General features: G+C 51.9%; 58 protein-coding genes, 7 tRNA genes and 2 pseudogenes (1 of these 67 running past the window's edge). 23 read left to right on the forward strand and 44 right to left on the reverse strand.

The genetic code is table 11. From position 1 onward, the window contains the following. Positions 1–138 precede the first annotated feature (138 nt). The 7 genes from WC903_05775 to WC903_05805 all read right to left on the reverse strand — a co-directional run bounded on the left by WC903_05775 (position 139) and on the right by WC903_05805 (position 3,655). The gene (locus WC903_05775; protein ID MFA5893450.1) at positions 139–1,398 is read right to left on the reverse strand and encodes a hypothetical protein; all 1,260 of its coding nucleotides are present in this window, start codon (positions 1,396–1,398) and stop codon (positions 139–141) included. A gap of 547 nt (positions 1,399–1,945) precedes the next feature. Then, positions 1,946–2,017, reverse strand: a tRNA-Lys gene (locus WC903_05780). Between the two features lie 32 nt (positions 2,018–2,049). Continuing rightward, a tRNA-Leu gene (locus tag WC903_05785) sits at positions 2,050–2,133 on the reverse strand. 7 nt (positions 2,134–2,140) lie between these two features. Continuing rightward, a tRNA-Arg gene (locus WC903_05790) sits at positions 2,141–2,217 on the reverse strand. A gap of 17 nt (positions 2,218–2,234) precedes the next feature. Beyond that, positions 2,235–2,307 (reverse strand) — tRNA-Gly (locus WC903_05795). Between the two features lie 113 nt (positions 2,308–2,420). Continuing rightward, positions 2,421–2,494: transfer RNA gene (locus WC903_05800), tRNA-Pro, on the reverse strand. Between the two features lie 252 nt (positions 2,495–2,746). Further along, entirely contained in the window at positions 2,747–3,655 is a 909-nt protein-coding gene (locus WC903_05805) for a hypothetical protein (GenBank protein ID MFA5893451.1), read from the reverse strand. 141 nt (positions 3,656–3,796) lie between these two features. On the opposite strand from WC903_05805, the gene WC903_05810 reads away from it, so the two are divergent. Beyond that, positions 3,797–3,873, forward strand: a tRNA-His gene (locus WC903_05810). Here the strand turns inward: WC903_05810 and WC903_05815 are convergent. From WC903_05815 to WC903_05905, 19 genes and pseudogenes are all read right to left on the reverse strand, one after another. Further along, entirely contained in the window at positions 3,862–6,246 is a 2,385-nt protein-coding gene (locus WC903_05815) for a YfhO family protein (protein ID MFA5893452.1), read from the reverse strand. The two genes, WC903_05810 and WC903_05815, sit on opposite strands and share 12 nt — an antisense overlap. Positions 6,247–6,256: 10 nt before the next feature. Next, a complete protein-coding gene (locus WC903_05820) occupies positions 6,257–7,030 on the reverse strand; it encodes an ABC transporter ATP-binding protein (protein ID MFA5893453.1) in 774 nt (257 codons plus the stop codon). Positions 7,031–7,130: 100 nt separating this feature from the next. Further along, positions 7,131–8,114, reverse strand: a complete 984-nt coding sequence (locus tag WC903_05825) for an iron ABC transporter permease (GenBank protein MFA5893454.1) — start codon at positions 8,112–8,114, stop codon at positions 7,131–7,133. Between the two features lie 38 nt (positions 8,115–8,152). After that, on the reverse strand, positions 8,153–8,971 hold the full coding sequence (locus WC903_05830) for a helical backbone metal receptor (GenBank protein ID MFA5893455.1): 819 nt from the start codon (positions 8,969–8,971) through the stop codon (positions 8,153–8,155). Further along, entirely contained in the window at positions 8,968–11,232 is a 2,265-nt protein-coding gene (locus WC903_05835) for a DNA translocase FtsK 4TM domain-containing protein (GenBank protein ID MFA5893456.1), read from the reverse strand. Before WC903_05835 ends, WC903_05830 begins: the two co-directional genes overlap by 4 nt. 253 nt (positions 11,233–11,485) lie before the next feature. Further along, positions 11,486–12,484 carry a VWA domain-containing protein gene (locus WC903_05840; GenBank protein ID MFA5893457.1) on the reverse strand — a complete coding sequence of 333 codons (999 nt, stop codon included), beginning with the start codon at positions 12,482–12,484 and terminating at the stop codon, positions 11,486–11,488. A 122-nt stretch (positions 12,485–12,606) separates the two neighbouring features. Further along, complete coding sequence (locus WC903_05845; GenBank protein ID MFA5893458.1) at positions 12,607–12,978, reverse strand: type II toxin-antitoxin system VapC family toxin; 372 nt, start codon at positions 12,976–12,978, stop codon at positions 12,607–12,609. Beyond that, positions 12,975–13,184, reverse strand: coding sequence for an AbrB/MazE/SpoVT family DNA-binding domain-containing protein (locus WC903_05850; GenBank protein ID MFA5893459.1), 210 nt, complete (start codon positions 13,182–13,184; stop codon positions 12,975–12,977). Before WC903_05850 ends, WC903_05845 begins: the two co-directional genes overlap by 4 nt. Before the next feature lie 100 nt (positions 13,185–13,284). Beyond that, complete coding sequence (locus tag WC903_05855; GenBank protein MFA5893460.1) at positions 13,285–13,905, reverse strand: hypothetical protein; 621 nt, start codon at positions 13,903–13,905, stop codon at positions 13,285–13,287. Positions 13,906–13,955: 50 nt separating this feature from the next. Continuing rightward, positions 13,956–14,732, reverse strand: coding sequence for an undecaprenyl-diphosphate phosphatase (locus WC903_05860; protein MFA5893461.1), 777 nt, complete (start codon positions 14,730–14,732; stop codon positions 13,956–13,958). Then, positions 14,732–15,622, reverse strand: coding sequence for a protein translocase subunit SecF (secF, locus tag WC903_05865; protein MFA5893462.1), 891 nt, complete (start codon positions 15,620–15,622; stop codon positions 14,732–14,734). The genes WC903_05860 and secF overlap by 1 nt, the downstream gene beginning before the upstream one ends. A 1-nt stretch (position 15,623) precedes the next feature. Then, on the reverse strand, positions 15,624–16,949 hold the full coding sequence (gene secD / locus WC903_05870; GenBank protein MFA5893463.1) for a protein translocase subunit SecD: 1,326 nt from the start codon (positions 16,947–16,949) through the stop codon (positions 15,624–15,626). 33 nt (positions 16,950–16,982) lie between these two features. Further along, positions 16,983–17,741, reverse strand: a complete 759-nt coding sequence (locus WC903_05875) for an MBL fold metallo-hydrolase (GenBank protein ID MFA5893464.1) — start codon at positions 17,739–17,741, stop codon at positions 16,983–16,985. 11 nt (positions 17,742–17,752) lie between these two features. Beyond that, positions 17,753–17,826 (reverse strand) — tRNA-Arg (locus tag WC903_05880). A gap of 252 nt (positions 17,827–18,078) precedes the next feature. Continuing rightward, positions 18,079–18,642, reverse strand: coding sequence for a DUF2914 domain-containing protein (locus tag WC903_05885; protein MFA5893465.1), 564 nt, complete (start codon positions 18,640–18,642; stop codon positions 18,079–18,081). A 1-nt stretch (position 18,643) separates the two neighbouring features. Beyond that, positions 18,644–19,258, reverse strand: a complete 615-nt coding sequence (locus WC903_05890) for a fumarylacetoacetate hydrolase family protein (protein MFA5893466.1) — start codon at positions 19,256–19,258, stop codon at positions 18,644–18,646. Between the two features lie 59 nt (positions 19,259–19,317). Further along, positions 19,318–20,121: pseudogene (gene mutM, locus WC903_05895) on the reverse strand (DNA-formamidopyrimidine glycosylase). 130 nt (positions 20,122–20,251) lie between these two features. Further along, positions 20,252–21,292 (reverse strand): AI-2E family transporter, encoded by a 1,041-nt coding sequence (locus WC903_05900; GenBank protein MFA5893467.1) that lies wholly within the window; start codon positions 21,290–21,292, stop codon positions 20,252–20,254. 17 nt (positions 21,293–21,309) lie between these two features. After that, complete coding sequence (locus tag WC903_05905; GenBank protein ID MFA5893468.1) at positions 21,310–23,316, reverse strand: APC family permease; 2,007 nt, start codon at positions 23,314–23,316, stop codon at positions 21,310–21,312. Between the two features lie 68 nt (positions 23,317–23,384). Here WC903_05905 and WC903_05910 point away from each other — a divergent pair, with 68 nt between their 5' ends. Both WC903_05910 and WC903_05915 read left to right on the forward strand, forming a co-directional pair. Beyond that, positions 23,385–24,698 (forward strand): TrkH family potassium uptake protein, encoded by a 1,314-nt coding sequence (locus WC903_05910; GenBank protein MFA5893469.1) that lies wholly within the window; start codon positions 23,385–23,387, stop codon positions 24,696–24,698. Beyond that, positions 24,695–25,360 carry a TrkA family potassium uptake protein gene (locus WC903_05915; GenBank protein ID MFA5893470.1) on the forward strand — a complete coding sequence of 222 codons (666 nt, stop codon included), beginning with the start codon at positions 24,695–24,697 and terminating at the stop codon, positions 25,358–25,360. Before WC903_05910 ends, WC903_05915 begins: the two co-directional genes overlap by 4 nt. Here the strand turns inward: WC903_05915 and WC903_05920 are convergent. From WC903_05920 to WC903_05935, 4 genes are read right to left on the reverse strand one after another with little or no spacing between them, the layout of a single operon-like run. Further along, positions 25,357–26,022 carry a zinc ribbon domain-containing protein gene (locus tag WC903_05920; GenBank protein ID MFA5893471.1) on the reverse strand — a complete coding sequence of 222 codons (666 nt, stop codon included), beginning with the start codon at positions 26,020–26,022 and terminating at the stop codon, positions 25,357–25,359. The two genes, WC903_05915 and WC903_05920, sit on opposite strands and share 4 nt — an antisense overlap. 2 nt (positions 26,023–26,024) lie before the next feature. Further along, the gene (locus WC903_05925; protein ID MFA5893472.1) at positions 26,025–26,357 is read right to left on the reverse strand and encodes a hypothetical protein; all 333 of its coding nucleotides are present in this window, start codon (positions 26,355–26,357) and stop codon (positions 26,025–26,027) included. After that, positions 26,357–27,526, reverse strand: coding sequence for a hypothetical protein (locus WC903_05930; protein ID MFA5893473.1), 1,170 nt, complete (start codon positions 27,524–27,526; stop codon positions 26,357–26,359). The genes WC903_05925 and WC903_05930 overlap by 1 nt, the downstream gene beginning before the upstream one ends. 8 nt (positions 27,527–27,534) lie before the next feature. After that, complete coding sequence (locus WC903_05935; GenBank protein ID MFA5893474.1) at positions 27,535–28,041, reverse strand: outer membrane beta-barrel protein; 507 nt, start codon at positions 28,039–28,041, stop codon at positions 27,535–27,537. A 46-nt stretch (positions 28,042–28,087) separates the two neighbouring features. Between WC903_05935 and WC903_05940 the strand changes: the two genes are divergently transcribed. From WC903_05940 to pabB, 4 genes are all read left to right on the forward strand, one after another. Beyond that, positions 28,088–28,738 carry an HAD-IA family hydrolase gene (locus WC903_05940; protein ID MFA5893475.1) on the forward strand — a complete coding sequence of 217 codons (651 nt, stop codon included), beginning with the start codon at positions 28,088–28,090 and terminating at the stop codon, positions 28,736–28,738. Next, complete coding sequence (locus WC903_05945; protein ID MFA5893476.1) at positions 28,738–29,325, forward strand: MBL fold metallo-hydrolase; 588 nt, start codon at positions 28,738–28,740, stop codon at positions 29,323–29,325. The genes WC903_05940 and WC903_05945 overlap by 1 nt, the downstream gene beginning before the upstream one ends. 17 nt (positions 29,326–29,342) lie before the next feature. Further along, complete coding sequence (locus WC903_05950; protein MFA5893477.1) at positions 29,343–30,263, forward strand: DUF475 domain-containing protein; 921 nt, start codon at positions 29,343–29,345, stop codon at positions 30,261–30,263. A 62-nt stretch (positions 30,264–30,325) separates the two neighbouring features. Continuing rightward, positions 30,326–31,423, forward strand: coding sequence for an aminodeoxychorismate synthase component I (pabB, locus tag WC903_05955; GenBank protein MFA5893478.1), 1,098 nt, complete (start codon positions 30,326–30,328; stop codon positions 31,421–31,423). Here the strand turns inward: pabB and WC903_05960 are convergent. Further along, positions 31,420–33,108: an ROK family protein gene (locus WC903_05960; GenBank protein ID MFA5893479.1), complete on the reverse strand. Its 1,689-nt coding sequence runs from the start codon at positions 33,106–33,108 to the stop codon at positions 31,420–31,422. The two genes, pabB and WC903_05960, sit on opposite strands and share 4 nt — an antisense overlap. A 500-nt stretch (positions 33,109–33,608) precedes the next feature. On the opposite strand from WC903_05960, the gene WC903_05965 reads away from it, so the two are divergent. The 3 genes from WC903_05965 (at position 33,609) to WC903_05975 (ending at position 35,098) form a co-directional block, all read left to right on the forward strand. Further along, positions 33,609–34,226: a hypothetical protein gene (locus WC903_05965; GenBank protein MFA5893480.1), complete on the forward strand. Its 618-nt coding sequence runs from the start codon at positions 33,609–33,611 to the stop codon at positions 34,224–34,226. A gap of 62 nt (positions 34,227–34,288) precedes the next feature. Further along, positions 34,289–34,474: a hypothetical protein gene (locus WC903_05970; protein ID MFA5893481.1), complete on the forward strand. Its 186-nt coding sequence runs from the start codon at positions 34,289–34,291 to the stop codon at positions 34,472–34,474. Positions 34,475–34,537: 63 nt separating this feature from the next. Further along, a complete protein-coding gene (locus WC903_05975) occupies positions 34,538–35,098 on the forward strand; it encodes a hypothetical protein (protein ID MFA5893482.1) in 561 nt (186 codons plus the stop codon). A 52-nt stretch (positions 35,099–35,150) separates the two neighbouring features. Here WC903_05975 and WC903_05980 read toward each other — a convergent pair whose 3' ends face one another. Beyond that, positions 35,151–35,684 carry an SUMF1/EgtB/PvdO family nonheme iron enzyme gene (locus tag WC903_05980; GenBank protein MFA5893483.1) on the reverse strand — a complete coding sequence of 178 codons (534 nt, stop codon included), beginning with the start codon at positions 35,682–35,684 and terminating at the stop codon, positions 35,151–35,153. A gap of 176 nt (positions 35,685–35,860) precedes the next feature. Here WC903_05980 and WC903_05985 point away from each other — a divergent pair, with 176 nt between their 5' ends. Then, complete coding sequence (locus WC903_05985) at positions 35,861–36,598, forward strand: hypothetical protein (protein ID MFA5893484.1); 738 nt, start codon at positions 35,861–35,863, stop codon at positions 36,596–36,598. 23 nt (positions 36,599–36,621) lie between these two features. Here the strand turns inward: WC903_05985 and WC903_05990 are convergent, their stop codons facing one another. The 3 genes from WC903_05990 to WC903_06000 form a co-directional block, all read right to left on the reverse strand. After that, on the reverse strand, positions 36,622–37,311 hold the full coding sequence (locus WC903_05990; protein MFA5893485.1) for a GSU2403 family nucleotidyltransferase fold protein: 690 nt from the start codon (positions 37,309–37,311) through the stop codon (positions 36,622–36,624). Then, entirely contained in the window at positions 37,308–37,613 is a 306-nt protein-coding gene (locus WC903_05995) for a hypothetical protein (GenBank protein MFA5893486.1), read from the reverse strand. The genes WC903_05990 and WC903_05995 overlap by 4 nt, the downstream gene beginning before the upstream one ends. A 329-nt stretch (positions 37,614–37,942) precedes the next feature. Then, complete coding sequence (locus tag WC903_06000; protein ID MFA5893487.1) at positions 37,943–38,455, reverse strand: hypothetical protein; 513 nt, start codon at positions 38,453–38,455, stop codon at positions 37,943–37,945. Between WC903_06000 and WC903_06005 the strand changes: the two genes are divergently transcribed. Next, the gene (locus WC903_06005) at positions 38,454–38,675 is read left to right on the forward strand and encodes a hypothetical protein (GenBank protein ID MFA5893488.1); all 222 of its coding nucleotides are present in this window, start codon (positions 38,454–38,456) and stop codon (positions 38,673–38,675) included. The genes WC903_06000 and WC903_06005 overlap by 2 nt on opposite strands. A gap of 56 nt (positions 38,676–38,731) precedes the next feature. Here the strand turns inward: WC903_06005 and WC903_06010 are convergent, their stop codons facing one another. Both WC903_06010 and WC903_06015 read right to left on the reverse strand, forming a co-directional pair. Further along, positions 38,732–39,115, reverse strand: coding sequence for an ASCH domain-containing protein (locus WC903_06010; GenBank protein MFA5893489.1), 384 nt, complete (start codon positions 39,113–39,115; stop codon positions 38,732–38,734). Continuing rightward, positions 39,093–40,619 (reverse strand): hypothetical protein, encoded by a 1,527-nt coding sequence (locus WC903_06015; GenBank protein MFA5893490.1) that lies wholly within the window; start codon positions 40,617–40,619, stop codon positions 39,093–39,095. Before WC903_06015 ends, WC903_06010 begins: the two co-directional genes overlap by 23 nt. A gap of 114 nt (positions 40,620–40,733) precedes the next feature. Between WC903_06015 and WC903_06020 the strand changes: the two genes are divergently transcribed. Further along, positions 40,734–41,474: an FRG domain-containing protein gene (locus WC903_06020; GenBank protein ID MFA5893491.1), complete on the forward strand. Its 741-nt coding sequence runs from the start codon at positions 40,734–40,736 to the stop codon at positions 41,472–41,474. Positions 41,475–41,523: 49 nt separating this feature from the next. Here the strand turns inward: WC903_06020 and WC903_06025 are convergent, their stop codons facing one another. The 4 genes from WC903_06025 to WC903_06040 form a co-directional block, all read right to left on the reverse strand. Beyond that, on the reverse strand, positions 41,524–41,916 hold the full coding sequence (locus tag WC903_06025) for a copper resistance protein NlpE (GenBank protein ID MFA5893492.1): 393 nt from the start codon (positions 41,914–41,916) through the stop codon (positions 41,524–41,526). A gap of 5 nt (positions 41,917–41,921) precedes the next feature. Beyond that, positions 41,922–42,404, reverse strand: a complete 483-nt coding sequence (locus tag WC903_06030) for a hypothetical protein (GenBank protein ID MFA5893493.1) — start codon at positions 42,402–42,404, stop codon at positions 41,922–41,924. Between the two features lie 10 nt (positions 42,405–42,414). Next, positions 42,415–42,897, reverse strand: coding sequence for a hypothetical protein (locus WC903_06035; GenBank protein MFA5893494.1), 483 nt, complete (start codon positions 42,895–42,897; stop codon positions 42,415–42,417). Positions 42,898–43,026: 129 nt separating this feature from the next. Next, positions 43,027–44,145, reverse strand: a complete 1,119-nt coding sequence (locus tag WC903_06040) for an alpha/beta fold hydrolase (protein ID MFA5893495.1) — start codon at positions 44,143–44,145, stop codon at positions 43,027–43,029. Between the two features lie 79 nt (positions 44,146–44,224). Between WC903_06040 and WC903_06045 the strand changes: the two are divergent. The 7 genes and pseudogenes from WC903_06045 to WC903_06075 all read left to right on the forward strand — a co-directional run bounded on the left by WC903_06045 (position 44,225) and on the right by WC903_06075 (position 49,726). Further along, positions 44,225–44,362 (forward strand): annotated as a pseudogene (locus WC903_06045) (tRNA (adenosine(37)-N6)-threonylcarbamoyltransferase complex transferase subunit TsaD). Positions 44,363–44,433: 71 nt separating this feature from the next. Next, positions 44,434–44,988 carry a nucleotidyltransferase domain-containing protein gene (locus WC903_06050; GenBank protein MFA5893496.1) on the forward strand — a complete coding sequence of 185 codons (555 nt, stop codon included), beginning with the start codon at positions 44,434–44,436 and terminating at the stop codon, positions 44,986–44,988. Continuing rightward, positions 44,978–45,382 (forward strand): hypothetical protein, encoded by a 405-nt coding sequence (locus WC903_06055; protein MFA5893497.1) that lies wholly within the window; start codon positions 44,978–44,980, stop codon positions 45,380–45,382. Before WC903_06050 ends, WC903_06055 begins: the two co-directional genes overlap by 11 nt. 2 nt (positions 45,383–45,384) lie before the next feature. Beyond that, positions 45,385–46,434, forward strand: coding sequence for a tRNA (adenosine(37)-N6)-threonylcarbamoyltransferase complex transferase subunit TsaD (tsaD, locus tag WC903_06060; protein ID MFA5893498.1), 1,050 nt, complete (start codon positions 45,385–45,387; stop codon positions 46,432–46,434). Between the two features lie 38 nt (positions 46,435–46,472). Further along, complete coding sequence (gene gatC / locus WC903_06065; GenBank protein MFA5893499.1) at positions 46,473–46,751, forward strand: Asp-tRNA(Asn)/Glu-tRNA(Gln) amidotransferase subunit GatC; 279 nt, start codon at positions 46,473–46,475, stop codon at positions 46,749–46,751. A gap of 78 nt (positions 46,752–46,829) precedes the next feature. Further along, the gene (gene gatA, locus WC903_06070; GenBank protein MFA5893500.1) at positions 46,830–48,281 is read left to right on the forward strand and encodes an Asp-tRNA(Asn)/Glu-tRNA(Gln) amidotransferase subunit GatA; all 1,452 of its coding nucleotides are present in this window, start codon (positions 46,830–46,832) and stop codon (positions 48,279–48,281) included. Continuing rightward, positions 48,254–49,726, forward strand: a complete 1,473-nt coding sequence (locus WC903_06075; protein ID MFA5893501.1) for a hypothetical protein — start codon at positions 48,254–48,256, stop codon at positions 49,724–49,726. The genes gatA and WC903_06075 overlap by 28 nt, the downstream gene beginning before the upstream one ends. Before the next feature lie 2 nt (positions 49,727–49,728). Here the strand turns inward: WC903_06075 and WC903_06080 are convergent, their stop codons facing one another. Beyond that, positions 49,729–50,724 (reverse strand): hypothetical protein, encoded by a 996-nt coding sequence (locus WC903_06080; protein MFA5893502.1) that lies wholly within the window; start codon positions 50,722–50,724, stop codon positions 49,729–49,731. 33 nt (positions 50,725–50,757) lie between these two features. Between WC903_06080 and gatB the strand changes: the two genes are divergently transcribed. Further along, entirely contained in the window at positions 50,758–52,200 is a 1,443-nt protein-coding gene (gene gatB, locus WC903_06085) for an Asp-tRNA(Asn)/Glu-tRNA(Gln) amidotransferase subunit GatB (protein MFA5893503.1), read from the forward strand. A 1-nt stretch (position 52,201) separates the two neighbouring features. Here gatB and WC903_06090 read toward each other — a convergent pair whose 3' ends face one another. Beyond that, positions 52,202–53,821 (reverse strand): hypothetical protein, encoded by a 1,620-nt coding sequence (locus WC903_06090; GenBank protein MFA5893504.1) that lies wholly within the window; start codon positions 53,819–53,821, stop codon positions 52,202–52,204. Positions 53,822–53,874: 53 nt separating this feature from the next. On the opposite strand from WC903_06090, the gene WC903_06095 reads away from it, so the two are divergent. Together WC903_06095 and lpdA are read left to right on the forward strand one after the other, a co-directional pair. After that, complete coding sequence (locus WC903_06095; GenBank protein MFA5893505.1) at positions 53,875–54,543, forward strand: TatD family nuclease-associated radical SAM protein; 669 nt, start codon at positions 53,875–53,877, stop codon at positions 54,541–54,543. After that, positions 54,533–55,864 (forward strand): dihydrolipoyl dehydrogenase, encoded by a 1,332-nt coding sequence (gene lpdA, locus WC903_06100; protein ID MFA5893506.1) that lies wholly within the window; start codon positions 54,533–54,535, stop codon positions 55,862–55,864. Before WC903_06095 ends, lpdA begins: the two co-directional genes overlap by 11 nt. 15 nt (positions 55,865–55,879) lie before the next feature. Here lpdA and WC903_06105 read toward each other — a convergent pair whose 3' ends face one another. Further along, a protein-coding gene (locus tag WC903_06105; GenBank protein MFA5893507.1) for a hypothetical protein crosses the window boundary here: on the reverse strand, positions 55,880–56,705 show its 3' portion. The gene runs 665 nt beyond the window's last position; only the last 826 of its 1,491 coding nucleotides appear in the window; its start codon lies off the right edge, out of view; its stop codon occupies positions 55,880–55,882.

Genomic DNA, 56,705 nt, shown 5'->3' on the forward strand with positions numbered 1-56,705 from the left:
GCTATACTTTAAATGTAAAAGGCTGGAACACCGTCAAGCCGGGCGACTCCGGGTTAGGAAAATCGTTCCGACGGGTCACGGGTGAACCAGCCTTTATATTATCGGCCGTTTTACCCCGAAATTTCATTTTTGACTCTGCTAAGGGTTATGCCCTTTAAGTCTTGCGTCGAGCTTGTCCGCGGCATCCAATAATATATTGGCGTATTCGGAATTATTATATTTTTCTTTTAAGATTTTAGCCATCAGCCTCGCATTCCTTGGGCTTGAATATTTATTAACATATATTAAGCCGGCATTGTAATACCCTGATGGGTCATTGCTTCTTTCATAAAGATCTATTATCTTATAATAATCCATGCCGGGCACGGCAACGTCGTTATCGAGCGATTGCCCATAACACCAGGCTGCTTTGAAATAATTTTCTAGCTCCAAATATATTTCGGCTGCACCTGCATAATCTTCCTTGTCTTCTAGAATTTTTGCGAGATTCGGCCTACCAACAACTATGTAATAATTTTTCTCTTTTGGGGGCTCAATTTTTGCTAAAGATTCTGCGACCCGGTAATATACCTCTGCCGTCGATTTATTGTTTGAATAATAGTAATAATTCCCCACCATCGTATTATTAGCTGAATTTGCCTTGGCATATTTAAATATGCTCTCAATTAAACCCGGGTCAACGTCGTCGGAGGCGCCCCCTAAATTTAGCAATAGAGATTCACTGCTTCTATCCGATGGGTATTTATCGAAGGCTTCTTTCGCCAATTCATAATTTGCCCTCGAATCAAATACTAAGGCTGGGCTTAAGCCCAGCAAAGAACTCGCTATTACCGAATAGGCATGAGGATTAATCTCAGTCTTGTTTAATAGAGCTAGAATATATTCTCTGGCTTCCTTGTAAAAAGAGTTGGCTTGCTTAAATGATGTCTTTGAGGCGCTATAATTTACATCGAGTAATCCTACGATCTTAATAATTTCATATTCATAAGGCACGCTATAATCCCAATTATCTAGCTCGGATTTAAGAGTTTTAAATTTATCCCTTATGCTCTTAAAGGATAAAGCCTTATTATCCTTTGCCCATGAGGCCCTAATCTCATTCATGCGGTTTATACTAAAATCTTCTTTGAGTAAGTTAACGGATTTCGAATTAACAACAAAGATATCATTTGTTGATGAATAGCTAATTTTATAATACACTTCTGAGGGGCTTTCGCCGGTAAGGATTCCTTCAAGGGAATAAATTTGGCCTGCCTGGAGGTCAAACTTTGGTTGCCCACCAATTCCTTGAGGCACTGACTGATTAACCTTTATGATAACGTATTTATTTTGATCTGCAAAGGAAACAGTCGAAAACAAAAGGATCATTATTAAAAACAAACATTTGGACGGATTCATTTTCAATAAGCCTTTTTGTGCCCTACTTTGCCTGTGTAAGGATTAATCACCGGTGTAATAAGAACTCGATCGGCTATGCCTGTAATAGTTTGTTCCGGAACTTCCAGTATGGGGGTTGTAGTTCCCTTTGTAGGAGTAATTATCTTGGACCGTATAATTAGAGTCTGTTCGATAATAGGAATTTACGTAGGTGCCATTACTGCGATAGTAACCATTTACATATCCTGCCAAGGCTGCCGATGCGACAAAAAGGAACAATAAAACGGAAAGAATAGCTTTTTTCATGCTTGTTTCCCCCTTAGCTCTATTATGCGCCTTGATTAATATTTAGTAAATCGGATTTATGATTGTCTGTGGATAAGCCATGAGTGCTTAACCTTATTGTTATAACAAGGAAAAAACAGCTGCGCCATGAAGGACTTCCCCGATGACATTAATATATTTAATGATGTAATATCGGGATCCCGATATTACATAATGATTTTTTATGTCATCGGGACTCTACCCTTGTCGTCGGGACTAATGGCGGCGGGGAAAGCGGAACAGCTGCGCCATGAAGGACTTGAACCTTCAACCAACTGATTAAGAGTCAGCTGCTCTACCATTGAGCTAATGGCGCAGCTGTTCCGCTATTCTATTTTACCATAAAAATACCGAGGACAGGACTTGAACCTGCACGGGTGTTAACCCACTAGACCCTAAATCTAGCGTGTCTGCCAATTCCACCACCTCGGCTTAGCAATGGCGGGCCCGAGAGGATTCGAACCTCCGACCGACAGATTAGAAATCTGTTGCTCTATCCATCTGAGCTACGGGCCCGCGCGATCTAATAAAAAAGCGGGAGACCGGATTCGAACCGGCGACATCCACCTTGGAAGGGTGGCGCTCTACCAACTGAGCTACTCCCGCCTATTAACTTACAACACGCTCCTCCGCCTCCGGCGGACTCGCTACAACTAACAACTAACGACCCGTTGTCAGTTGTAGGCCCGAAGGGCCGCGTCGTTAGTTGTCAGTCAAGATCGGGGCGACTGGATTTGAACCAGCGACCTCGTGGTCCCAAACCACGCGCTCTACCAAGCTAAGCTACGCCCCGTTAAACCCTATCTAAAGCCGTCCAGTGCCATCCTACCAAGTCCCGCTTCATTATTATAATACAATAATGACTTGCGGGATCCCGATGATTCCATAATTAATTAATATAATGACCATCGGGACTAAGCTACGCCCCGATTTTTTCGAGTTTATCACGGAATAGACGGGGTAGTCAAACCTCCCGGAGTTGCGGCTAACCGCCAAAAAACGATATATTATTACTGTATTTGCAGCGGGTGTAGTCCCAACAGCCTTAATCCAGTTTTTTCGATAAAAGATAAAAATAAAGCAGGATGTTTTTGAATATTTCCTGACAGCGAACAGGGTTTAAATTCAGCAAAACAGTCTCAATTTCAACCGATCGGCTGCCGATATAATAAGCCTCAACGGCTTGTTTGAAGGCGGATACGTCTTTTGTAAATAGAGCGGCCGCGCCAAAAAAACCGGCCCGCGCCTCTTCGGTCGTAAAGTAATCGCGGAAGTGACTTTCCATTTTATCTTGGCCTATACCCGTCACCCAGGCAACGGTTAAGCAATCGACCAGGAATCCTCTCTCCCCCGCCGGCCCGATCATTTTCAACCAAGACCTTTTTATTCCCTCATCCTCCAACCCCAGCCAAAAAAAGATCATGTTGCTTTCATTCAATAAGTCAAAAGCCTCCAGCACATTCTTTTTGCCCAGGATATTTTGGGTCTGCCGCATTTCCTCAACCGACCCCAACTCCAGCCAAAATCCCTTTTTGCCTTCTGAATCCATTAAACCATACAAATTTCGAGCGTCTTGAGGCGAGACAACAGCGCCAAACATATCGTCACTTATTTCGCCATACGGATCATCGATGCCAAGGGCATTTCTATAAATATCCAACAAAATAATGCTCGGCGTTTTGGCGGCGTTCCTTCTTTGCGCCATTATTGTAAAACAGTTTTTTTGCAGGTCTTCGCGCCTGATCAGCCGCTCAGCGGGACACGGCGTCAGGCCGATCAGTTTTGCCGCTGTAGCCAGTTCCCGGCGTTTTAGTATTTGTTGCCCCATCCCTTTTCGGGGCCTGGTAACGGTCAAGTATTGATTTACTCGAAAAGGCTCCGTTTCACCGGCCCGGGTCGGGATGCGAATATATTGGCCCAGCTGTCTTAAGGTAATCCCTCGTGTTTCGACCATTGATAGCGGCCTCCGTGTTATTTTCCATTAAAACGCCGCGGAATTTCAGGGATTCGGTTTTTCTGAAGATTTTTAAGTGAAGTCGTTCTCAATCGTAATCAGGAAACTTCTACGAATATTTGCTATAATCAATAGTACGTGGTGGGTGTAGCTCAGTTGGTTAGAGCATCAGATTGTGGATCTGAGGGCCGGGGGTTCAAGTCCCCTCATCCACCCCATTTACCCAGCAAGCAAATAGCGGAAAGTAGCACGCAAAAAATAGAGATCACCGCGCCCAGTTTAAAGCTCCACGGGTCGTAGTTGAAACGGACTGAATGTTTCCCCCGCTCGATCGGCACCGCGCAGAATAATTCCTGGGCCTTTAAGATCGGCTTGGCTCGCCCGTCAACGGCCGCCTGCCAGCCGGGATAATATGATTCTCCAAGAAAGAGATACCCGCCAACCTTAGCCTCGACCGACATGACGATCTCCCCCGGCCGGTATTTGACGATCACGACCTCCCCCAACCTCCGGTTCGGCCTCATTTTGTTATCAAGCAGATACGCCCGCGGCCAAACGTCTAGGTTCTCATAAAGATAAACATCCTGGGCGTATTGCCGCTTGTGATAGACCTGCTTCAGCCGGGAAAAGCTGAGCTTATCGACCGAGACGATATATTTGACGTTGGCCAGGGACAAAAAGCCGAGGTTGTCCTTTAATTTCTCCTGGGTCAACTTCTCTCCGAGCACTTTGACCAGCGAGAGCGGCCGGATCGATTCATAACCGTAGAAGTCTGAAAGATGCTCCAGCAGAGGCCAGTTGGCGGTAAAATTCTCCTTGGTATCGAGCAAAGCGGAGGTAAAAGTATCGCCCCGGATCACCCGGTTCGCTCGCTCGGTATTGGGAGTGCAATAAAAACGAAAGAGGCCCGGATCCTTTTTCAGCAGAGCGTAGCCGGCCGGTTGAGAAGTAATTACATCCCGCGATGCCCCCACCGCGATGATCGCCCCGTTGGTCAGGAGGTCGGCCAGGGTCACCAGGATGATCGTAATAATAAAATAGTTCCGGCCGATCTTCTTCTGCCAGACCAGCCAGAACAGCGCCAGCAATATAAAAAGATAACCGCTGGCCAGCAAGAGACTCTGCAAGTTAAATTGGACCATCGACTGCAGGGCGTCAAAAAATACTTTGGGTAAGGTTGGCGGGTAGCTCCGGGCAAGAACATCGAAGATCGTCCGCCAGTAGAGTGTTCCCAACCAGGCCACGACAAAAACAACAATAAAGAGCGGAAAAATATATCTCAAAGCACGCTTAAACCTGAGCAGGTCGTCAGTCAAAGAGTGGAGAAGTGATTGGAAGCCTTCGGCTGAAAGAATAGCCAGGCAAAAAGAGACGAGAAAGAGGAACTTGACCGGATATCTGATGAGAGAAACACCGGGAATGAACTTGAAGGCCAACCAGTAAAACGGCGTGTACCGGCCAAAGGCGAGCAAAAGACCGGCTCCCGCCGCCGCCAGAAAGAAATACGACCGCCGCGGTTTCCCCTTGAAGGCGAAAAAGATCATGGTCAACGGGATCAGCCCGAGGAAGGGAGAGATCAACCAATCCTGGTAAGCCGAACCGAGTAACATCTCGGCGTAAGCGCCAAAGTCGGCCGGATTGCCGAAAAAGAACGGGAAAAGGAAAGTGATCAATTCGCGCGGCGGGAAAGAACGGAAGCTGACCAGGTCAAACCCGGTCAGCACTATCCGGTCGGACAGTCTCGATAACTCCAGGAACGGGAGGAGCTGCACGGCGATCAGGCCGAGCGAGAGCGCGAAAGAGAGGCCCAGCCAAACAATACTTTTAACTTTTTCTTTGGCAAAAACAAATATATACGCCAGTAATAGCCAGAAAGTCGTGTAATAGACGGTCGGTTCGCCACCCAAGAACATGAGGGCTAAGGCTATCGATAAAGTGACGATACCCCTCACCCTAACTAAGTTAAGCTTAGACCCCTCTCCCTCAGGGAGAGGGGTCTTCACTTTGGCAAAGCTGAGGTGAGGGGAGAGATCACGGCTTACTAATCGATCGAAGACCAACAAAACTAATGGCAACCAAATGACCGAAGACAATGAAGTATTCATATTGGAAACGGAGAGAAGATAACCGGAAAAGGCAAAGACGAGCCCGCCGAAGAAGGCCGCGGGCCGCTCCAGCCGGTAATGGCGTAGCAGAGCGTACATGAATATAGCCGCCAGGAAATAATGGGCGATGATGTAATAGTTAAACCCTAAATTGAATGGCAAGAGATAATAAATAAGCGTCAGGGGATAGAAGAAACAGATCTGTAATGTCGCCAGGAGAGGAAAACCGCAAAAGATATACGGGTTCCAGAGGGGCCAGAGGCCGGACTTGACCTGCTCAACCATCAGGTGCCGGAGCGGGTAGAAATACCTGGTCAGGTCTTTAAAGGCGAAGATGATCCGGCCGTCCAGGAAGCGGGCAAAGAAGATGACGGTCACCAGGAAAAACAAAAATATTACCAGAAGATCGGGTTGTAAGCCTGCGACTAAACTTCGCGGCTTCCAACCAGTGAGGAAACCGCGAAGTTTATTCGCCGGTTTCCTCACTTCTCCCGATTTAGGGAAGAAGGACATACTTGGCTTTATGGGTGCTGGGATTGGACTTGACCGTGACCTTGATCCGGTAAGCTTTCCAGATATTTTCCGGAGTGACAACCCGGCCGGGGGAACCTTCGGCGATCAGCTCCCCGTTCTTGATCAGGATCAGGCTCGAACAAAAGCGGGAAGCGATGTTCAGGTCGTGGAAAGTGGCAATGATCGAACGGTGGGAACGGAGCTTGCGGAGCAGTTTGCAGATCTTGACCTGATAACGGATATCAAGATGCGAGATCGGCTCATCGAGCAGCAGCAGCTTCGGTTCCTGGGCGAGCGCCCGGGCAATCGCCACCCGCTGGAACTCGCCGCCGGAGAGTTCCGTGACCGGCCGGTCGACCAGCCCTTCGATTTGCAATTCCTCGATCGCCCATTTCACGGCATCCTGGTCATCGGCGGTCTCAAAAGAGAAGCGGTCAAAATACGGGGTGCGGCCGAGCATCACCAGTTCTTCAACCGAAAAACCGGCGACCGGCTCCATCAACTGCGGAACAAAGGCGACCCGCCGGGCCAGTTCCCGCCGCTCCAGATGTTCGATCTGGTGACCGGAAATATGAATTTTACCGTGATCCGGGTTCAATAAACCGGCGATCGTCCGGAGCAAGGTGGTCTTCCCGGAACCGTTAGGGCCAACGATACCGACAAATTCACCGGCCGCTACTTCGAACGAGAGGTCCTTGATGACCGGCTTTTTCGCTTCGTAACCGCAAAACAGCCCCTCGATCTTGAGAACGGTCATTTACTTGTAACCACCTTAACAATGTAGGGACAACCTTTATGGTTGTCCGTCTTTGTTCGTTCAGCACGGACAGGGACAAGCCCTGTCCCTACATTTCTTGTCATTTCCCAGCCGCCCTGCGCCGACGGAGAAGATAGAGGAAGAAGGGCGCGCCGACCAGCGCCATAACGATGCCGATCGGTATCTCGGCCGGAGAGAGGAGTGTCCGGGAAAGGGTATCGGCCACGACCAGCAGGATCATCCCGGAGAGAGCCGAGATCGGGATCAGGTAACGGTGGTTCGGGCCGATCCAGAGCCGGACCCAGTGCGGCACGATCAAACCGACAAAACCGATCAGGCCGGAAACGGAAACGGCCGCGGCGGTCATTAACGACGCGGCAGCGATCAGGATGAGCCGGACCTTCTCCACTTCGATGCCGAGAGTCTTGGCCATCTCCTCGCCCAACAGGAGGGCGTTCAATTCTTTCGAATAGAAATAAGCGATGGCCAACCCGGCGATGGCGTAAGGGAGGACCGTCAGCACATTCCCCCAACTCGCCGCCGATAAACTCCCCAGCAACCAAAAGTAGATCGACTGGAGATTCCCTTTGAGGATAATGATCAAGGAGAGGATGGCCGAAGCAAAGGCCGAGAGCGCCACCCCGGCCAGGATCAATGTTTCCGGCGAGGCCTTGCCGGCCACTTCCGACAATTTATAAACGACAAAAACCGACCCCAAAGAAAAGACCAGGGCCAGCAAGGGGACCGGCGACATCCCGAGCAGGGTGATGTTCAACCCCAAAGCGATCGCGATCGCCGCCCCCACTCCGCCCCCGGCGGAAATACCGAGGATATACGGGTCAGCCAGGTAATTACGTAAAATGCCTTGCAAAATAACCCCGGAAGTGGAGAGGAGGAGGCCGAGCAAAGCGGCCAGGATAACGCGCGGCAGTCTGATCTGCCAAAGGATCTCGCTCTGGAAAAGTTTATCCGGGGAGATGAAGACCGAACCAAGAAAAAGAGAAAGAACTGCCACAACCAACAAGCCGACGACCAAAAAAACGGCCAGGAGCCACTGGTTAACTTTTTTTGACTGTTTGCTCATATCCTCAATTTTACTGTAAAAAGAGGGAAAACTCAATCTTAACGATAGACATAATTAGCGATCGCTTCGACCGCGTCGACCACCCGCGGCCCCGGGCGGGAAATTATATCCTGGTCAAGGAACAATATCTTCCCGTTCTTGACCGCTTCGACATTTTGCCAGCGCCGGTCAGCCCGCAATTTGGCCGTATTGACCAACCCAGTAGGGACGATAAGATAGGGGGGATTTTCTTCGATCATTTTCTCCAGACTATACTGGGGATATTCCCCCCCAACCTTGGCCGCCAGGTTTTCCACTCCGGCCTGTTTCAAAATATCATTAATAAAAGAGCCTGCTCCGGCCACGACCAAAGGGTCAAGGCCGACTATAACCAGCGCTCGCGGATGTTTACGCAGCAGCAGCTCCAGGCCAAAGATCTTCGGCCGCGCCCGCTCCAGACGGCGCCGCAGCTCGGCCGTCAAAGCCTGGGCGGCAGCTTCCTTCCCGGTCGCCCGGCCTATCGCCAGCAGGGCGTCGAGCACCCCCGCAACATTTTTCGGATTTATCGCCAGGACCGGCAAACCGTGCCCTTTTAAACGCTCGACATCGCGCTTTTGGGCATCTTCTTGCATAACGACCAAGTCAGGCTTCAGGGCCACTACCCTTTCCAGGTTAATAAAAAACCCGCCGACCTTATTCTTTTTTTTTGCCGCCGGCGGGAAATTGCAGTTGGTCGTCACCCCCACGACCCGGTCGCCGAGATCGAGGGCATAAAGCATTTCGGTCACGGCGGGGATAGTTGAAATGATCCTTTGAGGGGAAGCGGTCGCGGTAGAAACGGTCAAGAAAAAAGCGGCCAGAGCAACGAACAGCCTCAACCTAACTCCTTAAGCGTTTCCCGCGCCGCCAGTATCCGCCTGGTCTTCAACTCGCCCTCCGGCGCACTGACGATCCCCGCCCCTTCCAGCTCGTCCATGATCCGGGCGGCCCGGTTATAGCCGATCCGGAATTTCCGCTGGACATAAGAGGTCGAAGCTTGGCCGCTTTCAATGACCAGCTGGGCGACCTCGCCAAAGAGGACATCCCGGCTGGCACCGGTCTCTCTCTCCCCGTCGGCATTCTCCTTGCCAAAATCGATCGGCTTGATGCCGACGATCTCTTCAATATAATCCGGCTCCGCCTGCGACTTGACGTGCTTAATGATCTTTTCCGTTTCCCGGTCGGTCACGAACGACCCCTGGGCCCGGATCGGCTTCATCGACCCGATCGGGTTATAGAGCATGTCGCCGCGCCCCAAGAGCTTTTCCGCCCCGGAGGTATCAAGAATGACCCGTGAATCGATCTGCGTAGCCACGGCAAAAGCGATCCGCGACGGGATATTCGCCTTGATCAGGCCGGTAATGACATCGACCGACGGCCGCTGGGTGGCAATGACCAAATGGATGCCGGTCGCCCGGGCCATCTGGGCGATGCGGCAGATCGAGGTCTCGACCTCTTTCGCCGCGATCATCATTAAATCCGCCAGCTCATCAACGATCACCACCAGGAAAGGGAGTTTCCCGACCGGGCCGACCTTATGGTTATAGGATTGAAGATTGCGCGCGCCGGTATCGTGGAAGAGCCTATAGCGCCGCTCCATCTCCTTGATCACCCATTCCTTGAGCGTGGCGGCGGCCCGCCGGGAATCGGTCACGACCGGAGCAACGAGGTGAGCAATGCCGTCGTAAACCGAGAGCTCGACCATTTTCGGATCGATCATCAGCATCTTGACCTCGTCGGGCCGCGCCCGCATCAGGATACTGGTAATAAGCGAGTTGACGCAGACCGATTTGCCGGAGCCGGTCGTGCCGGCAATAAGCAAGTGCGGCATCTTGCCGAGGTCGCCGTAGATCGGCTGGCCGGCCAGGTCTAGGCCGATGGCAAAAGTCAGCAGGGACTGGGCGTTCATGAACTCATTCGTCTTAACGATCTCTTTGAGCCTGACCGGGGTGACCGTGGCATTGGGAACTTCGATGCCGACGACCGACTTGCCCGGCACCGGCGCTTCGATCCTAACCCCCTGGGCCGCTAGGTTCAGCGCGATATCATCGGCCAGGTTGGCTATCCGGTTAACTTTAACCCCCGGCTCCGGTTGCACTTCATAACGGGTGACCGCCGGCCCCTGGAAGATCGCCACCACGCTCGCCCCGACGCCAAAGTTGCGCAGTGCGTCTTCCAGCAGTTTTTTACGCAGTTCGGTCGTCTCTTTTAAGCGCTCGGCCTGTTGTCGTTCCTTGGCCGTGGTATCTTCCAGCAGGTCAAGTGAAGGTAATTTATAATCGGCATAACGGTCTTCTTCGCCACCGGCACCCTGCTCACCTTCGGCCACGGACCGCTTCGGCTTCCCAACAATTGTTGGGTTGGCTGGCGCTTCCGGTTCAGGATCATATTTTGGCTGCGCGATCTCAACGATCAGTTTGGGTTCCGGTTTTACCCCAAGCGGCATGACCGGCAACGGAGGGGCCGGGATAACTTCCTTCGACGCCGGCTTCGGCAGTAGTTTAGGGATAATGACCTTACTAGCCAGCTCTTTGGCACTGGAGTTCTTATCCATATTAAGCAAGCCCATTAGTAAGGCGAGGAGGCTCTGGACGGTCAGGTTGAACAGGAGGAGTGTGGCGATAAAGGCGAAGGCGGCCAGCAAGACATAGGCACCGGCCAGGCCAACGCTCTTCTCCAAGGCGAACTTGACGGCATAACCGGTCACTCCACCCCCACCCTGGGCCAGGTTGTATTGGGTCTGCCCGGTAAAATAATGAGGGGAGGCGAACTGGGCCATGGAAATGATGACGAGGAACATGACCAGGAGACCGCAGAGGCGGACCGTTAGCTCTTTAACTTCGTGGCGGAGGAGCATGATGACACCATAAAGAGCGACAAAGACCGGCAGGATATAGACACCGACCCCGATGACCGAACGAAGCGCTTTATTGACCAGGAAGAGACCGAGCAGGCCGGTGGCCGAAGAGAGATCAGCCAGGAAAATAAAGATGGCGATAGCGATCAGCAGGATGCCGGCGATGTCTTGCTTGAACTTGGAGGGGACAGATTGAACTTGAGGTTTTTTATTCCCGGAATTCCTGGTTTTTTTCGGCGCCATTTCAGTTCGAGTATAACATAATTAAGGAGTTTCAGTCAAAAGCTTAGGCCTTTCCCTCACCCGACTCCCTGAGGATACTCACCCTCTCCCAGGGGGAGAGGGTACTTCGCCATTTATTCCCATTTGCGAAACACCTTCTCCCTTTGGGAGAAGGTACGATACTTTGGCGTGTCGGATGAGGGGTGCGAGAGCCTTTCAAAAACGAAAGCCCCGGGATTGCTCCCGGGGCTTCGCGTTCAAACTTCGAGGGTCGTTAGACGGTAACGGTAAAGGTTACCGAATTGGTGATACCGCCATCATAGGTCACGGTGATCTTAACATAATAGGTCGTGCTGGTCACGAACGTCACCGGTGAGGTAAAGTTGACCGTCCACGAACTGTTCAGGGCCGAGGCGACCTTACTGTAGAGAGCAACTATGTCCGTCGCGGTCGGAGCGTAATAGTAGAAGCCGCCGGAGCCAGTCGCGATCCCTTTCAGGTTGTTCTCGTCCGCTCCCCCCGCGGTCAGACCAAGACCAACTGTATAAACCGGAATACTCTTGGCGAGGGCCAGGGTAACAACTTCGCCCGTGGTGTTGTAAGTGACACTGTTGTTCTCGCCGCCGTCGGTCATCGCAATAACCGCTTTGCGGGCATTCGCCCCAGCCTCGACTGTCAAGATAGCAAAACCGATAGAATCATACAGAGCGGTCGATCCGCCGGAAATACTCTCCATGGTCGCTGCCACCTTGAGCAGGTCCTTATCGGTGGTCAGGGCCTGGTCCATGACAACATAGCTGTCGAAGTTGAAGATCGCCCCTTGGTCTGTCGCACCGCTCTGGTTAATAAAAGCAACGGCGGCAGATTCGAGGCTGGCATTGGAATCGGAGCTCATGCTGCCGCTCCGGTCGAGCGTCATGGCGTAAGAGATCGCCTGGGCGGCCGAACCGCCCGAGTAGGTAATGGTATCGACGACCGCCGTCTGGGTGGTCGTGGTGGTCGACCAGATATCAATGGTGATGTTCTTGATATTGAGATTGTTGGTGCTGGTGATCGGGTTCTGGAGTTGGTCCATGACGACGATCGAGGCCGCGCCGGTCTTGGCGTTGGCCGTCAAAGTCGCGGAACCACCGGAACCGACCGCGATCGTGGTCGTGCCGGACGGAGGCGAGGCCGGATTGGCCGTGTTCGTGACCGTGGCGCAACCAGTAGCCAGAACAGCCAACATTACGGCGACGAGGCCAAGGGACAAACCTAACCATGTTTTTTTCATCTATTAACCTCCTAAGTTAATTGCTGACATTATATGTTAGAGGCCGCTATCCTGTCAATAGCACAAGCTAAAATTCGTAGCTGACCGCCGCCCGCAAACCGAGCGGCTCGAGGCACAAAAAATCATTTAATAATATATTCTACAGAATCCAGACCGACAAAATGTTCATCGCTGGTGATCAACTTCACGTTTTCGATCTTGGCCGTCGCGTAAACGATCGCGTCAGCCATCGGCAAATTGTGCGCCAGGCTAACATCTGCCGCCAGCAAAACCACCCCGTTAGTGAACGGAGCAACAACGGCCGATTGCATCTGGGCCACCGCCAACAAGGCCTTTTCTTCCCCAACCTCACGCTTTATTTTTTTATAGACCTCATAGATAACAATAGTCGGAACAATGACCCTGGTGGTATCTTTTAAAAAGGGAGAATACTTCTCCGCCAACGGCCCGGCAGAAAAATATTCCAACCAGCCGCAAGAATCGACTACGATCATAACCTGTCCTTATCCTCCCGATAACCGTTAATATTGATCCCCTTAACAAAGCCTTTCATCCGTTTTATCAGATGCTTGGGTATAATGTTAATGATCCCATCCTTGGCCAGGATGATCAGCCTTTCCCCGCTTTTCAACCCGGCTTCTTCCCTCACTTCCTTTGGTATAACTAACTGATATTTCGAAGATAAAGTTGCTTCCGCCATCGATCTCCCTCCTTGCCATTCTTACCAATCAACTATCGATACAATAATTGTATTACGCCTGCCTCATTCTGTCAACTCTTTGGATTGTCAGGCTGAAAAGCTAAAACTCGTAGCTGACCGCCGCACGCAAACCGAGCGAGGTGCTATAGCCCAACCTGGCGTCCCAGTTGTCCCGGATCCGCGTCAGGCCAAAAAGCTCGACCCCAAGCAGATTTTTATTGGAAATGGTCCCGGAGAGGCCGGGTATACCACTGACCAGTTCGGAATAAGCAGCATAGTTCAACCCGCCGCCGACCTGAAAAGCGCCGAGATCGTAACAAGCTCCGGCTTCAACTACCATTACCCCAAACTTACTGCCGATGCCGTAACCGGCGCCAAACCGGGCCGCCAGCGTGTCGCTAAACCCTTTCTGATAGACACCCTCGATCAAGATCGCCCCGCCACCCAAGCCGCCTTCAGCCCTGAAACCGGACTTCAGCACCGGTTTAGCCGGTGGCGTGGCCGGGACTGGAGAACCGAGCTCAATAACCTTTCCCAGCGGTTTGGCTGGGGCGGGCTTGGCCACTTTCTTTTTCCCCACGATCGGGAAAACCGGTCGGCGGGTAACGGTCCGGGTCACGACTTTCTTCTTGGCCACGACTTTCTTCTTGGCCGCCAGGAGCTCACTGGAAAAAGCGCAAACGAACGTAATCAGCAGTAACGAAACAATTATTTTTTTCATTTAACTTTCACCTTCCTTGGCAGATAGGATAATACGGGACGAGCGGGAAGTCAACCTCGGACTAGAGTAATTACCAGCACGATCAGTCCGAGCGCTAAACAATAATAAGCAAAGTAGTTCAACTTGGTCCGGCTGATCAGCTCCATCAAAAACTTGATCGCCAACAGGCCGGAGAGGAACGCCGCCAGGAAACCGATCAGCAGCGGCCAGAAACCGATCCCGAGCGTCCCAGCCTTGAGGATCGCCTTACTCTGGAGCAAACCGGCCCCGGCGATCGCCGGAATGGCAATGATAAACGCAAACCGGGCGGCTGTTCTCCGCTCCAGTCCGCAGGCTAAACCAGCCGAGATGGTCATGGCCGACCGCGAGAGCGACGGAATGATCGCCGCCCCCTGCGCCAGACCGATCAAAGCGGCGTCTTTCCAGCTCATTCCTCCCTCGTCCCTGGTACCTGGGACCTGGTACCTGGTACCTATCCATTCGCCTAGTAAGATAACTATCCCCGTGACGATAAAGAACGGCCCCACATAGCGAAAATCGGCAAAGAGCGCTTCAAAAAAATCTTTAAAGCCGAGCCCCAGCACCCCCGTCACGACCGTCGCCAACAGCACTAGCCAAAGCAGTTTGCGGCGCACGGTGAAAAGCTCAATAATATCGCGGTAAAAATAAATAGCCGCGGCTAAAGCCGTAGCCAGGTGGACGACCGTGTCAAAAGCGATATTCTCGGTCAGATGCAAAAAACGATAAACGATAAGGAGATGACCCTGGGAAGAGACCGGCAGGAATTCGGTTAATCCTTGAACGATCCCCAGCAGCAGATATTCCACTACTTTTTGGCAACCTTACCCTGGGTCTCCCAGTTATGCCAGAGGACCAGAATAGGCGGAGCGACAAAGATCGAGGAGCACATCCCGAGCGAGAAACCGATGAGCAAGGTGAGCGAGAATTCGCGGACCGTCTCTCCGCCGAGGACCAGCAAGCAGACGACCATCACGACCACCGTCAGGACGGTATTGATCGAGCGGGCCATCGTTTCCCAGATGCTGATGTTGACCAGCTCGCCGAATTTCTTCTTGGCCAGCGCCGGCTTCTTCAAATTCTCCCTGATCCGGTCAAAAATAACGATCGTATCGTTGATCGAATAACCCATGATCGTCAGGATGGCCGCCACAAAGGTGATATCGATCGAGCGAAAGAGGAGCGCCATGATCCCGGTGGTGATAATGGCATCGTGGTAAAGAGCCAGCAGTGCGGCCACCCCCCACTTGAACTCAAAACGGAAGGAGACATAGATAATGATCCCGATCGTGGCAATGATCAGCGCCCAGATCGCCTGGCTCGACAACTCCTTGCCGATGGTCGGGCCGATAATGTCGGCCTCGAGTATTTCGGCCATGCCGACCTTCTCGTTCATGTCCCGGATAATGTTGGCTCGGACCTCACCCTCGATCGGCACGGTCCTGATCAGGATATCCTGCTCGCCCGACTTCTGGATAACACTTTCCCCCAGCTTGTATTTATCCAGGACCTGGCGCACCTGATCGACCGCCACCGGCTTGTCAAAACGGAGATTGATCAGGGTCCCGCCGGTAAAATCGATCCCGAAGTTCATCGCCTTGCCATGGACAAAAATGTTAAAGGCAAAAGCAAAGACCGCCAGGGCCAGCAAGAGGCCGGAAATAATGAACCAGACTTTAGTGTTCTTTATAATATCCATATTATTTGTACAGCAGCTTCGACTCCGGGTTAGTAATGATCTTGCCGTCCACGGCCATCTTCAGCATCATGTGGGTCAGGGCCAGCGCGGTGAACATCGAAGCGAGGATACCGACGGTCAGGGTGATGGCAAAACCTTTGATCGTCCCGGTGCCGACAAAGAAGAGGGTCAGCGCCGCAATGATCGTGGTGACGTTCGAATCAAGGATAGCGGCAAAAGCGCGCTGGAAAGCGGCCTCGATCGAGGCCTTGACGGTCTTGCCCAGGCGCAACTCTTCCTTCAACCTTTCAAAAATAATAATGTTAGCATCGACCGCCATGCCGATCGTCAGGAGGAACCCGGCAATACCGGGCAAAGTTAGCGTCGTACGAAGAAGGGCCAGTCCGGCCAGGGTCAAAGGAATGTAGATGCAGAGCGAGAGGACGGCCAGGAAACCGGGGAGACGGTAATAAAAAACCATGAACGCGATGATGATGACAAAACCGATGATCCCGGCTATTTTGCTCCGGTCGACCGAATCTTTGCCGAGCGACGGGCCGACGATCCGGGTCTCCACCAGGTGGACCGGGATCGGCAAAGAACCGGCCTTCAGCTTGATGACCAGGTCCTGGACCGCTTCCGCGTTAAAATTGCCGGAGATCTGGGCCTTGCCCGACGGGATCGGCTCGCGGACGTTCGGCGCGGAGATGATCTTCTTATCGAGGACAATGGCGATCGGTTTATTGACCGAACGGCCGGTCACTTCACCAAAGATATCGGCGCCTTTGGCATTGAATTCAATATCAACGACCGGGTTGCCATACTGGTCGAGCCCCGGCCAGGCCCCTTTCAGGTCGGCTCCGGTCAGAACGGTTTTTCTAAGGATGATCGAGCGTTCGCTCCGGTCTCCCTGGTCCTTAACCACGTCGAGGCGGGCTTCCGGGCCGTAGAACTCTTTGATCTTTTCCGTGGAAACGCTCCGGCCGTCCCCCGGCACCCACTCCGCTTCGATAAACTCGAGCAAAGCGGTATCCCCGATCAGTTTGATCGCCCGCTCGGGGTCTTTGATCCCCGGCAGTTCCACGATCACCTGGTCCTTCCCTTTGCGCTGGATGGTCGGCTCGGTCACGCCAAGGGCGTCGATCCGGTTGCGGATCACGGCCACCACACCGCTCATGGCGTCATCCGAGACTTTGACTTTGTCGGTATCATCACCCTGCAGGACCAGGCGGGTGCCGCCCTGGAGGTCGAGGCCTAAAGTGATGGGGAGTTGCATCAGGATAAAAATTGAACCGCCCACCAGGGCAAGCAGGCCGAGAAAACGAAGTTGGTTGATGTTCTTCTGCATGGCTCGGAAGTTAATATATCATAACGTTAATTATCAGTCAAACTTGAAGGCCCAACCGTCGGCAGCGGCGATCACCCGTTGGCCAAGTTCGGCCGTCAATTTCTCCGCCACCAGCCACGGCTTGGCCCGGATCATCCACAAACCAAAGTGGGTCAGGATCGTCACTCGCGGCTTGAGCGCGCTAACTATCTTTTTGACATCGCCGACGCAGAGGTGGTCAAAAGGGGTCGGCTGGGTGCTAAGCAGACTAACGATGACCACGTCACATTTGTAGTTCTTTAGCAGGGCAGGGAAAAACCTGGTATCGGTGATGTAGGCGACCCGGCACCCTTTCGCCTTGAAGATCAGCCCATAAGTTTCGACCCCGTGAATATGCTTAAGGGGAGCAGAGATCCCGATCCGGCCGATCCGGTATTTCCCCTTCGCCCGCAGCACCTGGCGGCTGGCGACGTACGGCCTTACATATCTATAGATGACCGGATCATCCCCCGACCAGGCATCCCGCGGCGCCAGCACCACCCCTCGCCTTTCTTTCCCGCCAACCGTCATCGCCTCCATCATCACGTTAATATCAGCGGCGTGGTCAAGATGCTTGTGGGAGAGGACGATCCCGTCCAGGGTGGTCGGGTCAAGCTTAGGCCGGGCCTTCAGGCAATAGACCAGTGAACCAGGTCCTGGGTCGAGCAGGATATTAGTCCCGTCCAAGGAGAGCCAAAGGCCGCCGGAAGCCCGCAACTGCTTCGCTACCACGACCCGCGCGCCGGCTGTACCTAAAAATTTAATGAAGTCCATAAGTTAGAAAATGCGCCCGGCGAGATTTGAACTCGCAACCCTTAGCTTCGGAGGCTAATACTCTATCCAGTTGAGCTACGGGCGCAGGGAAAAAACATTCTATCATAATTTGGCGCAAGTTTTCCGGTCATTTGGACGATTAATATAATGAAATGACTTCAACCAGCGGTATCAGTTCGTCTTATCAGCCTAAATTTATCTTTTATGAGCTCCGGCCAGATCAGGACTCAAGATATGCCGCTAACAAATTTGGCGCGGAAAATATTGATCCTACCGCCGATTCAGCCCAACCTGGCGATATGGTTGTGTTCAACACGGAAACGCTTACCCTCTCCGCTTAGTCAACGGCGAAACCGCGCCGGCCGGCGATATTCCCCACCCCATCCCTGACCTGCACTTCCCAGTGTCCTTTTCTTGCCCCGGCCAAATTAACATAGCTATAGGTATTTGAGGGGGAGCGCGACATAGCCAGGTTGATCTCCGCCGCCACTTGACCGGAAGGGCCAACCCAAACATGCTTGAAGGCCATGGGCACAGTGGCCGTCGCCTGGCGGCTGAAACAGTAAACCGTCGAATTTTCGGCCAGGGAGATTTCAACCAGATCATCGACCGGCTGGTTATTTTCATCGACGCCGCTCGCCACCACCAATCGCTCCACCTTGATCGAGCCGGCCGCGGCCAGTATTGGCCCGACTTGATCGGCCGGCTGGGCAGCGGCTTTGACCGCCAAAAGAGTGGTCGTGGGAGCAGCCGGAGCGGACGTGGTCAGGTGCTCGAACCATTGTCCGGCAGCGTAATAGAGCGACCAGACCAAGATGATCGCCACAATGACGAGCACCATCAGTCCAATATTGAACCAGCGCGGCTCGGGCTTTCTGGCGTAACCGGTAAATTGGGTCATTTTAACCACCAACCACCATATTGCTCAAACTGCCGATACCAGCGATCTCAACCTTGACCTCATCGCCGACCCGCATCGGCCCCACCCCGGGCGGCGTTCCGGTCAGGATAACATCTCCCGGCTCGAGCGTCATTATCCGGGAGATAAAAGCGACAAGATAATTCACTTTGAAGATCATGTTAGCCGTATTGGACGATTGCTTCAACTGGCCGTTTAGATAAACTTTGATCGCCAGGTTGTCCGGATCGAGCCCGGCGACGACCTCCGGCCCGAGCGGGCAAAAAGTATCGAACGATTTCGCTCTCGTCCACTGGCCGTCCAGTTTTTGCAGATCACGGGCGGTGACGTCATTGGCGCAGCAGAAACCAAGAATATGTTGGGACGCGTCAGACTCGCTGATATTTTTGACCCGGTCCTTGATGACGACCCCTAGCTCCCCCTCGTAGTGCAGTTCCCCGGTCATCTCCGGATAGACGATCTTATCATTATTATATATAACAGCGGTCGGCGGCTTGAGGAAGATAACCGGCTCCTTGGGCAGGTCCATTTTCAATTCCTCCGCGTGGTCCTTATAATTCAACCCGACACAGATAATTTTAGATGGTTTTAATTTCATTTTTGGCACTCCGGACAGTATGACGAGGTCCGGCCGCCCAGCTTCAGGCGCTTGACCTCGCCGCCGCACTTCAGGCAATTTTTACCATATCGGCCGTAAACTTTCAACTTTTTAGTATAAGCTCCCGCTTCACCCAGGGCGTTGACATAATCGCTGAACGACGTCCCTTCGTATTTTATGGCTTCGGTCAGTATCTTTTTTATCCCCTGATACAACAGTTTGATCTCGCCCTCTTTCAGGCTTTTGACCGGCCGGTCGGGCCGCACCCGGGCGAAGAAGCAGACTTCGTCACTATAGATGTTGCCCAGGCCGACGATATTTTGCGGGTCCATCAAAAAGACCTTGATCTTATTGTTGGGCTTTTTCTTCAATCTCTCTTTGAAGACGTTGAGCGTAAAACCGGCATCTAAAGGTTCGGGGCCCAGTTTCATGGCCTCGAGCTTTTCTTTTAACTCCCCGCTCCGGTAAAGGCGCACCCAGCCGAACTTGCGGACATCGTTAAAATAAAGATGCGAGCCGTCGGTGAAAGTGAAAGTCGCGTGGGTAAAGCGGTTGGGATCTTTTTCAAAGCCCTCTTTGATCGGGTGGCCGCCGACCACTTTTTTCTTTTGGCCGCTGTAGACCAGCTGGCCGGTCAGCTTGAGATGGAACCAGAGCCGCCAGTCGTCCGTGAGGTCGATGATCAGCATTTTGGCCCGGCGCTCGATCGCTTTGATCCGCAGGCCAGCAACTATTTTTTTATATGCCGGCAGCGGCCGGTTGATCATCTTTCTCCAGTCGGAATCAAAGCCGGCGATCTTTTTGCCGATGATGGTTTTGGCCAGGCCCCTTTTGATCGTTTCTACTTCCGGGAGTTCAGGCATGATGAAAGACCCAATGACTAATGTCTAATGAACTAATGACTAATTGTGGTTCGCTTCGCATTATGCATTTAATAAACATTATGTTTGGCGTTCCTTCATTCGGCATTCGTCATTAGTCATTCGTCATTATCTAAAGGCTTTCTTTGTAGATCTCGATGACCAGGTCGAAAATGGTCAGGATGAGCGGGCCGATCAGGATGCCGGCGATGCCGAACAACTGGATGCCGCCAAGGATCCCGAAGAGGATGATCAGCGGGTGGATCTTGGCGTTGTCGCCGACGATCTTCGGCTTCAGGAAGTTATCGATCAAGCTGATGACAAAAGTACCGTATAATAAAAGTGTAACGGCCCGCCAGTATTCCCCGGTCGTCGTCCCGACGATCGCCAAATAGGCAACGATCGGCACCCAGACGATCGCCGCCCCCAGCAAGGGAATGATCGAGATGATGGCGGTCAGGAAACCCCAGAGGACAGGATTGGGGACCCCCAGGAGGAAAAAACCTAGCCAGGCCAGGATCCCCTGGATGATGCCAACGACGATCTGCCCCATGATCATGCCGCGGCTCAAGTCATCGAACCGGTTCAGGATCTGGCGGTAACGCCCCTCGGCCAGGGGGACGATCTCGCCAAAGAACTTATAGAGGTCCTTGCCGTGAGCGAGGAAATAGTAGATCGAGAAGATCGTGATGAAAATGTTCAGGACAACGCTCGGGACGCCGCGCAGCAAGCTCTGCAATATACCGATCAGCTGGCCGGCCAGGTCGGTCGCCACCTCCTTGAACTGCGGCAGGTAACCCGACCATTGGGTAATGAACGGCGGCAGGTGCGACACGTTCATTTGCGGGTTTTGCAAAAAATTCTGCAGGAAAATATAACCGTCCCGCACCTCCTGGGTCAGGATCAGGCTGACGATCACGGTTGGGATCAAGACGATCAGGATGATCAGGCCGCAAGTTAAGAGCGAGGCGATCTTCTTGGCCGGCAGGCGGGCGGGAACCAGCGGCAATAATTTAATGTAGACCGGATAAAAGACGTAAGAGAGCGCGGCCGCCGAAAGGATGGCAATGATAAATGGCCGGATGATCAGATAAGAGAGGAGCAACAGGATAACCACAAAAACTATTCCGGCCGTGCGGCGGTAGCTCTCCAAGCGTTCTTGTTCTTTTGTCATACGGGAATTATAGCAGATTAAAGCTTTGGTGTAAGCTCGACCGGCAGGACGTAAAGGCTGACCCCCATCTTATATAACTGGCGCTGGACAGCGAACAAAGTATGGTTGTGCAGAAAGCGCGAGAGGAGCGAGCGGCGCGGGAAGTTGATCTGCCCGCCGAAGAAGGTCGCGTTCGGATAGCGCTCCAGGATCTGCGGCACCAGTTTTTCGATCTGTTCGCCGGTATCGATGCCAAAGATCGCCTCCCCTTCGGCATGGTAGCCGTGGCGCCGCATTAAATTAACGTAACGGCCCAGCTCGTACTTCACTTTTTTCTCGACCCGGTCGAGCTCTTCGGTCCCTTTGAACGCCCCGGCATCGATCAGACCAACCTGGACAAAGACAAAGTTATGGAAATCATCCAGGAAAGACGGAAAAATGTGAAAGAGCGTTTTCAATCCGACCGCCGTGTAATCCTTGACAAAGACGACCGCTGTTTTATTCCGCGCGTTGAACGGCTCGTCTTTGCGGTTACGCACTGGGATCTCGCGCACCGGCTGGGTCGCCTCGACCTCTTCGACCAGTTTTTCCATTTTCTTGATCTGCCGGTCTGTCCCCTCGTAACTTCTTTTAATAATGAACATCAGCCCGACCAGCGTCCCGGTGATCAACAGGGTGATCCAGCCTCCCTCGAAGAATTTGACCACCACGACTGAAACCAGGATAAAACCGGTCAAAAGGAGACCGATCCCGTTGATCGCCAGTTTAGACCGCCATTTCATGACCGTCTTCCGCTCCGACCACCAGTGCTTGACCATCCCCGACTGGGAAAGACAAAAAGTAATGAAAACATTAATACTATAAAGAACGACCAGGTAGCCGACCGACCCGTTGGTCACGACCATCAGGACCAGGGCCCCTATCCCCATGATCAAAATACCGTTGAGGGAGACCAGCCGGTCGGAAAGGAGCGCGAACCGTTTTGGCACCCAGCGGTCGGCCGCCATATTGGCCAGGACCCTCGGACCGTCAATAAATCCGGCCTGGGCGGCGACAAAAAGGATCGCCGCCTCCGAGACCAGGGTAACCATAATAAAAACGACCCCAAATATCCCCCAATTGCCGGCGACCCGCTCAAAGAGGACCGCGTTGATCGTTTTACCGGCCACCGGCTCGATCTGATAAAGAGCATAAGCGAACATCAAGCCCAGGACGACCGACGCCAGTGAGATCACCATGTACTTCATCGTCTTCTTGGCCGTTTGCACCTTAGGTTCTTTCAGGATCGGTAAACCGTTACTGACCGCTTCAATGCCGGTATAGGTCCCCGCTCCCATACTGTAGGCGCGCAGCAACAGAAAGATCATCCCTAGGAAACCGAGCTCGGAGCTGGAACTGCGCACGTCGACCGCCGTCGCCCGGGCGACTTCCGGCAGATTAAGTAGGTGGGTGACCAGGGCATAGATAATGACGAAAGCGTGGGTCAAAACAAAGAGCATGAAGATCGGCATCAGCACCATGACCGACTCCTTGACCCCGCGCAGGTTAAGGATGATCAAGACGACCAGCGCGGCCAGGGCAACCGGGACCTTCCAGACCAGCCAATCAGGCGGGAGGAGACTGAAGAGCGCGTCGGCGCCGCTGGCGATCGAGAGGGTGATCGTCAGGATATAATCGATCAGCAGGGCGCAGCCGGAGATCATGCCGATCGCCGGGGAGAGAAGTTTGCTGGCGACGATATACCCGCCCCCGCCAGTCGGAAAAAGCTCGACGATCTGGGAATAGCTTTCCGCGATGATAAAGATGGTCAGGGCGGTCGCCAGGGCGACCAGTAGTCCAAGAAAGTGGTGTTTGCCGAGCGTGATAAAAGCTTCCGACGGGCCGTAGCAGGAAGATGAAAGACCATCCGCGCCCAGCCCAACCCAGGCAAAAAAGGCGATCAGGGAGAGGTGCTGAAAAACGGAACGGTCCAGCGGGTTACGCGCTTCGCCGATAAATATATTCTTCAATCTTCCCGGCAGGGAAGGCTGCTTAGCGGGTATCATGGCTGTTCAAGGCAAACATCATAGCACAAGTTGATTTCAGCGTAAAATAGTTATAAGATACCGCAATCATGTTCAAGATCAGGCCGAGTTTGATCATCGTTATCAGCTTTTTGCTGGTCATTCTGACCGGCGCCATCCTCCTTTCTCTGCCGCTCGCTTCCTCGCAAGGGACAACGACCAATTTCCTGGACGCTTACTTCACGGCCAATTCCGCCACCTGCGTGACTGGACTGGTCACGCTCGACACCGGGACCCATTTTTCACTCTTCGGCAAGATCATTTTGATCCTCCTGATGCAGATCGGCGGCCTCGGTTACATGACCTTTTCGACCTTCATGGTCCTCGTCTTCCGCCACAAACTGTTCATCTCCCAGAAGCTCGTTATCCAGGAAGCGCTCAACGTCTATTCCAGCCGCGACGTCATCAATGTCCTGCGGCGGATCTTTGGCATCGTCTTTTTCTTTGAGGGGGTCGGCGCCCTGATCCTCGCCCTCCGCTGGTGGCCGGAGTTCGGCTTACCCAAAGCGATCTTCTGGGGAGTCTTTCACTCGGTCTCGGCCTTTAACAATGCCGGTTTCGCCCTGCCGGCTAAATTTGCCAATCTTATCCCTTACGCCACCGATTGGGTCATCAACCTGACAGTTACCACCCTGATCATTTTCGGCGGGCTCGGCTTTATCGTCATTGCCGATATCCTCCAGCACAAACGCTTTTCCCTCCACTCCAAAGTGGTCATCTTCACCACCCTCTGCCTGCTCATCGGCGGAACGATCTTTATCTTCGCCCTGGAACATAACAACCCCAAAACGATCGGGGGAATGAGCCTCCCCCACCAGGCGCTTGCCTCATATTTCCAGGCGGTCACCCCGCGGACCGCCGGCTTCAACACTATCGATTACGGCAAGATCGTCCCGGCCACCGCCCTCTTCTCGATGTTCCTGATGTTCATCGGGGCAAGCCCCGGCGGCACCGGCGGCGGCGTCAAGACCACGACCTTCGCCCTCATCATCATGACGATCGGCGCCACCCTGCGCGGGGCCAAAAACACCATCATGTTCGACCGGCGCGTGCCGGCCGAAACGGTCCGCCGCGCCTTTGCCATCACCTCCCTCGCCCTGGCCCTCGTCGCGATCGCCGTCTTCGCCCTGAACCAATCGGAAACATTTGGCCTGACCGAGGTCGCCTTTGAGACTTTTTCCGCTTTCGGCACCGTCGGGCTCTCCATGGGGATCACCCCCTTCTTGAGTTCTCTCGGAAAAATCATCATAATAACCGTCATGTTCATCGGGCGGGTCGGCCCGCTGACCCTGATGCTCGCCCTGGCCATGGAACAAAAAGAACCAAAGATCGAAGTTCCGAAGGAGGGAATATCAATCGGATGAAAAAACAATTTGCGGTGCTAGGGATCGGTCGTTTCGGCAGTAAGATCGCCCGGGAGTTATTTTACAAAGGGCAGGAAGTCGTGGCTATAGATAAAGACGAGAAGGTGATCGACGACATCAAGGACGAGGTGACCCACGCCTATGTCGGCGACATTACCGATTCGGACGCGCTGAAAGAGGCCGGCGTAGCCGACTGCGACACGGTCATCATCGCCGAATCCTCGAACATGGAGAGCAATATCATCGCCGCCCAGATCTGCAAGGAGCTGGGGGTCGCCCAGGTGATCTGCAAAGCGCAGAACACCCTGCACGGCAAGATCCTAGGAAAACTAAGCGTCGACCAGATCGTCTACCCGGAACAGGACACCGCCATCAAGCTGGTCAATAAGCTGACCAGCCAGGGGGTGCTGGACTATTTTGATATCGGGGAGAATCTAACTATAGTCGGGGCCAAAGCACAGACCGAATGGGTCGGCCGGAAACTCTCCGACCTTGACCTGCGCAACAAGTTCAACATCACGGTCCTGGCGCTCCGGCGCGGCGGGGAGAATATCGTTATCCCGGCTTGGAGCACGGTCATAGAAAAAGAGGATACGATCGTCTTCTTCGGCCGCGAGGATTCGCTCAAGAAGATGAACCTCGACATCACCCACCGGACCTAGGCCAGGCGGTCACCGCATTCGCCGCAGAACCGGGTCCCGGCCGGACTTTCCGCGCCGCATTTGGCGCACTTGACCAGGCCGAGCGGCGAGCCGCAATTGGCGCAAAACTTCCCCTCACCCGCCGGCTTGCCGCATTTGGGGCAGAGAGTCTGCTTGCTCTTGATCTCTCCCTTGAAAACGGTCGTCGCGTCGGCGGCCGCTTCGATATCCTTGACCATCTTCTTCGCCTTGGCCGCGGCAACCTCGATCGCCTGGCGCGGGGCATCGTCTACGCAGAGCCCTTCCTGCTCGTTCCAGTCAGTCGGACAGACCCATTTCTTGCACTTGGGGCAGCGGTGGAAATGCTCTTTGGCCTCGTTTTGCGCCCGCTCGAAAGCTTCGTCGTGCTCCTTCTGCCATTCCGGCGACATCCCGTTGAACCGCTGGGTCAACAAGTCCGCGCCGCGCTCGATGTTGGAACCGATATTGTATTTCCCCATCATCGACGCCGCCATCGAAACCCCAGCCGCCAGCCCTTTGAAGAAACCAGCTTTCTTGGCAGTCTTTGATTCCACAAATTTAGTCTTATACCCTTCCCGGCAAAGATCGCAGTAAAAGGTGAACTGGAAGCCGGCCTCGGTCGAATTGTCCTGCATGTTATCGGTAAAAGATTGGAGCGCCATCGTTATTTACCTCCCTGGAGCGGTTGCCCGCATTTCACGCAATTGTCGCCGAGCGGCGGTTGTTCCGTCCGGCATTTCGCGCAGACCACGGTCAACCGGGCGCCGCATTTATCACAGTAGTCACCAAAGAAAGTCGGCTGGGCGCATTTCGGGCAGGCCGTTTCCAGCTTCAGTCCGCATCCTTCGCAGTTTTTCCAGTTTGGCTTGACCGGGTTGAGGCATTTCGGGCAGCGGGGAGAACCGGCCGGATTGACCTTGCCGCAGAGCGGGCAGACCTTGGCGTCGGACGAGACCAATTCGTGGCAGTAGCGACAGGGGACTTTATAACCAACCATCAGGAACCCTCCTTCTTGGTTTCGATCTGGAGCAATTCTACCACACTATTTTTCCATTGTTCCGCGTCGGAGTGGATGGCGCGGCCGAGAAAGCGCTCGCGCAACAATTTTAAGCCCGGCAAACGGGCGACCGAGAACTTATAGCGCTGGTACTGCGGCTCCTCCAGCTTTTCGGCCGGCAGATAGACCGGTTCGCGGCGGAAATTTATTTCGCAAAGCGCCCGGTTAAACTGCGGCAGGTCATCCGTTCCGGTCAGGCGAAAAAAGTAGGTCGCCCGCCCCTCGGCTTCCCCCTCTTCAGGGGCCAAAGAGACCGCTTCCAAAGCAACCGCCCTTTGCTTAGGCAAAGGGATCAGCGCCCAGAGGTAGTCGGCCTCGCCGCCGCCACCCAGTCCGCGCTTGAGGCCGAAGAGGACCTTTTCCCGGTCCGCCAGGGAGAAGAGATACTTGATATCCCCTTTATCCACGGCGGCGGTCAAACGCTGTTCTAAAACGGACCAGAGTCCGGGTGCTAATTTTTCCACGTCGCTCTTCGCGGCCGCCCGACCCTCGCGGAAATATTCCGCCAGCTTTAAGGTCGTTTCGGTACTCAAGCCGGGTGACAACGCTTTGAGGAGGGCCTGCGCCCGCAGGCTAAGTTCAGCCAGGGCGGTTTGCAGTTCGCGGGAGAAAGGTTCGAGCCAGCTTCCCATCAGTGCAAAAACATACTGTTGGCTAGCCGTCTTGACGGTCAAACGGTAGTCGGCCTGGCTATTGGCAATAATATCCGCCAGCGGAACGCGGATCAGCTCCGCTTTATCGGGCATGATGACCAGGGCGGTCTCGTAGAGCCGGAGCTCGCACGGCACGCCGGCCAGGTCCGCCTTGACGTCGCCCAGCCTGATCTTTTCCTTGATCAACAGATCCTGGATGATGAGCTCGTTCCGCTGTTTTGCCAAGGAACGGAGGAAGTCTTCGTAGTCATGGCCGAGCTGGTCCAAAGCGAGCTTTTCGCCGGAAAACATGACGAGGGAAACACGATAGCCGGCGCCGGAGAGTTCGATAATATCGCGCAGGCCGAAATAAAGAGCGCTCCCCTTCGCCGGCAGGAGCGACAATCCCTGCTCATCCAGAGTGAGCCGGCATTCGCCGCGCTCCCCTTTAAATTCGTAACTCCCCTTAAAGCCCACTCGGCAGTTTAGAAGCTAAGGCTCTGGCTGACCGAGCCGGTCGCGTAAGCGTTATAGGATGAAGTCGTTATATTCGTATGGTTCAGATCGGGCATCATGACCCGATATTCCACGCCGGCCGAGAAACCGTTCAATTCAAACTTGATACCGGCTTCACCCTGGCCGCCGGAAGTTTGGGTCGAAGCGCCGCCAACCGTGGTCGTATTGTAGCTGACCCCGGCCCCAACATAAGGGCGGATCAGCCCGGCGATCGTCTGGCTATATATCAAGTCGACGGAGACCGGCATATAGGTAACATCGATCCCGCTCGCCTTGTAGGTAGTCGTCTCCACCATCCCCCGGAGCGCCAGGTTTGGAGTAATGGCATAATCAGCCGACGCGCCCAGCATGACCGAAGCGCTGTCGGCGCCGGAACCGTTATACATACCGGCCCGGCCTGATAAATTTATTGTACCGGCCAGAACAGGGGCCACCGTTAAACAAACCAGGGACAAAACAAGCGCAAACTTTTTCATAGGAGCACCTCCGGATAAATAATACCATATGATATACTTGATTGCGATGAAAAAAATCCCCATCGACCTGATATTTTTCGATCTCGACGGGACACTGACCGACTCGATCCCGCCGGCGATCACCGCTATTCAGAAGATGATGCGCGAGCTCGGTTATCCGGCCAAATCCGCCGCCGAGATCCACCGTTTCGTCGGTTTCGGCGAGTTCCCGCTGATCACCGGTTCGATCGGCACTGAAGAGCCGGAGAAAGTTTCTGCCGCTATGCGCCTTTACGAAAAATATTACCAGGAAGAGGGACTGCTCCAAGTCCCGCTCTACCCTCACGTCAAGGAGATGCTCGAACACTTTAAAAGCAAAACGAAAGTGATCATTTCTAACAAAAAAAGCTCTTTCATCCACATCCTCCTCCGGAACCTCCGGATCGATCATTATTTCAAAGAGGTCCTCGGCGGCGACAATTCCCCCTGTCTCAAGCCCGACCCGTGTGCCATCCTGGAGCTGTTGAAAAAATACGGCGTTCCCAAAGAACGAGCGGTCCTCATCGGCGACATGACGGTCGATATCGAGACCGGCCGGAACGCCGGCATCCAGACTTGCGGCGTCACTTATGGTTTTGACGGGCCAGAAAAGCTGGCCGCGACCAAACCGGACCTCCTGCTCGACGATCTAATGAAGCTGACGGGGTCGATCGAATAATGAAGATCACTACGCTCAAAGTCGGCTCGATCCGGACCAACTGTTATATCGTAGAAGATGAAGCGACGAAAAAAGCTCTGGTCATCGATGCCGGGGCGGAGCCGGAGCGGATCCTTGGCTTGCTCCAGAAAAACGGGTTAAAGCTCGAGTTGATCATCGCCACTCACGGCCACTTTGACCACCTGGAGGGGGTTCGCCGGCTCAAGGAAAAAACCGGCGCCCGTTTCCTGATGCACCAGGCCGATCTGTTCGGCTTGAAAACGACCGACGCCCCCCAACCGGACGGCTTCCTGGCTGATTCAAATACTTTTGAAGTTGGAGGTTTGAGGTTTGAAGTTCTTCACACGCCTGGCCACAGCCCCGGAGGGATCAGCCTGTATAATGAAAAAGAGCAAGTCCTGTTCAGCGGCGATACTTTATTCCAGGGGACCTACGGCCGGGTCGACCTCCCCTTTTCGGATGAAGGAAAAATGATCAATTCGCTCCAACGTCTGCTTAAATTACCTCCGGAAACGGTCGTCTACCCCGGCCACGGGAACGCCACGACGATCGGGGCCGAACGGAACGTAATTAAGACCGCCTGGTAATGTGATATAATTTCCTCATGAACCTATTTTCCGCCTTTTTAGTGATCGCCGGCCTTTGTTTATTTGAGATCATCTCGAGCATTGATAACGCCATTATCAACGCCGAGGTCCTGACGACGATGGGCCAAAAGGCGCGGCGCTGGTTCCTCTTCTGGGGGATCCTGTTCGCGGTTTTCGTGGTCCGCGGTTTTCTTCCCTGGCTGATCGTCTGGGCAGTCAATCCCGCGCTCGGCCCGCTCGGCGCGCTGACCGCCACTTTTTCCAACGACCCGTCGATCGTGGCAGCGGTGGAAAGCTCGGCCCCGATCCTGTTGGCCGGCGGCGGGATATTCCTGGTCTTTCTTTTCCTCCACTGGCTTTTTCTGGAGGACAAGAACTTTGGCCTCCCCAGGACGGAGAAGTTCTTCCTTCGCCAGGGGGTCTGGTTCTACGCGGTCGTCTCCGTCCTGCTGACGCTGGTCGCCTGGTTCGCGCTGCAGCGCGACGCGATGATGGCCTTCGGGGCGATCGTCGGCTCGTCGGCCTTTTTCATCACCCACGGCTTCAAGCAAAACGCCGAGGAGAACGAAAAGAAGCTGCTGGGCAGCGGTTTTTCGGACATCAGCAAGATCTTCTATCTGGAGATCATTGACGCCACTTTTTCGATCGACGGGGTGCTGGGGGCGTTCGCCTTCACGATGTCGATCCCGCTGATCCTGATCGGGAACGGCTTGGGCGCCATAGTCGTCCGCCAGTTAACGATCGGCGGCATCGGCCAGATCAAGAAATATCTTTATCTGAAAAACGGGGCAATGTACTCGGTCCTGGCGCTCGGAGTGATCATGCTGTCGCGCGCTTTCGGCGTCCACCTGCCGGAATGGCTCTCCCCGGCCATCACTTTCGGCGTGGTCGGCTTCTTCTTCTACAAATCACAGCTAAATTTGGCCAAAGAAGTATAGTATAATAATTCCGGTCATGACTTCAGTCCCGAGCTCACTCGGGACACCCAGACCTCACTATTATGTTAGTCCAGATAGATTTTGAGAAAAAGCCGCTGCTCTTCACCTCTCCGCTGGAGGTCATCACCTGCCGGGAGCCGGCCAAACTGGCCACAACTTTCACCGCCATGGAGAAAGCCTTGGCCGCGGGTTATTACCTGGCCGGCTTTATCTCCTACGAAGCCGGCTATGCCTTCGAAACGAAATTAAAAGATAAAGATCATTACGATTTCCCTCTGGTCCAGATGGGCGTTTATCACGCTCCGTCAACAAAGTCGTCAGTCGCTTGCCGCCTGCCCCGAGCGAAGTCGAGGGGTCTGTCGTCTGTCGTCTCGAATCCTACCCTCAACCTGACCCGGGAAGAATATTACGCCAACATCGGCCGGATCAAGCATTATCTCGAGATCGGCGATACTTATGAGATCACCTATTGCGTCAAGTTCCGTTTTGAGACGAACGACCAACCGTACGCGCTTTACTCCGAACTCCTCCGGAAGCAACCGGTCCCCTATCCAGCCTATATTGAGACCGACCGCTATAAGCTCCTTTCGCTCTCACCGGAACTATTTATGAAAAAAGAGGGGTCCTTCATCACCACCAAACCGATGAAAGGGACTTGGCCGAGGAGCCGCGATCCGTTCGGCGGGCTCCGCCTCCATTTCGACGGGAAGAACCGGGCGGAGAACGTGATGATCGCCGACCTTCTGCGCAACGACCTGGGGCGGATCGGCTCCAATGTCCGCGCCCCCAAACTTTTCGAGGTCAAACGCTACACGACACTTTACCAGATGACCTCAACGGTCACCGCCACTATCCCCACTGATATCCCGCTTTATCAACTCTTCAAGGCGCTCCACCCCTCCGGCTCGGTGACCGGCGCGCCGAAGATCCGCTCAATGGAGATCATCCGGGAGCTGGAGAACGAAGAGAGAAAAATATATACCGGCGCGATCGGCTATATTACGCCCAATAAAGACCTCTTTTTCAACGTCCCGATCCGGACGATCTTATTGGAAGGGGAACGCGGAGAAATGGGGGTAGGCGGAGGCATTGTCTGGGACTCGACTCCGGAAGGCGAGTTCGAGGAGTGCCGGATCAAGTCAAGATTCTTGATGGATTAAAATATTTGAGGCAAAAAATGCGCCGCCCCGATGTGGCCGGCTTCTTCCGCGCTTTCGGCAATGTATAAAAGATTTACGCTTATTCCCCGCTTTTTTAATTCCGCTTCCGCCGTCCTGATGATCATTTCCGCCGCCTCTCCCTCAATAATCGAACCCATCAAGGCTGCATTTTCTATATCGTAATAATTTAAAAGCTCAACGATCGAGGCCGCGGCATATCCGCCGATTTCCTGGTATATCTTTCGGGCATCTTCTCTCCCCTCGCTACTTGCGCCCGCCAACATTTCTTTTATTTTTACTGGCGCGCTATTTTCATCAAGCTGGTATTTTTGGAGCAAGCCATGCTTGCCGGCCAAATGCACGATCCCCCGAAATGACAAGTAATTTCCCATCCGTCCGCGATAATACGGATCCGCTTGCGCCTCATCGGTCATGTTGACCCTGACTTTATTGTAACCGTTAAAACCCGAGGGAACGGCTCCCGCCTGGTCCACATAACCGGCGCACAGGGTAGTTCCAAAACGCAGCGCTAAAAGGTTATTCTTTCTCAACTTTTTATGTAAATGCAAAGCCAGCAGGTTCCCATCATTATCGACCAGGCAGGGAATTCCATTGAATTCGGAAGAGATCAATTCCGGCAGCCTGCTCCAGGTATTCATGCTGTTGGGAGTAAAATCCCTGATCACTCCCAGCGGGATCTTTAGCGGCCTGCCGTCTTTAACCGAAGACGCGACAGAAACTCCAATCGCCTCAATCGAAACTTGACTAAGACCGACTACCCGCCTGGCATTTTCCAATATCCTGGCGATTAAACCGTCCGCATCGCTCCTCTCGCCGCTCTTTCCCCAAGTCCTCATTTCAAAGAATTTTCCTACCGGCTCGATTTCACCGGTTGAGCCAATTTTCATGATCGAGATCCTGGTCTTGGTCTGACCGATATTGATGCCCAAAACCGTCCCGGGCATTCTTATAACTGATTTTTCCCGGTCAGTGACAATGCTTCCCGCCGGATGAGTTTCGATAAAAGAAGAAACATCAAACAGCCCCATCATCTCCTTGATCGAATAACGCCCTAAACTATTACCGCCGTACTCGTTATATTCTTCGTCAAACCTCGCGGCAACCATTGGCGGCAGATCCCTAAAATCAGATTCTATTTTGATCCCGGCGGCGCCGAAACAGACGGCATAATTATTTATTACCGCGGCCAAATAACGCGAAACTATTCTTATGATTTCAGGAGGAGCGACTCTTGGGATTTGGATCATGAATTTCTTTTCGCTGCCGCCGCCGTTAAAGCTCACCTCTATTGAGCCAAATTGGTCCGGACGGGCCGCGGCAAAATCGGCGATTGCCACAAATGCGTCATGCCAATCGGCAATTATCGGCTTTTCGTTTAATTCCAGCATTTTCTGATTTGCCCGGCCAACTGCGGCTGGTCCGGCAGCATCAATTGTTCGCGGGCTTTCTGCCATCACCGGTACGCCTTCATCCAGCAAACGGGCAATGCTCTCTGCCTTTTCGCCGCCGAAGAATGCCAGTATTTGCCCGACTTTCATCCCGCCATCGTGGCTCAATTTGACGATCGTTTTTAGAATCTTTACGATTTCGAGTTCTTCGCAGTTATTAAACAATGTGCGCATGATGTAAAGTCCGGTCTGCTCGAAATGAGCTCTTTCAAGCATTCTGGAGGTATCTTCGGGATATCTTTCCGCGGCCGCCAAAACTATTGGCGCAACGTCTGACGGATAATGAAATGAAGCAAAAGATACTATGTCGTCAGCAACGAAAACGAATTCCCGTCCACGCCATCTTTTTTCGTGGAAATTTCCCAGGGAATGAAGAACCTCCGCCGCATACTCCGGCTGCCAACTGGTCAGCCGATGCGCCGCCCTAGAAACATAACTTAATCTTAAATAAGCGGCATCGTCTTTTATTTGCTTATTTAACGCGGCAACCTTAAGACAGCTCCTCAGATCAGCGGCTGGTCTTGTATTTTTCTCGCCCCAAAGAATATTTGCTCTCATAAATTAATCACTATGATATATCCCTAATTAACAGGGAAAATTTCATAGTTATTTTATTTAAGAAAACTGAAAAGCCATTGAGCTTGAAATATCTTGATTTTTTTACAATTGGCCCCCAGTCCCCTGAAATCCCCGCAATAATTCACGGATAATAGATCATGAAACCCAGCTCAATATCAGAGCCGGCCCCGGCAACGGGGAAACATTATAGATCGAGGATCACTCTGGCCGAACGAGCGCAGATTGCGGCGCAGGAGCGGACGATCGGTCTGGAGCAAGCGCGGGCGCACTGCAACTTAGCTCGGTTCGAGCTGGGCGGCAACCAATTTCAATTATTTCGCAGCGGAGGATTCAACGATCCGGAGCTTGTAGCGCTGGTCGTTTCACATCTAGGTTCTGTATTTAAAGGTTTTTCGATCGGACTTTTTTTTACGGACAACGATGGGACCACTTTTGTTCATGCCATGGTCGCGGCGGCCGGAGCTATCCATTCGTCAAGTCTTTATCAACCCGCCAAAACAGCACTCGAACTCTTCAAGCTCTGTTTCAATATTAAGGAGGGCCGCATGGAAATGAGCCATATAGAATCCAAGATACTGGGCAAAGGCGGCCAGGCTCTGATCGCGCTCTATAATATTGCCCGTGAGTATGGAGCCAAGATCATCAAATATGACGTCCGCGCAGCCAACCGGCCCGCCCAGTGTTTATATGCGAATCTGGGTTTCGGTACCCCCAATAGTTGGCGTAACCAATGGATCGTTAAGATCATCCCCTAGTCCCCAATCAAAATTACGAATGATGAATGCGGACTGCGGAATAATTCTGTTATAATACGTCCGTGAAAAAGCTCTCGATCTTTTTTAGCCTGATAACGCTACTTTTGATCACTCTCTACGGTTGTGGCCAAAATAGCCAACCCTCAACCGGTCCGATTTTCACCGACCCCGCGACTAAGATCGCCGAGCTTTCGACCCAGGACTTTACTATTAAGATCTTTTACGAGGCGGTGGCGCTGGAGCCGTAAAGTGGTATAATTACACACGAGCGGTTTTATAGGATCAGGAATTCGCATTACGGGGAGGAAAAAATGAAGATATTGAAATGGTTTCTGATCGTTGTCCTTATCGTCATCGCCGCCGTGCTCTCTTTTCTCTGGTACCTGGGAGTTTTCAGCACTTTAAAAGTCAGCGAGAGGGAAATGGGCCCCTTCACCATCGCTTATAAGCATTACGTCGGGGAATATAAGGACACCGGCAAGGTCTTCATGGAAGTCTCTAATGCGATGAAAGATCTCGGCCTGGAGGTTTCTAATAAATCGGACAGCCTCGGCATCTATTATGACAACCCGGCCACGGTGGCAAAAGACAAATTGAGAAGCGACTGCGGCATCGTCATTGCGGGCAAAGACCTGGCCAAAGCCCCGGCCCTGCTGAAAAAGGGCCTCAAAGTGATGACCATTGGGAAAAAGCCCTGCGTGGTGGCCGAATTCCCCATTCGAAACGTGATGTCATTCATGGTCGGCCCGGCCAAAGGCTATCCCGCGCTGGCTAAATACGCCGCGCAAAAAAATCATAAAGCAGGCCGGATGTACGAATTCTATGACATGAAGAATAATTTGATCCTCTTCACGCTGGAGATCGCCAGGTAAAAAAGGACGGGCCGGTAAAAAAATGCATGCCCGGCCGGAAAACGGCGGCAGATTAAGCTTTAATATTTTCAGCCAGGCGAAAAAAACGGCCGAGTGTTCTTTTATCCGCAAAATCGTAACCGTGACTATGATACACAAAGTCGCAGGAAGTCACAACATTCTGCTTTTTGCCGATCAAAGTTGACGTTAGTTCATACCCGCTCACTGATAATTGAGCACCCAAAATCTTATAGGTGTCATCCAATTCGGTCATGTTCAGCAGCCGAAATTCGCGGCCGGGCTCTCTATTCCGCCACCCGATATAAGCCATGGCATCCTCATAATTGATGCAATCCACGGAAGCACCGGCTTTGCCTCTTTTTACAAGAGAAATAAGTGGCCGCGCGTTGTCCCCCGTGATCTGATAGTCGGACTCTTTGACGAATTTACGGAATTGGCCGACCGTGACTTCGCCTCTCATGACCCTGTATTTTTTCCCCGGGATCTCGATCATTTCTTCGCAACGAGGGCCCCTGCTACCCCTAACCGGCCCAAGCCCGGCCAGCCGCTGCGCCGGCAATCTTACTCCTGATCTTTTTATTTCCATATATATCTTTCTCCTGTTCATATGTATATTGGAAAATAAATCGGGAGATTTCAGGCAATCTTAGCCAACCGAAAAGTCAGTCCCCTGAAATCCCCGCGATAATTCACGGATTAGTCCCCAGTCAAAATTACGAATGATGAATGCGGACGGCGGAATAATTCTGTTATAATACGTCCGTGAAAAAGCTTTCGATCTTTTTTAGTCTGATAACGCTACTTTTGATCACCCTCTACGGCTGTGGCCAACAGAATCAAAGCTCCACCGGCCCGATTTTCACCGACCCCGCGACCAAGCTCGCCGAACTGGCCAGCCAGGACTTTACTGTTAAGCTTTTTTACGAGGCGGTGGCGCTGGAGCCGAAGCTGAACCAGGCCGGGGTCCGGGCCAGCATCGGTTTCTGGTCGCGCTCGCCCAACCGGGACAATCTGGTCGTCCTCCTGAACACGATCAACGCTTACGTCTCAACCGAAACCTATCGGGCGATCTGGGATGAAGGGACGACAACCGCTACCGCCCAGCAGTATCCCTCTTACATCACCATGAACAAGGAATACTGGTATGAGCGCGCTTATCCGTTAAGCGACGGGACAGTTTCGATCGAAGGGGCCCACTACGCCGACCCGCATCCGGTCACGACGCTCGAGGCGGACCTGATCTGGGGAGCTTATTCCCAGCGCTACACCGACACAGCCAAACTGATCCGGCAGGCGACCGGCATTACGGTCGAATCGTGGTGTTTTGTTCAGGGTGCGCGGGCGCCAAGAATATTCTACGCTTTCGAATTGCCCGAATTAGTCTCGCTGGAAGCAACCGGGGATGTCTACGTCCATTTCGCTACGACTTATGAAGCCAGTTGGTTAAACGCGAGCCAGTGGATAACAGGGACAACGAATGCCCCGACGCCGGAGCCGTAGAATAGATGCTTACACTACTTAAATTACTTTCCTGTCGTTTGTAGTGTAAGAATTATTTCTTGCGCCTCTTTCTCACGCATAACCAAATGCGCCTTTGACCATTCCAGGGCCGCAATAATGGCCTTCTTCCAGGGTTTAGGCAATTCTTCATAGTAATCAATGATTAGTCGTTTGTCACTCGCCGTTAGCGCGAGTATCGCATGTTCAAGGTCTTTGCGTTTCTTATCTGTATTCTTTCTTCTGGCCGCGATTAACAGCTTGTGTAGTCCAAAACAAACCATATTCGGGACCAAAACATCAATGCTCTGTTCTTTTACCCATACCGGATTTTTAAAAAGGATATCAACAAATCGTAAAGGGATCGCCTTAATGCTTAGGTTCCTGACCTCTTTCGCCCCAACCTCTCCCCGACCCCTTTCCGGAGTCAAGAACTCTACTTTTAGATCTGTCCCCCACATATAGATCGAACCATCTGAATTAAACCCGGTTTTGAAACCCAATGGGGCCAACAACGCAGCAATATCAATTTTATTTTTGGCTTTATATGGGCTGGGGATAAGAAAATCAATATCTACAGTCCTAAAAGGATACGCTTTCACGCCAAAATGTTTCTGATAAAGAAGAAAACACCAGCTACCGATCAACTCGACACCCTCATCCCATAAGCCGTTTTCCTGAAATACTCGCAATATTTTATGAACAATGCCGATCATTTTTGCTTTTTTCTGCCTTTTGTTCTATTTAATATCTTGATCATTTCCTTTGTTTTTTTTAATTCCTTTATCAATTTCATCCTTTCGTTTATTTTCTCCTTTATTTCCTCCGGCTCATCCTTTCCCAGGTATTTGTGAACCACTTTCGGCCCTCTCCTGACTTGAAGATAATAATAATTCTTTCCGCCGATTTTCCTCTTCTTGACGCTCCCTTTAGGCAGGCGCCCTAAACGGGCGATGATCTTTTTCTCAGTCTGGAGATAATAATCCATGCTTTCCTTTAAGATATCTTTTAAAACCATCACACGCCTCCTTACACTACATTTGTAGATTATATCGGCTTTGTAGTGTAATAGCAAGCGGCTATTCAATCGGCTGCTTATTGCCCAACAAATATCAAAATATGGTATTTTGTTGGGCAACTAGCGTTAAGCGGTTTGCGTTTCGAATCGTGGTGTTTTGTCCAGGGTGCGCGGGCGCCAAGAATATTCTACGCTTTCGAATTGCCCGAATTAGTCTCGCTGGAAGCAACCGGGGATGTCTACGTCCATTTCGCTACGACTTATGAAGCCAGTTGGTTAAACGCGAGCCAGTGGATAACAGGGACAACGAATGTTCCGGCTCCGGAACCCTAGTTTCCGGCCCCCTGTCCCTGACCTCCTTCATTATAAATCACTTTTCGATTCCGATTATCCATGAACGAAACCGTAAACGGCGCGTTGAACTTGGTGCGATTGCCGGCTTTATCGGTCATGATAATGTGAAAATTAAACTTGCCGTCGGACAGGGTCGCGATCGTCCAAGCGACGTTGAGCTTCTTCCCTTTTTTGAGATTGGCGGCAGCTAAGACATCTCCGGTTAGACGCTGCCGGCCGTTCCCCATCCACGCCTCGACTTCGACGCTGACATCCTCGTCGGCGGAAAACGTCATGACCGGCAAATTAGTGGGGGTCATGACATTTTGAGGGGAAACGGTGGGCCGGAAGAGAAACCCGGGCGGTTTTTTATCAATAATTTTTTTCTTTAACTTCGTGTTTTTAACCGGTTGTTTGGCGATCTTTTTGACGGCGCCGGCTACCGGACCGGCTCCTGGCAGGAGCGAGAAGGAAAAAAGAACGATCACCAGGTAGATAATTGATCTCATGGGCCTAATTGTAGCCCTTTCTGTTGAGGGAGACAAGTCAAACCCCCAATCCTCGCCCCCAACCGGCTCAAAGCTCCTGACCCACGCCTCCAGCAATCCCGAAACCCTGGCGACCGGATACCCTTTAACGGTCCTAGCCGGCACAGCCTGGGCCTATCTCCTCCCAATCGTGATAATCGGCATTTTGTTGATGGTCACGTTTAAAGAGCACGGGAAATAGAAGGGAAAGTAGCCCTAGTATCCGCCTGGACATCAATAGTGAGGTAAAATTCGGGGCTAGTTTTCCGTCGCGCCTAAATAAGCGAACGATTGTGGCGGGCATATGCCATACTTGGATTTAATATCATACGACTCTTCATACTTAATATAATTTTTTATTTTAATCGCATATCCGGTTTCCTTCCCGCAAAAATAGTCATGAAAATAATCCATTGATATTCCCGCGAACATTTTAGTGTTTTCCCACAAAGAATGTAAATCATCTGATATTATTGATTCTATTTCGAATTCCCCGATCACCCTCCCCACTGGTGCTGACGCGTAAACGACGACTCGATTTACGCCCTTCCTTTTAAATATCGCTCGCCTAAATTCATACTTTTTTTCCCCGCAAAATATCTTGTCAGCATATTCCGGCTTAATGGATAATAATACTTTCATTTGTTTTCGTCTCCTTTAGGATTAGATTAAGTTGATCTTTGCTAATTCGTGCAAACCCCCTTGGCGCCGAATCAATATCTTTTATAATTTTTAAGTCTATTAGCTCCTTCAGGTTTAATCGCCTAGGGAATGAGTATGCACAAAGGAAATATACTACAAATGGGCGCCTCCCAGGGTTATAGTTCCACCATCCTGACAGCTCCTCTCGCGTAAATACACTTCGCTTCCCACACAATTCAATAAATCTTTCTTCATTTTCGATGTTGTCCTTCACCCCTTCGATTATACCGATTGTAGTAATTACAGACTTGAAATATCCCCCGGTTCTATAGAATACGATTAAGTCCCCTCTTCTTATGTTCCTTTCGATTGATCTGCTTATGTAAACCTTACTAATCGCGTTACGAAATGGCTTGTCACCTTCGTAGTCCTCGGGCAATTCTGTTCGAAGGATCGAATCAGGCAAGAGAGTGGTATGATATTCTGGATATATTGGAGTGATAAATATATTATTGTCTGCCGAAATATAAGGGAAAGTAATTTTGGGCGCAGTGGGATTAAACTTTGGCGTAAAATCACGCACACACACCTCCTCCACGTCCCTGCAACTTGATGATTTTTTGTAACCATAATGATTGAAACCGAATTTCCTTAATAATTCTTTCAATCTCAACCTTTCAATACGCTCGTCGCAAATAGTCACATATATTTCTTCGGCCTTAAATAGTAGCGCGTGGTCAAAGACAATTTTCAAGAACCGTTCTCCCAAATTAAACCCATTTGCGGCCACCTTAAATGTGCCGATTTTTAATCTTTTTTTACTGGCAAAAGCCGGTTCGATATCCGGGTATTTTTCCCCCTTATTCTCTATTTTGATGTATAAAAAAGCTAATATTTTCTCATCCTGCATACAAACATACGCATCATCTTCTGATTTTCTATTAAACCAATCATCGAATCCGGGATAATCTTGTCTTAATGAATCAAAAAATTCATCTCTAATGTTTAAGTTGCCGAAATGCTCTTTTCTTACAGATAAAACCTTATAATTTATCAATGATGGATTCTCAGCTCTGACTCTTGCCAAAAACCCATCGATTGTAAAAACCGATGATGCTAGGCCAAGCCGGATCGCCTTATCATGAACACCACCATCTTCACTAATTAACAGGTCGACCCTTTTATTCATCAACTCATTCAACAACAAAGAATCATTAGTATCATTCTCGTTTTTGTCTAGCGGGAAACAGAGAGATTCAATCAATGGGTGGATAGGCGCTTTAGTTCGTAATACCGTATAACTTCCCAGCTTAATAAGAAAAGCTTTTACTGTTTTTGGGTCACGATGTTTTTCAATTTCCTCAACCGAAAGTGGGTGCGCACATTTAACAAAGTGCAAATCATCAAGCCATTTGAATAAAATGCCGATATCTGGGTCGACTGGGGTCGTTGCCTCTCGATGAATGATAATATTCGTATCGAGTAAGACTTTTTTCCCTGTCATTTATAGCCGAATTCTACGCTCTTTACAGGAAATAGCAAGCTCGGCCCTGAGTTCTATTGACAAGCAAATATAGCGGTGGGAGAATCTCCCCTGAACCTATTTTTGGGTAATAACATGACAAAGAACAAAAGAGCGTTTAAATTTCTTAGCGATTACATTAGACATTTAGAAAATGTAATTGATGAGAATGGACTAACCTTATTTCGGGGATTGGGCAAGGACTACCCTCTAGTACCTCGAATTGCAAGGATATTACTTAAAAACCCTCTTACAGCGACAGAAAATAGAATGATGAGGGATTTTCAATTAAAAAGCAGACCCTTCTTATCTATTGTTCCAAATTCTAGCTGGGATTGGTTAGCCTTGGCCCAACATCATGGATTACCAACCAGGTTAATGGACTGGACTAACAATCCGCTTGCCGCGTTATGGTTTGCCGTAAAGGATCCTCCTATAAATAATAATGATGGCATTGTTTGGATGTTCAACGTCAATAAAGCTGATGTCCTTTCAGAAGACGAGAAAAAAACACTTAGCCCCAATCGTAACGGTCAAACAAGAATTTTTCAGCCAAACCATATCGCCGACCGCATTGCGAACCAAGGCGCATGGTTCACGGTCCATAAGTATAATTTTAGTAGAACGACACATAACGGATTTGTCCCATTAGAGAACATGAAACGATATAAGCACTGTTTGACGCGATACCGAATTCCAGCAAAATATTTTTATGACATTCGATTTCATCTCGACTTGTGTGGTTTTAACCATGCGTCATTATTCCCTGGGTTAGACGGCCTATGTAAACATTTATCTTGGTATCATTCTCTGCTAGAAGATGAAATAGACAAGTAAACACTTCATCGTTTTTATTGCCCACACCATTCCAACCGTCACAACGGCACTACTTCTTCCCCAGCGTCAAATTCATCGGACAATCGATCATCTTCAGCTCTTTATCGATAACCACGATATGATCGGCGTCTTTTTGGAGGAAATTGTAGATATCCTGCGGCTTGTCGTAGTTTAGCTGGATAACCGCCCTGCCCTGGGAAGCATGTTTTTGCCATTTGCCGATAGAAGTGAAAGTTTTATCCCCATCCCGGGTGGCCAGGTAGGTTTCCTTGAGAAAATAAGTGCCGTTCGGGTATAAGGTCAATTCGGTCTTGAGGCCGGCGCAATCGGCGCCGGGGAGGACCCCTTCATATGTCGTCCCCGAACCTTGGCCGTTGAAGATGAAGAAGCCAACTCCCAAGATCAGGACAAGCGCTGCGATCCCCCAGCTCCATTTTGGCATGGCGGTCAGAAATAAATGTGCACGCCGAGATTGCTGTTCAGGAAATAAAGCCAGGTCGTCCGGCTCCCGGCCGACATCTGGCTAAGGTAAGTGGCGAAAAATACCTTGCCGTCCAGCGCGACATGATCGTTAATAAAGACCTCGCCGCCGACAAAAGGATTGAACGCCACCCGGTCAAAAGAGACGCCGGCACTAGAGCCCTGATTGTCCTGGACCGTCGTGCCGATCTCGAGCAGGGTGTTCGGATAGACCTCGCGAACATAAAAAAGCCCCAGCGCGAGGTTGTCAATATTGCTGTCAGCCTGGCCGCTCTGCGTGCTGTTAGAGTAAAAGACGCTAAGATCTAACCCAAAATTGTTGTTCACGAAGCCCCGAACACTTAAAGAGGTAGCCCGCAGGCCGACCCCGGTCTTGCCGCCCAGCTCCAGCGCCAGCGACGTGCCGGCCAGTAACGTGACCAGGAGCAGAAGCAAACACGCTTTTTTCATGAATTTCTCCCTATAAATAAATGTGCGCGCCGAGCTCGCCGGTCAGGACGTTAAGCGCAGTCGACCTGGACCCGGCTTCCATCTGGCTGCTGTAAGCGCCAAAGAAGACCTTGCCGTCCAGTCCAACGTGGTCATTGATAAAGCACTCCGCTCCGATGAACGGATCGAGCTCGAGGCCGCTGTAAAAGGTGCCGGCATCGTACCCCTGCCACCCCAGCACATTCACGCCGATCTCAAGCAGTGTATTGGGGTAGATCTCCCACGCCCTAAAACAGCCGAGCGAATAATCGTATTCGGTGCTGTCCTGCTGGCCGCTCCGGGTCCTGTTAAAATAACTGGCCGTTACATCGAAGCCCAGATTATTGTTCACGAAGCGCCGGACCGAAAAGCCGCTAACCTGCAGGCCGAGCCCGGTTTTACCGCCAAGCTCCATCGCCATCGACATGCCGGCCAGCAACGTAACCAGGAGCAGAAGCAAACCTGCCTTTTTCATCAACGATCCCTCCTTATGGGATTCAAACTGCGCTAATACTAGCGCCGCAGTCAGCCGAATGCAAGAGGAACTCTTCGCCGCCCCAAAAAAAGTGAGGGCGAGTTATCGATTAAAGCAGAAAACAGTGGATCACCGGCGATGGGCGATCAGCCAATCCAAGCTCCTTTCCCAAACCTCACCTTCCGCGTTATTACCAATGACCAGATCGTTGTGCCCGCTCCCTTTGATGACCACAAAATTCGTCTCAGCTTGAGGCGTCAAGGCTTTTTGGGCCAGGCGGACGCTTTCCGGCGGAGCCAATTTATCCTTTTCGCCGGCAATAAATAAACAGTTCGGCCGCTCCCCTCGCCTGCTTCTCAAACCGGCATAGTAATCAAAATCCCCGCCTAATGAAACAAACCCCTCGCGAATGAATTGACTATATGAGTTTTCCAGGCCGGAAGGGATCGGCTCAACGATTCTGGCAAAAAAAGCGCGCAAAGTCTTATGTTTTACATTATCTGGTTCATATAAAAAATCAAACTGCCTGCTTTTTAAGGCTCGATCCGGCAATAAAGCGGCCAGACTGGCAAAGAGATGGAGTTTGGCCGAAAGAGTCCCGCCGATCGTTTGTTCTTCCGCTCCTAAAATCTTTGAGAACCGGTTTATATTAGCGATCAAACGAGCCAAAGAAAGAGTAATGCGAATTGGGCTGCCGATCGCCACCAAATTGCCGATCCGATCGTCACCGTATTTTGCCAGATAGGCATAAGCCAGCATCCCGCCCATGCTAAAACCGACCCAGGAAAGGCGCTCGGTCCCCGCGTCTTTAGCTACCAGGTCGAGGACCAGCGGCAAATCAAGATTGACCATTTGGTCAAAATTCAAAGCGGGCGACACATTATAACGTTTACCGTAATAAACGCTCTCGGGGCAATGGCGGGAGACAAAACGGTTATAAACCAGCTCCGAACTTGGGTAATGCCAAAGATAAACCGCGAACCCCTGACTGGCCAACAAATTAGCAAAAGACCTGGCATGATCAAAAGTCAGGATCTGGCCGTTATCCGTTCTTAAACGGAAAAGATTGCCGTTACAGGCGATCCCTGGGGCCATAATGACCGGTCCCAGCCGCGGCTTCCAGGCGGCGGTGGTGGTGATCTTTTTTACGAAGACTTCCCGTCCACCCTGGTTCGCGAACAGGCTTTTGCCCGTTAAATAATACGGACTGGTCAACCGTGAATGATCTTTAGGAGCAATGATTGTCATATCACTATGACTTCGCTGAAAATAACCGGGGATTTCAAGGGGATTGCCAAGCCGCTGTTCGCCATGTCATTGCAGTTAAATAAATGTCCTAGCCATCGAAACATCATGCGACGAGACCTCCGCTTCTGTAGTAAAAGACGGGAGCGAAGTTTTGTCGAACGTCATCTCTTCCCAGGTCGAATTCCACAAAAAATACGGCGGGATCGTGCCGGTGGTTTGCTTCCCCCAAGCGATTAATTGACTTCTCCGGTGTAATATATTACACTTATCGGTGTAAGGCCAAACAATATGATCTCCCTGAAATCAGAAATAACACAGCAAGTATTGAACTATTTTTTCCTGAACCCGCAGGAAAGCCTTTATATCAATGAGCTGGCCAGGCAGCTTTCCCTTGACAAAAGGAACCTGGTAAAAAAGATCAAAGAGCTGGAAAATGATGGTCTTTTGATCAGCTGGTCGCGCGGCAATCTGAAGCTTTACGCCATTAACCGAAAGTTCCCCTTATACAAGGAGTACAAAAACATTGTGCTCAAAACAGTCGGCTTTGAAAAAGAACTTAAAGACGTTCTTAAAGGAACGGCCGGCGCCGAGAAAGCCTATATTTACGGCTCATATGCGAGGGATAAAATGGACGCTCACAGCGACATTGATCTTCTGGTTATCGGCAACCACGGGGTTGTTCTGCTGCAAAGAAAGATTTCACGCCTCCAGAAAAAAATTGGCCGTGAAATAAATGCCGTGAATATGAGCGCCGGGGAGTTCAGGAAACGCAGGGCAAACCAAGACCCTTTCCTTCAAAACATTTTAAAAAACAAATATATTGAGATCAAAAATGAAATTTGATAACAAATATTTCAGCCAGCATGATTTCCCCAAGGCGCAGATCGAGAAAAACCTTGGCAATGCCATTAAAGACTTGAATATCGCTAAAAAAGACAATATTTTAGATGTAAAATTTAATTACGCTTACTCCGCCCTATTAAAAACCGGCCTCACTTTATTGAGCCAACAACAGATCAAAATAAAAAGCGCGCCCGGACATCACATCAAGATCATTGAAGCAATGGCTGAATTATTAAAAGATGATTCGATCGCTGACGTTGGGAACGCCATGCGTTCAAAGCGAAACATTGATATGTATTCCGGCGGCATTGAAGTCACCAAAAAGGAATGCGAGGAATATATTGATTTTGTTGATAAGATTGTTGTTCAAGTAAAAGCTTTTCTCGCTTTTTAAATATGCTTATCCTCGCCATCGAAACCTCCTGCGACGAAACCGCGGCGGCCGTGGTCCGTGACGGCCAGGCCGTCCTCTCGAGCGTCATCTCCTCCCAGATCGATTTCCACCGGAAATACGGCGGGATCGTGCCGGAGGTCGCCGCCCGGAAACATATCGAGGTCATAACGCCGGTCATCCAGGAGGCGATTTCAATCGCCGGTGTCGGCTTTAAGGAGATCGACGCCGTCGCCGTCACTTACGGCCCCGGCCTGATCGGTTCGCTGATCGTCGGCCTCTCCGCCGCCAAAGCGATCGCCTGGTCACTTGGCAAACCACTGATCGGAGTGAACCACCTTGAGGGTCACATCTACGCTAACTTCTTAACTTCCAACTTCAAACCTCAAACTTCAAAACAAATTATAAATCCAAAATCAGAAATTCCAAACTTTCCATTCATTTGTCTTCTGGTCTCCGGCGGCCACACCATGATAATAAAAGTGAATGGTCACGGGCAGTACGAAACCATTGGGCGGACTCGCGATGACGCCGCGGGGGAAGCTTTCGACAAGGTCGCCCGTTTTCTCAAACTCGGTTACCCCGGCGGCCCAATCATCGATAAATTAGCTAAAGAAGGAAACCCCAAGGCAATTAACTTTACCCGCCCTATGCTAAATGATGGGTACGACTTCTCGTTTAGCGGGATCAAGACTGCTGTAGTCAACTTTGGTACCAGGTACCAGGTACCAGGTACCAGGGTCGAAGATGTCGCAGCGTCGTTCCAGCAAGCCGTCGTCGACGTCCTAGTCGAGAAGACAGTCCGGGCCGCGCTTGACCACGGTTGCCGGACGGTTACAATCGCCGGCGGGGTCTCGGCTAACTCCCAGCTCCGCCAGGAGCTAATGACCAAAGGCAAAGCAGCCGGACTCAACGTCATCATCCTACCGTTCGAGTACTGCACCGACAACGCCGCCATGATCGCCTGCGCCGGTTATTACAAATTCATTAATTCGTCATTAGACATTAGTCATTCGTCATTTTCCCTAGCCCCCGTTGCCAGTCTCAAGTTGTAGCGCTTGCCCCGAGAATATCGAGGGGTTATAATGGCTCCATGAAGATCGATGTGGAGCATGTCGCCCGGCTCGCCCGGCTCGGTTTAACCGAAGAAGAAAAAGCGCTCTTTTCCCAACAGCTCTCCGCCATCCTCGACTTTGCCGCCAGCTTGCAAAAGCTTGAGACTGGCGACCTGCCGCCGACCGCCCACGCCATCCCGATGAAGAACATCTTCCGCGAAGATGAAGCTATCCCTTGCGAAAATGTCGATGATATTCTGGCAAATGCGCCTGAGGAAGAGGAACATATGTTCAAGGTACCTAAAATACTGGAATAAATGTAGGGACAACCCTTGTGGTTGTCCGAAATAAACGGACAGGGACAAGCCCTGTCCCTACATTTTCCAACATAAGCCATGTACACAAAAACAGCCCACGAACTTTGTAATGTCCTCTCCGAACGGAAGATAAGCTCCGTTGAATTGACCGGCCTGGTCCTGGCCAGGATCGAACAGGTCGAACCGCGGATCAAGGCGTTCGTCAGCTGGGACCAAGAGGCCGCGCTGGCCCAGGCTTACGCCGCCGATGAAAGGTTGAAGAGCGGCCAGGGGGTTACCCCGCTAACCGGTATCCCGATCGCCGTCAAAGACAACATGTGCACTCGCGGGGTCACCACGACCTGCGGCTCCAAGATACTTAGTAACTACCTCCCGCCGTATGACGGCACAGTCGTAGCCAAACTGAAGGCGGCCGGCGCGGTCATCGTCGGCAAAACGAACATGGACGAGTTCGCCATGGGCTCCTCGACCGAGAACTCCGCTTTCCATCCCACTCATAATCCGTGGGATACCGGCACCGTCCCCGGCGGCTCGTCCGGCGGTTCGGCCGCGGCGGTCGCCGCGCATGAAGCGATCCTGGCGACCGGTTCGGACACCGGCGGCTCGATCCGGCAACCGGCCGCTTTCTGCGGCGTGGTCGGGCTAAAACCGACCTACGGCCTGGTCTCCCGCTATGGGCTGGTCGCTTTCGCCTCATCGCTCGACCAGATCGGCCCGCTGACTAAAGATGTCGCCGACTCGGCTTTGCTGCTGAACGCGATCGCCGGCCATGATCCGAAAGACTCGACCTCGGTCAACCAACCGGTCCCCGATTACCTCGGGGCACTTCAGACCGATATCAAGCGCCGCCGGGTCGGCCTGATCAAGGAATTAATGGGGGCTGGGATCGCCCCCGAAGTCAAAGCGGCGGTCAAAGCGGCCGCCGACAAATTGTCCAACCTTGGGGCGGAGATCAGCGAGGTCTCGCTCCCCTCTTTCGAACACGCGGTCGCCACCTATTATCTGATCGCCCCGGCTGAAGCGAGCTCGAACCTCGCCCGCTATGACGGGGTTAAATATGGCCAGAGGTCCAAAGAGGCCAAAGACCTGATCTCAATGTATTACAACACCCGCCGGGAAGGTTTTGGCCCCGAAGTGAAGCGCCGGATCATGCTCGGCACTTACGCCCTCTCCGCCGGCTACTACGACGCTTACTATTTGAAAGCACTTAAGGTCCGGACGCTGATCAAGCAGGATTTCGATCGGGCGTTCAGCGGCTGCGACGCGCTTATTTCCCCGACCGCCCCGACCGTCGCCTTCAAGCTCGGCGAAAAGACAGCCGACCCGCTCGCCATGTACCTCTCCGACATCGCCACCATCCCGGTCAACCTGGCCGGCCTCCCGGCCATTTCTCTCCCCTGCGGCTTCAGCGGCAACCTGCCGATCGGCTTGCAGATCATCGGCCCGGCTTTCGCCGAAGAGACGCTCCTCCGCCTCGCGTTCGCCTACGAACAAGGAACTGAATGGCACATAAAAAAAGCACCGCTCTGATCCTCGGGCTGGCCCTGACCGGACTGGCGGCCTGCGCCGCCCTGGCCGCCAGCCAGGCTGACATCAAGAAATTCCCGCCGGTCTCCGGCGAGATCTACGGCCAGGCCTCACCCAGCGTCCGCTCGATCACGGTCAACGGCAAACCGGTCTCCTTCGACTCCGGCCAGAACTTCAAGGCGGCCGTCAATCTCCGGCCGGGAGAAAAATATCTTGTCCTCAAGATCAATTACGAGGGATTGCGCATCATTAAAAAATACCTGATCTTAAGGAAGACCGCGATCAAGAAGTTCAAGGTCTTCGTCCCTAAAGAGAAGATCGAGAAGGATGTCCAGGCGTCAAAACGGGCCCGGGCGGCCGAGCTGAAAACGCAAAGGGGAGAACAGGCCAGACAGCGGGCCCTGCAAGCCCTGGCCAAGCAAGAACGGGCCAGGGTCCTCCAGGCCGAGCGGGAAAATAACTGGCTGAAGAAGGTCCCCTCACCCAAATTCTATGCCAAGGAATTCCGGGGGAGCAACGAAGTGCTCGCCCTTAACCAGGCGGTGGTGGGCGATAATTACGGACTCCCCTTCAAGACGCCGATCGATTCGGTCACCCGGCTCAATGAATTGCTGAAAGTGACCAATTTTTACGAACTGGGCAGAAAGAAACATCCGAACGCCCCGCTCTCGCCGCAAGCCAGGGCCCTGGTCGAGGAAACCGCCGCTTACCGGGGGCGACCCTTTGAGCAGCTCTCCCCTTACCAGCAAAAGAAGGTCCTCCTCCTGAACCGCCTGTTGCTGGAAGCGTTCTATCCCTCTGTCCCCCAGCGGGATACCTGGTGGGTGGCGACGCCGAAAACAAAAGAAGAAGCTAAATGGCTGAAAGCGGTCCCTTCGCCGAAATATTACGCCAGCGAGTTCACCGGGGGAACGGCCGAGGTCGCCGCCCTCAACGAATTGATCGCCCGGGACAACTACGGTCTGCCGTTCCGCGCCCCGCTCGACTCGGTTGACCGGCTGAACGAACTGTTACAGACGCCGAACTTCTATGAGTTGACCCAAAAGAAGAACAAGGTCTTTGTCCCCTCGCCGCTCCTGGCCGCCCTGATCAAGGAGACGGCCGACTACCGTAACCTCCCCTTCTGGAAGCTTGATCCGGTCCGGCAGAAAAAGATCCGGCTGTTGAACCGCCTCCTCCTTTCAACCCTCTATCCGGAAGCGCCGCAGCGGGCCGCCTGGGGGATCACCGCGGCGGAAATGCCGCTCCCCAAGGTCAAGGAATATCTCTATGTCTGGGAATTCAGTGAAGGGAAGCTCCTCATCGCCAAGGAGACCAAAGGGAAATACTCGGCCGAGGTCTATCTCCCGGTCTCCCAGGAATGGCTTGACCTGCGCGGCATCAGCGAAGCGGAGCTCCGCCAGCTGATCGAGAAACCGGTCAAAACCTTTAAACCTAAGAAAAAATAGATCTATTTTCTTCCCAAGCTTCTTAATTTCCCAATTGCCCCAGCCGCCACCACATCGTCATCGTCCTTCAGCAAACCTGTTAAAATTTTGAAATAAGTAACAGAGTGGGGATCAAGTTTGTCGGTGACTTTTTCTCTGGCTGCCCAATAGCCGCGGTTCGCCGCCCCATACCTTAATAAGTCGAACTCCGAATTAAAAGACCCCCTGCCGTTTAAGACGTCATATGCATTCCTGGCAATACTTCTTTCGGCATCCAATAAAGCAAAAAGACAACCAGTTGATGTGTCCGGAGATCTTGCGGCCTCGTCTTTTAATTCTTGATGGCAGCTTTTCGCTGCCGCGTCCATAATTTTATTTTTAGCGACATTCCCTCTTTTAATTAAATTCTCAAATGCTCCTATTGCCACCTCTCTGCTGGCATCGACTCTTACGCGTTTCAGAAGAACGTCAACTGGCGTAACTGACGATCCTGCCGCTGCCCCCCTGATGCTCGAATTAGGGCTGTTACTCGCCATCTCCATAAGCATGTCTTCATCAACGATCTCCCTTCCCCTCAAAGTCTCTAACGCAGCCAAAGCCACGTCACTGTCAACCATACTATCTCCGATTAATTCAAAAAGGGTTCGGTTCGGCAGTCCGGAAATCGCGTTCTTTAATTCATCCAGGATTGACGTTGTCTCTTCTGCCGGTTTTTCTGTGATAAGCAATTTGGCTTGAGCCGCTCTAATGACCTCCTCGGAGCATTCTGATGCCGGCCTTCTACTTTCAAAACCGATAACCCCCTTGAGAGTTTCGCGGTCCAAGTGCCCGGATTCCACGGCGGCCAGTCTTAATTCTCGCTGTGGGCTCATTGCCCTTTTCTTGGCCGCCGCCAATTCTACTTGAACAATAATTCCAATTTTTCCCGTCCCCTTTACTCCGCTCATGTTCATATTCTCCTTTATTTTTTCCTTAACCTGTCGCCCATATTTATCAATAGTTCGGGCCGGTAATTTCACTATATTTCTGATAAAAATGTTATAATCAGGGTCATGAAATTCGAAACCGTGATTGGCCTCGAGACCCACGCCCAGCTTTTGACCAAAAGCAAGATGTTCTGCTCCTGCCCTAATCTCTTCGGCGACCAGCCGAACACCAATATCTGCCCGGTCTGCACCGGCCAGCCGGGGGTACTGCCAGTCATTAACAAACGAGCGGTCGAACTGGCGATCAAGACCGCCCTCGCCCTGAACTGTAAGATCGAGCCGCGGAATGTCTTCGCCCGCAAGCACTATTTCTATCCCGACCTGCCGAAGAACCTGCAAATATCCCAGTACGAACTCCCCCTGGCGACCGGCGGCTATTTAGAGATCGAAGTTGACGGGGTCAAAAGAAAGATCGGCATCACCCGCATCCATCTCGAAGAAGATGCCGGCAAGCTCGTCCACCTGGGAGCCGCCCGGATCATGGGGGCCGAAGCTTCGCTGGTCGATTACAACCGGACCGGCACCCCGCTGATGGAGATCGTCTCCGAGCCGGACCTCCGCTCCCCCCGGGAAGCGGCCGTCTATACCCAAACGCTGGCCAACATCCTCCGCTATCTTGAGGTCTGCGACGCCAAAATGGAGGAAGGGTCGCTCCGCTGCGATGCCAACCTCTCGCTCCGCCCGGTCGGCGAGAAAAAACTCGGCACCAAGAGCGAGATCAAGAACATGAATTCCTATAAGGCGATCGAAAAGGCGCTCCTCGCCGAGGAAAAGAGGCACGCCGAGATCCTCGAGGAAGGCGGCAAGATCGTCCAGGAGACCAGGTTCTTTGACGACGTGACCGAAACGACCACCGGGATGAGGAACAAAGAATTCGCCCACGATTACCGCTACTTCCCTGAACCGGACCTGGTCCCGATCGAACCGGCAGCCGAATGGGTCGAGGCGATCCGGCAAACTATCGGCGAACTCCCCTGGCAGCGGCAGTTCCGCTTCACCTCGGAGTTCAAGCTACCAGCTGAAATAGCGGCGATCCTCCTGGCCGACAAACCGATGGCTGATTTCCTCGACGCGACGGCCAAGCTCTACGATAAACCGGCGATCATTGCCAACTGGTTGGTCGGTGACCTGAACGGTTATCTTAATGAGAACAAATTAAAGATCTCCGCCCTGAAGTTTGTCCCGGCGCAACTAGCCGAATTGCTCCAATTGATCGAGGCCGGCACGCTAAGTAACAAGATAGCCAAAACTGTGTTGAGCGAAGTCTTAAAGACCGGCCAGCAGGTCAAAGACGTGATCGCCAAATCGGGCTTGACGCAGATCAGCAATGAGGATGAACTCAAAAAGATCGTTCAGGAAGTGATCGACAACAATCCAAAGCAAGTTGAACAGTTTAAGTCGGGCAAAGAAACAGTGATGATGTTCCTGGTCGGTCAAGTGATGAAGTTATCAAAAGGCCGGGCCAACCCGGCCTTAGCCAATCAGCTGCTCAAGGAAGCGCTCAAATAGTTTAGAGTTGGTCTAATTTGTCCAACAGTTTTTTATACCGATGAATATATCTCTGCCAGGCGGGGACGTTAGTAACAGGCTCGTTCCGGGTTTCGAAAAAGAAGCCTAGCTGTAAGATATAGGAAGCCCCTTTCCTTAATTTCGCCACTTTCTCTTCGCGGGTCAGCGTCGGATCGTATAATTTGGGCAACGCTTTTTGCAGTCCGTCGACCCGGCCCTTACACCTTATCAGCCACGGATCACGCATCTCATCCCGCAGAAATGTCTTAAGAAAATCGTCAAGCCGGCTTTCGATCCAACCAAGCCAGCGCGAGCTGGTCAATGATCTTGGATCGGCTAAGTTTTCAACGATCGAAACGGCAAAAGCCATTAAATGATCGATTATCTTTTTTTCCGCTTCCCGCTTAAGCTCCCCGATCCGTTTGGCCTGCACCGCTAAGACCTCCTGGCGCAAATTGAGCGAATCCTCCGCGACCCCCAGCAGGCTTTGCGCCAACCGGACCGCCTGATCGGAGCCGACCAGCGTAACGTGCAGCGCCGCTTCCAGCTCAACGCAGGCTTTATCTTTATGCCAGGCAAAGAACGAAGTGAAGCGCTCATGCAACTCCAGCAATTCCGGCCATTGACCGAGCGGATCGGCCGCGATCGCTTTGATCTGTTCCAGATAAACTTTATTGTCATCTAATTCCTGGGTGATCTTCTTCTGTTCCTTGCCGATCATGCTCAATAATTTAGCGGTCGAGACCCGGTGCGGGATCGATTCCCGGCGTAAAAGACCGCTCGGAGTCAGCCGATAGCCAACCTGGTTGACGATCCAATCTCCTTTGTGTTCACCAGTTTCGATCAGCGAGATCTTCCAGTTTTGGGCCGGGCGGGTGTAGCGCAAGCGCCTGACCATTAGTTCATCGAGTCGCTTGACCAAACGGCCGGTTAAATACTGCAGGCCGGTGTCGGCCGCAACATTGTTCCCTTTGCCCTGCAAACAATCGACCGCTTTTTGCAGGCTTTCCTTGTCCCGCTCGACGCTGAAAGGGAAATTACCTAGAAAAGATGAGAGGACTGTACAGACCTCCTGAAAAGGGTCGGCCGCGAGCGGCAGGCCCTGTTTCTTTCTGGCGGAGCGCTCTTCTCCAGCCTTATACAGTTCTACTCTGACCCGCAGGATCGTTTTATAAAGGAACAAAGCGGCGTATTCCGGGTCGCGGGCAAACGCTTTTTTCTCTTTATCAAAGGATGTTATTAATTCCGCCATTGGCTGAGGTTCGTAAGGGGTCGCTTTTGCGGCGCCATTTTTGGCGCGGGCCGCGCCGTTCCCTAAACGAGCCACCCCCTTCTCGTTAACCGAAAAAGCCAAAGCGGTCCCGGCTAACCCAGACGGTACGATGATCTTTTCTATCCGCCCGCCACGCTGGTGTAAAACTTCGATCGCCTTTTCGGTCGCCTGGGGATGCAAACTAGCCAGGGTTTCAAGATTGGCGCGTGAGCTATCGGTAATCGGAGCGGCGGTCCGCCGGATAAGATTCCCGACCGCGGTCCAATATTTTGGTTCAGCAGTAACTCTTTTTTCAATTCGCTGAAGCTGAAAATATCTCGATCTTAAGGTCTCCAATAGTGTTTTCATGATTATCTTTCGCCAGCTAGGCCGGAAAATTTCAGCTATGTTATAATTAAAACATGAGCGATATCGCCTACCAAATAGGGGATTCCCTGTATTTAAATATTACCAACCGCTGCACGAACGAATGCCCGTTCTGTATCCGGAATAAAGGCCGGCAATTCAACCAGCAATATGACCTCTGGTTGAATAAAGAACCAACTGTTGATGAGATCATGGCCGCGATCGGCGATCCGGCTAAATACGAACAAATAGTCTTTTGTGGATATGGTGAACCGACAATTCGGCTGGACATCATTAAGACGGTTACCGCCGAATTTAAATCCAAACTTCAAACCTCAAACATCCAAACAAAAGACAAATCCCAATTATCCAACCTCAAAAACGCCGCATCACCTATTATCAGGCTGGATACGAATGGAACCGCCAACCTCTTCTGGGGGCGGAACATTTTGCCGGAATTGAAAGGATTGATCGATTTCATTTCCATCAGCCTGAACGCGGAAAACGCTGAAAAATACAATAAACTTTGCCGGCCGATGTTCGGCGAGCAAACCTATGCCGCCGTCCTCGATTTTATCCGAACGGCCAAGAGTTTCATTCCCGTGGTCGAAGCGACAATCGTCGACCTCCCCGGAGTGGATAAGGAAGCGTGTCGCAAGGTCGCTAAAGAGCTGGGGGCGAGTTTCCGGGTCCGCCCCTATTATGAGGAGAGCTATGTCAAATAAGTATGATGTCGTTGTCTTAGGCGGCGGGCCGGGTGGTTACGCCGCGGCGATCCGGGCCGCGCAGCTGGGAGCGAAAGTCGCCCTGATCGAGAAGGACAAGCTCGGTGGCGTCTGCCTCAACCGCGGTTGCATTCCCACCAAAGCCATCATCGCCTGCACCTCGCTTTTCGAAAAGTTCCAGAAAGCGGAAAGTTTTGGCATCTCGGCCGGCAAGCCGACCATCGATCTCGCCAAAGTGATCGAGCGAAAGAATACGCTCGTAGCCAAGATCGTCAAAAACCTGCAGGGCTTGATCGAAAAGAACAAGATCGAGATCATAAACGGCAACGGGAAAGTCATAGCTCCGGGAAACATTGAAGTCACATTAAATAACGGTAGTAAATTGTCAGTTGTTAGTAGTAAGTTAATTATTGCTACCGGGTCTGTCCCCAGCTGTCTGCCCGGGTTGAGCTTTGATAAAGACCGCTACCTCTGCAGCGACGATGCGCTTGAGCTGAAAGAAGCACCGGCTAAGATTACGATCGTCGGCGGCGGAGTGATCGGCATTCACTTCGCGGCAATCTACAGTACACTGGGTTCCGAGGTCACTATTTATGAAGCCCTGCCGGAAATATTGACCGGTATCGATGAAGAAGTCGTCGCTTTGGTCAAAAGGATCTTAAACCGAAAGAAAGTCAAGGTTTTGACCGGCACCCGCTTCGACCCGGCCCAAGCCAAAGGCAAGACACTGATCTGCGTCGGCCGCACACCAAATATTATGGGGCTCGAAACTTTGGGCCTGAAAATGAGCAAGCGAAGCGTTTGGGTCAGCGAAAAGATGGAAACAAGTGTCAAAGGCGTCTACGCGGTCGGCGACGTTTGCAGCCAAACCATGCTGGCGCATGTCGCGTATGAACAGGGCGTCGTGGCGGCGGAAAACGCGCTGGGCGGGAATAGAACGTTCAATTACGATTGTATTCCGATCGGCATTTATACCAATCCGGAGATCGGTGCCGTCGGGCTGACCGAAAAAGCGGCGCGCGAGAAAGGCATTAATGTCAGTATCGGCAAGTTCCCCTTTGGCGCGCTGGGAATCTCGCAAGCCATGGGTGAGATCGAAGGATTCGTCAAATTTGTTTGTGATGAAAAAGGCAAGATTTTAGGCGTTCATATCATCGGACCGGAGGCCACGTCACTCATCGGCACGGCTGCCCTGGCGATAAAGAACAATTTATCGATTGAACAGATCGCAGAAACTTTCCAGTCCCACCCCTCCTACCCCGAAGGTCTGCAGGAAGCGGCCGAAGCGGTCCTAAAGCGGGCGCTGCATATTTTTAATTGAATCTCTTAAGTCAGTTTAGCCCGCGAATACCTTATCAATAATACTTCTAAAAAAAGGAAGAAAGCTTTGGTTTTCCCATGATTTCCCATAACTTCCTGAAAGACTGCTCATTAATTCATGTGAAAGGCCAATTTCTTCTTTCCAAGGATCGCCCGGAGCTAATCCATATGAAGAAAACGAATAATCTTCAGGCTCGATCCATTTTACTAATTCTCTTCGCACTCTCGTTCCCGGGTACGGCATAAGAGGAAATATTCTCACTGAAACCTTTACCCCTTCTTCCGATAATCCCAAAAAAGTTTCCATGTCATCAGCGATGGCTCGAGCTGACTCCCTGTCTTCAAAAGGAGTTATTATATAAGATAAAAATAGTTTATGCGGCGGAATGTCCGGAGCCCGGGTATGCACTGTTTTTAAAGCCCGAATAAACTTCGCCAGAGCCTCTTTCTCGTCATCAAGTTGTTTCTGGCTTTTAACCTTCCCTCGCAAGTTACTGCCGGCGACCCGAGCGCTTTGTTCCGTCACCACATCGCGCCCGATGAAAAATTTAAAAAAGGCGTGCCGCAACAAAAAGGGCCCCAATTTGTTCCGATAATCATCCGAAACTATCAAGGATGGGTCAAGAAACGTTATTTTAAAAACTGGTCGTTCTCTGTCATATAAGCCTTCAAATACCTCACGATAATAATCAAATCTTCTTGTTTCAAATGGGTTGGAATCATATAGTGACAATTGACCTGGAGCAAGATTAGCAAAAACCGGCCGGAGGCTGTCAATCACTGTTCCGGCTGCAAATAACGGGGAACGGCTTAAAGGAATCGCGCAAAAACCGCATCTGTTT

It is taken from the genome of Candidatus Margulisiibacteriota bacterium (assembly GCA_041658645.1).
Lineage (GTDB): Bacteria > Margulisbacteria > WOR-1 > O2-12-FULL-45-9 > XYB2-FULL-48-7 > JBAZZV01.

Bases quoted from the DNA above. Each gene is read 5' to 3' on its own strand.
- tsaD (MFA5893498.1), top strand. From the start codon at position 45,385: ATGCTTATCCTCGCCATCGAAACCTCCTGCGACGAAACCGCGGCGGCC.
- WC903_05960 (MFA5893479.1), bottom strand. From the start codon at position 33,108: ATGCTTGAAAGAGCTCATTTCGAGCAGACCGGACTTTACATCATGCGC.
- WC903_06030 (MFA5893493.1), bottom strand. From the start codon at position 42,404: ATGAAAAAAGCGTGTTTGCTTCTGCTCCTGGTCACGTTACTGGCCGGC.
- WC903_05990 (MFA5893485.1), bottom strand. From the start codon at position 37,311: ATGATCGGCATTGTTCATAAAATATTGCGAGTATTTCAGGAAAACGGC.
- WC903_05890 (MFA5893466.1), bottom strand. From the start codon at position 19,258: ATGAAATTAAAACCATCTAAAATTATCTGTGTCGGGTTGAATTATAAG.
- WC903_06010 (MFA5893489.1), bottom strand. From the start codon at position 39,115: ATGAAAGTATTATTATCCATTAAGCCGGAATATGCTGACAAGATATTT.
- WC903_06020 (MFA5893491.1), top strand. From the start codon at position 40,734: ATGACAAAGAACAAAAGAGCGTTTAAATTTCTTAGCGATTACATTAGA.
- WC903_05820 (MFA5893453.1), bottom strand. From the start codon at position 7,030: ATGACCGTTCTCAAGATCGAGGGGCTGTTTTGCGGTTACGAAGCGAAA.
- WC903_06035 (MFA5893494.1), bottom strand. From the start codon at position 42,897: ATGAAAAAGGCAGGTTTGCTTCTGCTCCTGGTTACGTTGCTGGCCGGC.
- secD (MFA5893463.1), bottom strand. From the start codon at position 16,949: ATGCAGAAGAACATCAACCAACTTCGTTTTCTCGGCCTGCTTGCCCTG.
- WC903_05805 (MFA5893451.1), bottom strand. From the start codon at position 3,655: ATGGTCGAAACACGAGGGATTACCTTAAGACAGCTGGGCCAATATATT.
- WC903_05905 (MFA5893468.1), bottom strand. From the start codon at position 23,316: ATGATACCCGCTAAGCAGCCTTCCCTGCCGGGAAGATTGAAGAATATA.
- WC903_05875 (MFA5893464.1), bottom strand. From the start codon at position 17,741: ATGGACTTCATTAAATTTTTAGGTACAGCCGGCGCGCGGGTCGTGGTA.
- gatB (MFA5893503.1), top strand. From the start codon at position 50,758: ATGAAATTCGAAACCGTGATTGGCCTCGAGACCCACGCCCAGCTTTTG.
- WC903_05855 (MFA5893460.1), bottom strand. From the start codon at position 13,905: ATGAAAAAAATAATTGTTTCGTTACTGCTGATTACGTTCGTTTGCGCT.
- WC903_05910 (MFA5893469.1), top strand. From the start codon at position 23,385: ATGTTCAAGATCAGGCCGAGTTTGATCATCGTTATCAGCTTTTTGCTG.
- WC903_05920 (MFA5893471.1), bottom strand. From the start codon at position 26,022: ATGGCGCTCCAATCTTTTACCGATAACATGCAGGACAATTCGACCGAG.
- WC903_06095 (MFA5893505.1), top strand. From the start codon at position 53,875: ATGAGCGATATCGCCTACCAAATAGGGGATTCCCTGTATTTAAATATT.
- gatC (MFA5893499.1), top strand. From the start codon at position 46,473: ATGAAGATCGATGTGGAGCATGTCGCCCGGCTCGCCCGGCTCGGTTTA.
- WC903_06055 (MFA5893497.1), top strand. From the start codon at position 44,978: ATGAAATTTGATAACAAATATTTCAGCCAGCATGATTTCCCCAAGGCG.
- WC903_05995 (MFA5893486.1), bottom strand. From the start codon at position 37,613: ATGGTTTTAAAAGATATCTTAAAGGAAAGCATGGATTATTATCTCCAG.
- WC903_05885 (MFA5893465.1), bottom strand. From the start codon at position 18,642: ATGACCCAATTTACCGGTTACGCCAGAAAGCCCGAGCCGCGCTGGTTC.
- WC903_05940 (MFA5893475.1), top strand. From the start codon at position 28,088: ATGAAAAAAATCCCCATCGACCTGATATTTTTCGATCTCGACGGGACA.
- WC903_05980 (MFA5893483.1), bottom strand. From the start codon at position 35,684: ATGGAAATAAAAAGATCAGGAGTAAGATTGCCGGCGCAGCGGCTGGCC.
- WC903_05775 (MFA5893450.1), bottom strand. From the start codon at position 1,398: ATGAATCCGTCCAAATGTTTGTTTTTAATAATGATCCTTTTGTTTTCG.
- WC903_06090 (MFA5893504.1), bottom strand. From the start codon at position 53,821: ATGAAAACACTATTGGAGACCTTAAGATCGAGATATTTTCAGCTTCAG.
- WC903_05965 (MFA5893480.1), top strand. From the start codon at position 33,609: ATGAAACCCAGCTCAATATCAGAGCCGGCCCCGGCAACGGGGAAACAT.
- WC903_05950 (MFA5893477.1), top strand. From the start codon at position 29,343: ATGAACCTATTTTCCGCCTTTTTAGTGATCGCCGGCCTTTGTTTATTT.
- secF (MFA5893462.1), bottom strand. From the start codon at position 15,622: ATGGATATTATAAAGAACACTAAAGTCTGGTTCATTATTTCCGGCCTC.
- WC903_05935 (MFA5893474.1), bottom strand. From the start codon at position 28,041: ATGAAAAAGTTTGCGCTTGTTTTGTCCCTGGTTTGTTTAACGGTGGCC.
- WC903_06075 (MFA5893501.1), top strand. From the start codon at position 48,254: ATGGCACATAAAAAAAGCACCGCTCTGATCCTCGGGCTGGCCCTGACC.
- WC903_06050 (MFA5893496.1), top strand. From the start codon at position 44,434: ATGATCTCCCTGAAATCAGAAATAACACAGCAAGTATTGAACTATTTT.
- WC903_06015 (MFA5893490.1), bottom strand. From the start codon at position 40,619: ATGACAGGGAAAAAAGTCTTACTCGATACGAATATTATCATTCATCGA.
- WC903_05840 (MFA5893457.1), bottom strand. From the start codon at position 12,484: ATGAAAAAAACATGGTTAGGTTTGTCCCTTGGCCTCGTCGCCGTAATG.
- WC903_05915 (MFA5893470.1), top strand. From the start codon at position 24,695: ATGAAAAAACAATTTGCGGTGCTAGGGATCGGTCGTTTCGGCAGTAAG.
- pabB (MFA5893478.1), top strand. From the start codon at position 30,326: ATGTTAGTCCAGATAGATTTTGAGAAAAAGCCGCTGCTCTTCACCTCT.
- WC903_06000 (MFA5893487.1), bottom strand. From the start codon at position 38,455: ATGAGATCAATTATCTACCTGGTGATCGTTCTTTTTTCCTTCTCGCTC.
- WC903_05835 (MFA5893456.1), bottom strand. From the start codon at position 11,232: ATGGCGCCGAAAAAAACCAGGAATTCCGGGAATAAAAAACCTCAAGTT.
- WC903_05825 (MFA5893454.1), bottom strand. From the start codon at position 8,114: ATGAGCAAACAGTCAAAAAAAGTTAACCAGTGGCTCCTGGCCGTTTTT.
- WC903_05900 (MFA5893467.1), bottom strand. From the start codon at position 21,292: ATGACAAAAGAACAAGAACGCTTGGAGAGCTACCGCCGCACGGCCGGA.
- WC903_05850 (MFA5893459.1), bottom strand. From the start codon at position 13,184: ATGGCGGAAGCAACTTTATCTTCGAAATATCAGTTAGTTATACCAAAG.
- WC903_05845 (MFA5893458.1), bottom strand. From the start codon at position 12,978: ATGATCGTAGTCGATTCTTGCGGCTGGTTGGAATATTTTTCTGCCGGG.
- WC903_05975 (MFA5893482.1), top strand. From the start codon at position 34,538: ATGAAGATATTGAAATGGTTTCTGATCGTTGTCCTTATCGTCATCGCC.
- WC903_06025 (MFA5893492.1), bottom strand. From the start codon at position 41,916: ATGCCAAAATGGAGCTGGGGGATCGCAGCGCTTGTCCTGATCTTGGGA.
- WC903_05945 (MFA5893476.1), top strand. From the start codon at position 28,738: ATGAAGATCACTACGCTCAAAGTCGGCTCGATCCGGACCAACTGTTAT.
- WC903_05925 (MFA5893472.1), bottom strand. From the start codon at position 26,357: ATGGTTGGTTATAAAGTCCCCTGTCGCTACTGCCACGAATTGGTCTCG.
- WC903_06040 (MFA5893495.1), bottom strand. From the start codon at position 44,145: ATGACAATCATTGCTCCTAAAGATCATTCACGGTTGACCAGTCCGTAT.
- gatA (MFA5893500.1), top strand. From the start codon at position 46,830: ATGTACACAAAAACAGCCCACGAACTTTGTAATGTCCTCTCCGAACGG.
- WC903_06005 (MFA5893488.1), top strand. From the start codon at position 38,454: ATGGGCCTAATTGTAGCCCTTTCTGTTGAGGGAGACAAGTCAAACCCC.
- lpdA (MFA5893506.1), top strand. From the start codon at position 54,533: ATGTCAAATAAGTATGATGTCGTTGTCTTAGGCGGCGGGCCGGGTGGT.